54 protein-coding genes and 1 tRNA gene are annotated in these 55,668 nt (G+C 71.9%); 33 read left to right on the plus strand and 22 right to left on the minus strand.

What is annotated here, in order from left to right; all coding sequences use genetic code 11:
- Positions 1–179: 179 nt before the first annotated feature.
- The 3 genes from ACVWWH_RS14485 to ACVWWH_RS14495 all read left to right on the plus strand — a co-directional run bounded on the left by ACVWWH_RS14485 (position 180) and on the right by ACVWWH_RS14495 (position 2,811).
- Positions 180–923, plus strand: a complete 744-nt coding sequence (locus tag ACVWWH_RS14485; RefSeq protein ID WP_457317038.1) for a VOC family protein — start codon at positions 180–182, stop codon at positions 921–923.
- Positions 924–933: 10 nt separating this feature from the next.
- Positions 934–1,473, plus strand: coding sequence for an NUDIX hydrolase family protein (locus tag ACVWWH_RS14490; protein WP_066495046.1), 540 nt, complete (start codon positions 934–936; stop codon positions 1,471–1,473).
- 96 nt (positions 1,474–1,569) lie between these two features.
- Complete coding sequence (locus tag ACVWWH_RS14495; protein WP_457317039.1) at positions 1,570–2,811, plus strand: DUF6707 family protein; 1,242 nt, start codon at positions 1,570–1,572, stop codon at positions 2,809–2,811.
- 7 nt (positions 2,812–2,818) lie between these two features.
- Here ACVWWH_RS14495 and mctP read toward each other — a convergent pair whose 3' ends face one another.
- From mctP to ACVWWH_RS14510, 3 genes are all read right to left on the minus strand, one after another.
- Positions 2,819–4,480 (minus strand): monocarboxylate uptake permease MctP, encoded by a 1,662-nt coding sequence (gene mctP, locus ACVWWH_RS14500; protein WP_066495043.1) that lies wholly within the window; start codon positions 4,478–4,480, stop codon positions 2,819–2,821.
- Positions 4,477–4,896: a DUF3311 domain-containing protein gene (locus ACVWWH_RS14505; RefSeq protein WP_457317040.1), complete on the minus strand. Its 420-nt coding sequence runs from the start codon at positions 4,894–4,896 to the stop codon at positions 4,477–4,479. The genes mctP and ACVWWH_RS14505 overlap by 4 nt, the downstream gene beginning before the upstream one ends.
- A 147-nt stretch (positions 4,897–5,043) precedes the next feature.
- On the minus strand, positions 5,044–6,414 hold the full coding sequence (locus ACVWWH_RS14510; RefSeq protein WP_084249246.1) for a serine hydrolase domain-containing protein: 1,371 nt from the start codon (positions 6,412–6,414) through the stop codon (positions 5,044–5,046).
- Positions 6,415–6,547: 133 nt separating this feature from the next.
- Between ACVWWH_RS14510 and tgt the strand changes: the two genes are divergently transcribed.
- Entirely contained in the window at positions 6,548–7,858 is a 1,311-nt protein-coding gene (tgt, locus tag ACVWWH_RS14515; protein WP_457317041.1) for a tRNA guanosine(34) transglycosylase Tgt, read from the plus strand.
- Between the two features lie 180 nt (positions 7,859–8,038).
- Here the strand turns inward: tgt and ACVWWH_RS14520 are convergent, their stop codons facing one another.
- Both ACVWWH_RS14520 and ACVWWH_RS14525 read right to left on the minus strand, forming a co-directional pair.
- Positions 8,039–9,274, minus strand: coding sequence for an MFS transporter (locus ACVWWH_RS14520; RefSeq protein WP_457317042.1), 1,236 nt, complete (start codon positions 9,272–9,274; stop codon positions 8,039–8,041).
- 134 nt (positions 9,275–9,408) lie between these two features.
- The gene (locus ACVWWH_RS14525; RefSeq protein WP_066495034.1) at positions 9,409–10,878 is read right to left on the minus strand and encodes an MFS transporter; all 1,470 of its coding nucleotides are present in this window, start codon (positions 10,876–10,878) and stop codon (positions 9,409–9,411) included.
- Between the two features lie 117 nt (positions 10,879–10,995).
- On the opposite strand from ACVWWH_RS14525, the gene ACVWWH_RS14530 reads away from it, so the two are divergent.
- The 5 genes from ACVWWH_RS14530 (at position 10,996) to ACVWWH_RS14550 (ending at position 15,832) form a co-directional block, all read left to right on the plus strand.
- The gene (locus ACVWWH_RS14530) at positions 10,996–11,700 is read left to right on the plus strand and encodes a response regulator transcription factor (RefSeq protein ID WP_066495031.1); all 705 of its coding nucleotides are present in this window, start codon (positions 10,996–10,998) and stop codon (positions 11,698–11,700) included.
- The gene (locus ACVWWH_RS14535; protein ID WP_457317043.1) at positions 11,697–13,199 is read left to right on the plus strand and encodes a sensor histidine kinase; all 1,503 of its coding nucleotides are present in this window, start codon (positions 11,697–11,699) and stop codon (positions 13,197–13,199) included. The genes ACVWWH_RS14530 and ACVWWH_RS14535 overlap by 4 nt, the downstream gene beginning before the upstream one ends.
- Positions 13,192–14,163, plus strand: a complete 972-nt coding sequence (locus ACVWWH_RS14540) for a TAXI family TRAP transporter solute-binding subunit (protein ID WP_457317044.1) — start codon at positions 13,192–13,194, stop codon at positions 14,161–14,163. The genes ACVWWH_RS14535 and ACVWWH_RS14540 overlap by 8 nt, the downstream gene beginning before the upstream one ends.
- Positions 14,164–14,251: 88 nt before the next feature.
- Positions 14,252–15,454: a S53 family peptidase gene (locus ACVWWH_RS14545; protein ID WP_457317045.1), complete on the plus strand. Its 1,203-nt coding sequence runs from the start codon at positions 14,252–14,254 to the stop codon at positions 15,452–15,454.
- A 78-nt stretch (positions 15,455–15,532) separates the two neighbouring features.
- Positions 15,533–15,832, plus strand: coding sequence for a hypothetical protein (locus tag ACVWWH_RS14550; RefSeq protein WP_457317046.1), 300 nt, complete (start codon positions 15,533–15,535; stop codon positions 15,830–15,832).
- A gap of 10 nt (positions 15,833–15,842) precedes the next feature.
- On the opposite strand, the gene ACVWWH_RS14555 is transcribed toward ACVWWH_RS14550, so the two are convergent.
- Positions 15,843–17,378, minus strand: coding sequence for a helix-turn-helix domain-containing protein (locus ACVWWH_RS14555; RefSeq protein ID WP_457317047.1), 1,536 nt, complete (start codon positions 17,376–17,378; stop codon positions 15,843–15,845).
- Between the two features lie 96 nt (positions 17,379–17,474).
- Here ACVWWH_RS14555 and aceA point away from each other — a divergent pair, with 96 nt between their 5' ends.
- A complete protein-coding gene (gene aceA / locus ACVWWH_RS14560; RefSeq protein ID WP_066495011.1) occupies positions 17,475–18,809 on the plus strand; it encodes an isocitrate lyase in 1,335 nt (444 codons plus the stop codon).
- 75 nt (positions 18,810–18,884) lie between these two features.
- Positions 18,885–20,567, plus strand: a complete 1,683-nt coding sequence (gene aceB / locus ACVWWH_RS14565) for a malate synthase A (protein WP_084249245.1) — start codon at positions 18,885–18,887, stop codon at positions 20,565–20,567.
- 165 nt (positions 20,568–20,732) lie between these two features.
- On the opposite strand, the gene ACVWWH_RS14570 is transcribed toward aceB, so the two are convergent.
- Entirely contained in the window at positions 20,733–21,227 is a 495-nt protein-coding gene (locus tag ACVWWH_RS14570; RefSeq protein WP_447420952.1) for a hypothetical protein, read from the minus strand.
- 143 nt (positions 21,228–21,370) lie between these two features.
- Here ACVWWH_RS14570 and ACVWWH_RS14575 point away from each other — a divergent pair, with 143 nt between their 5' ends.
- The gene (locus tag ACVWWH_RS14575) at positions 21,371–22,111 is read left to right on the plus strand and encodes a DsbA family oxidoreductase (protein WP_457317048.1); all 741 of its coding nucleotides are present in this window, start codon (positions 21,371–21,373) and stop codon (positions 22,109–22,111) included.
- A gap of 66 nt (positions 22,112–22,177) precedes the next feature.
- Here the strand turns inward: ACVWWH_RS14575 and ACVWWH_RS14580 are convergent, their stop codons facing one another.
- Both ACVWWH_RS14580 and ACVWWH_RS14585 read right to left on the minus strand, forming a co-directional pair.
- On the minus strand, positions 22,178–23,272 hold the full coding sequence (locus ACVWWH_RS14580; RefSeq protein ID WP_141305700.1) for a baeRF2 domain-containing protein: 1,095 nt from the start codon (positions 23,270–23,272) through the stop codon (positions 22,178–22,180).
- 2 nt (positions 23,273–23,274) lie between these two features.
- On the minus strand, positions 23,275–23,463 hold the full coding sequence (locus tag ACVWWH_RS14585) for a DUF1918 domain-containing protein (RefSeq protein ID WP_066494999.1): 189 nt from the start codon (positions 23,461–23,463) through the stop codon (positions 23,275–23,277).
- Positions 23,464–23,584: 121 nt separating this feature from the next.
- Here ACVWWH_RS14585 and ACVWWH_RS14590 point away from each other — a divergent pair, with 121 nt between their 5' ends.
- From ACVWWH_RS14590 to ACVWWH_RS14610, 5 genes are all read left to right on the plus strand, one after another.
- Positions 23,585–24,223: a class I SAM-dependent methyltransferase gene (locus tag ACVWWH_RS14590; protein WP_066494998.1), complete on the plus strand. Its 639-nt coding sequence runs from the start codon at positions 23,585–23,587 to the stop codon at positions 24,221–24,223.
- 68 nt (positions 24,224–24,291) lie between these two features.
- Positions 24,292–24,738, plus strand: a complete 447-nt coding sequence (locus tag ACVWWH_RS14595) for a hypothetical protein (protein ID WP_066494996.1) — start codon at positions 24,292–24,294, stop codon at positions 24,736–24,738.
- 160 nt (positions 24,739–24,898) lie between these two features.
- Positions 24,899–25,597, plus strand: a complete 699-nt coding sequence (locus ACVWWH_RS14600) for a protein tyrosine phosphatase (protein ID WP_457317049.1) — start codon at positions 24,899–24,901, stop codon at positions 25,595–25,597.
- 168 nt (positions 25,598–25,765) lie between these two features.
- A complete protein-coding gene (locus tag ACVWWH_RS14605; protein ID WP_174835458.1) occupies positions 25,766–26,311 on the plus strand; it encodes an RNA polymerase sigma factor in 546 nt (181 codons plus the stop codon).
- 32 nt (positions 26,312–26,343) lie between these two features.
- Complete coding sequence (locus ACVWWH_RS14610) at positions 26,344–27,051, plus strand: hypothetical protein (protein WP_457317050.1); 708 nt, start codon at positions 26,344–26,346, stop codon at positions 27,049–27,051.
- A gap of 60 nt (positions 27,052–27,111) precedes the next feature.
- Here ACVWWH_RS14610 and ACVWWH_RS14615 read toward each other — a convergent pair whose 3' ends face one another.
- Both ACVWWH_RS14615 and ACVWWH_RS14620 read right to left on the minus strand, forming a co-directional pair.
- On the minus strand, positions 27,112–28,248 hold the full coding sequence (locus ACVWWH_RS14615) for an acyl-CoA dehydrogenase family protein (RefSeq protein WP_066494986.1): 1,137 nt from the start codon (positions 28,246–28,248) through the stop codon (positions 27,112–27,114).
- Between the two features lie 84 nt (positions 28,249–28,332).
- Positions 28,333–29,550, minus strand: a complete 1,218-nt coding sequence (locus ACVWWH_RS14620) for an ROK family protein (RefSeq protein ID WP_457317051.1) — start codon at positions 29,548–29,550, stop codon at positions 28,333–28,335.
- A 149-nt stretch (positions 29,551–29,699) separates the two neighbouring features.
- Between ACVWWH_RS14620 and ACVWWH_RS14625 the strand changes: the two genes are divergently transcribed.
- The 10 genes from ACVWWH_RS14625 (at position 29,700) to ACVWWH_RS14670 (ending at position 39,660) form a co-directional block, all read left to right on the plus strand.
- Entirely contained in the window at positions 29,700–30,776 is a 1,077-nt protein-coding gene (locus ACVWWH_RS14625) for a Gfo/Idh/MocA family protein (protein ID WP_457317052.1), read from the plus strand.
- Complete coding sequence (locus ACVWWH_RS14630) at positions 30,773–31,573, plus strand: hypothetical protein (RefSeq protein ID WP_457317053.1); 801 nt, start codon at positions 30,773–30,775, stop codon at positions 31,571–31,573. Before ACVWWH_RS14625 ends, ACVWWH_RS14630 begins: the two co-directional genes overlap by 4 nt.
- A 52-nt stretch (positions 31,574–31,625) precedes the next feature.
- Positions 31,626–32,933, plus strand: a complete 1,308-nt coding sequence (locus tag ACVWWH_RS14635; protein ID WP_457317054.1) for an ABC transporter substrate-binding protein — start codon at positions 31,626–31,628, stop codon at positions 32,931–32,933.
- 15 nt (positions 32,934–32,948) lie between these two features.
- Positions 32,949–33,905 carry a carbohydrate ABC transporter permease gene (locus ACVWWH_RS14640; RefSeq protein WP_457317055.1) on the plus strand — a complete coding sequence of 319 codons (957 nt, stop codon included), beginning with the start codon at positions 32,949–32,951 and terminating at the stop codon, positions 33,903–33,905.
- Positions 33,902–34,810, plus strand: a complete 909-nt coding sequence (locus ACVWWH_RS14645) for a carbohydrate ABC transporter permease (protein ID WP_457317056.1) — start codon at positions 33,902–33,904, stop codon at positions 34,808–34,810. Before ACVWWH_RS14640 ends, ACVWWH_RS14645 begins: the two co-directional genes overlap by 4 nt.
- 53 nt (positions 34,811–34,863) lie before the next feature.
- Positions 34,864–35,631, plus strand: a complete 768-nt coding sequence (locus ACVWWH_RS14650; RefSeq protein WP_457317057.1) for a sugar phosphate isomerase/epimerase family protein — start codon at positions 34,864–34,866, stop codon at positions 35,629–35,631.
- Positions 35,628–36,746, plus strand: a complete 1,119-nt coding sequence (locus ACVWWH_RS14655; protein WP_457317058.1) for a Gfo/Idh/MocA family protein — start codon at positions 35,628–35,630, stop codon at positions 36,744–36,746. The genes ACVWWH_RS14650 and ACVWWH_RS14655 overlap by 4 nt, the downstream gene beginning before the upstream one ends.
- Entirely contained in the window at positions 36,743–37,903 is a 1,161-nt protein-coding gene (locus ACVWWH_RS14660; protein ID WP_457317059.1) for a Gfo/Idh/MocA family protein, read from the plus strand. Before ACVWWH_RS14655 ends, ACVWWH_RS14660 begins: the two co-directional genes overlap by 4 nt.
- Before the next feature lie 34 nt (positions 37,904–37,937).
- On the plus strand, positions 37,938–38,942 hold the full coding sequence (locus tag ACVWWH_RS14665; RefSeq protein ID WP_066494962.1) for a sugar phosphate isomerase/epimerase family protein: 1,005 nt from the start codon (positions 37,938–37,940) through the stop codon (positions 38,940–38,942).
- 79 nt (positions 38,943–39,021) lie between these two features.
- Positions 39,022–39,660, plus strand: coding sequence for a TetR/AcrR family transcriptional regulator (locus ACVWWH_RS14670; RefSeq protein WP_457317060.1), 639 nt, complete (start codon positions 39,022–39,024; stop codon positions 39,658–39,660).
- Positions 39,661–39,719: 59 nt separating this feature from the next.
- On the opposite strand, the gene ACVWWH_RS14675 is transcribed toward ACVWWH_RS14670, so the two are convergent.
- Together ACVWWH_RS14675 and ACVWWH_RS14680 are read right to left on the minus strand one after the other, a co-directional pair.
- A complete protein-coding gene (locus tag ACVWWH_RS14675) occupies positions 39,720–40,355 on the minus strand; it encodes a LytR C-terminal domain-containing protein (protein ID WP_066494955.1) in 636 nt (211 codons plus the stop codon).
- Positions 40,356–40,362: 7 nt separating this feature from the next.
- Positions 40,363–40,662 (minus strand): type II toxin-antitoxin system VapB family antitoxin, encoded by a 300-nt coding sequence (locus tag ACVWWH_RS14680; RefSeq protein ID WP_066494952.1) that lies wholly within the window; start codon positions 40,660–40,662, stop codon positions 40,363–40,365.
- A 107-nt stretch (positions 40,663–40,769) separates the two neighbouring features.
- Between ACVWWH_RS14680 and ACVWWH_RS14685 the strand changes: the two genes are divergently transcribed.
- Complete coding sequence (locus ACVWWH_RS14685) at positions 40,770–41,669, plus strand: hypothetical protein (protein ID WP_457317061.1); 900 nt, start codon at positions 40,770–40,772, stop codon at positions 41,667–41,669.
- A gap of 42 nt (positions 41,670–41,711) precedes the next feature.
- Here ACVWWH_RS14685 and ACVWWH_RS14690 read toward each other — a convergent pair whose 3' ends face one another.
- The 8 genes from ACVWWH_RS14690 to ACVWWH_RS14725 all read right to left on the minus strand — a co-directional run bounded on the left by ACVWWH_RS14690 (position 41,712) and on the right by ACVWWH_RS14725 (position 50,307).
- Positions 41,712–42,215 (minus strand): glutathione peroxidase, encoded by a 504-nt coding sequence (locus ACVWWH_RS14690; protein ID WP_457317062.1) that lies wholly within the window; start codon positions 42,213–42,215, stop codon positions 41,712–41,714.
- 22 nt (positions 42,216–42,237) lie between these two features.
- Positions 42,238–43,398, minus strand: a complete 1,161-nt coding sequence (locus ACVWWH_RS14695; RefSeq protein ID WP_457317063.1) for a M23 family metallopeptidase — start codon at positions 43,396–43,398, stop codon at positions 42,238–42,240.
- A gap of 139 nt (positions 43,399–43,537) precedes the next feature.
- Entirely contained in the window at positions 43,538–45,256 is a 1,719-nt protein-coding gene (locus tag ACVWWH_RS14700; RefSeq protein ID WP_457317064.1) for a CocE/NonD family hydrolase, read from the minus strand.
- The gene (locus tag ACVWWH_RS14705) at positions 45,249–46,190 is read right to left on the minus strand and encodes an MBL fold metallo-hydrolase (protein ID WP_457317065.1); all 942 of its coding nucleotides are present in this window, start codon (positions 46,188–46,190) and stop codon (positions 45,249–45,251) included. The genes ACVWWH_RS14700 and ACVWWH_RS14705 overlap by 8 nt, the downstream gene beginning before the upstream one ends.
- Positions 46,183–47,142 carry an alpha/beta hydrolase gene (locus ACVWWH_RS14710; RefSeq protein WP_457317066.1) on the minus strand — a complete coding sequence of 320 codons (960 nt, stop codon included), beginning with the start codon at positions 47,140–47,142 and terminating at the stop codon, positions 46,183–46,185. The genes ACVWWH_RS14705 and ACVWWH_RS14710 overlap by 8 nt, the downstream gene beginning before the upstream one ends.
- A gap of 6 nt (positions 47,143–47,148) precedes the next feature.
- A complete protein-coding gene (locus ACVWWH_RS14715; protein ID WP_457317067.1) occupies positions 47,149–48,294 on the minus strand; it encodes an FAD-dependent monooxygenase in 1,146 nt (381 codons plus the stop codon).
- A gap of 23 nt (positions 48,295–48,317) precedes the next feature.
- The gene (locus ACVWWH_RS14720; RefSeq protein WP_457317068.1) at positions 48,318–49,271 is read right to left on the minus strand and encodes a phosphotriesterase family protein; all 954 of its coding nucleotides are present in this window, start codon (positions 49,269–49,271) and stop codon (positions 48,318–48,320) included.
- Position 49,272: 1 nt separating this feature from the next.
- Positions 49,273–50,307, minus strand: coding sequence for a phosphotriesterase family protein (locus ACVWWH_RS14725; RefSeq protein WP_457317069.1), 1,035 nt, complete (start codon positions 50,305–50,307; stop codon positions 49,273–49,275).
- A 174-nt stretch (positions 50,308–50,481) separates the two neighbouring features.
- Between ACVWWH_RS14725 and ACVWWH_RS14730 the strand changes: the two genes are divergently transcribed.
- Genes ACVWWH_RS14730 through ACVWWH_RS14750 form a run of 5 tightly spaced genes read left to right on the plus strand, consistent with a single transcriptional unit; the run spans position 50,482 to position 55,445 of the window.
- Positions 50,482–52,215 (plus strand): MFS transporter, encoded by a 1,734-nt coding sequence (locus tag ACVWWH_RS14730; RefSeq protein WP_457317070.1) that lies wholly within the window; start codon positions 50,482–50,484, stop codon positions 52,213–52,215.
- A 38-nt stretch (positions 52,216–52,253) separates the two neighbouring features.
- The gene (locus ACVWWH_RS14735; protein WP_457317071.1) at positions 52,254–53,426 is read left to right on the plus strand and encodes a cytochrome P450; all 1,173 of its coding nucleotides are present in this window, start codon (positions 52,254–52,256) and stop codon (positions 53,424–53,426) included.
- Positions 53,423–53,620 (plus strand): ferredoxin, encoded by a 198-nt coding sequence (locus tag ACVWWH_RS14740; RefSeq protein ID WP_457317072.1) that lies wholly within the window; start codon positions 53,423–53,425, stop codon positions 53,618–53,620. The genes ACVWWH_RS14735 and ACVWWH_RS14740 overlap by 4 nt, the downstream gene beginning before the upstream one ends.
- The gene (locus tag ACVWWH_RS14745; RefSeq protein ID WP_457317073.1) at positions 53,617–54,783 is read left to right on the plus strand and encodes an NAD(P)/FAD-dependent oxidoreductase; all 1,167 of its coding nucleotides are present in this window, start codon (positions 53,617–53,619) and stop codon (positions 54,781–54,783) included. Before ACVWWH_RS14740 ends, ACVWWH_RS14745 begins: the two co-directional genes overlap by 4 nt.
- A 47-nt stretch (positions 54,784–54,830) precedes the next feature.
- A complete protein-coding gene (locus ACVWWH_RS14750; protein ID WP_457317074.1) occupies positions 54,831–55,445 on the plus strand; it encodes a TetR/AcrR family transcriptional regulator in 615 nt (204 codons plus the stop codon).
- 79 nt (positions 55,446–55,524) lie between these two features.
- Here the strand turns inward: ACVWWH_RS14750 and ACVWWH_RS14755 are convergent.
- Positions 55,525–55,609: transfer RNA gene (locus ACVWWH_RS14755), tRNA-Ser, on the minus strand.
- Between the last annotated feature and the right edge of the window lie 59 nt (positions 55,610–55,668).

Genomic DNA, 55,668 nt, shown 5'->3' on the forward strand with positions numbered 1-55,668 from the left:
CCCGCCACAGCCGAACTGTCTACACTCACGTGAGACACGATCCGTCCACACTCACCTGAGACAGGAAGTGTCCACGGACTCCTGAGACATCACACCGGGAAAGGGCGGCGAGATGCGTACCCGAAACGGGAGGGGGCCGGTGGTGGGAGGATGGGGGCACCTGCAGGGAAGGAGCCCCCATGCTGCGTGTCCTCGCCACCCGCTACACGTCCGCGCTGCCCGAGCTGCGCCGCCTCCTGCTCGACCTCGGCCTCGTGCCCGGGGAGGAGGGCGAGGGCTGGGCCGTGCTCGACTCGCACAGCGGCCGGGTGCGCCTCCGCTCCGCGGAGCGGGGCTCGCCACAGGACGGCACCACCGTGTTCGGGGTCGAGGTCCGGGACGCGCAGGAGTTCGCGCGCCGCACCGTGGACGACGGCGGTCGGGCGGCCCTCGAGGATTCCGCCGGCGGGCCGCGGGTCCGGATCACGGGCCCGGACGGCTTCGGGTTCACGGCCGAGCCCACCTCCCACGCCGGGCGCCCCGTGGACGCCGATCCCGACATGACCGTGCGGCTCGAGTGGAACACCCCAGACCTCGACGGCGCGGCGGCGGCCCTCGCCGCGATCGGCGCCCGCCCCCGCCCGGAGCCGCTGTTCGCCCCGGCGAGCGCCCGCGAGTTCACCGCCAAGAACGGAGGTGTCCTCGCCGCCGTCAGGGCAGACGCCGCATCGGCCGGCGGCCTCGTCCTCGAATACGCGGGGCGGCGCAGCGAGCTCCTGCCCCGCCTCGCACTGGCCGGCTGGCCGGCCGAGGAGGTCACAGAAGAGGAGGCCGAGGGCGGGGGGCGGCCCGGCGGCGTCGTCCGCCTGCGGATCCCGACCCCGGACGGACGCGACGTCATGATCCTGGCGGCGGGCCCCGCTACCGCAGCCCGGATGCGGTAGAACAGTAGGCATGGCAGTTCGCACCCCCGACCCGTATCCCGGCTGGCTCTCCCCGGACGACCTCTACGAGGCTCGGAACCGGCTGCCGATGCTGTACGTCGAGGCGGTGCCGGTGCGTCTGGACCCCCTCGGGTACGTCAACGAGGTGGGCCTGCTGCTGCAGGCCGACGACGAGGGCAACATGATGCGCAGCCTCGTCTCGGGCCGCGTGCTCTACAAGGAGACCATCCGGGCGGCGCTCCTGCGCCACCTCGAGAAGGACCTCGGCGCGCTCGCGTTCCCGCAGCTGCCGGTCAGCCCGGTGCCGTTCACGGTGGTGGAGTACTTCCCGTCGCCGTCGCAGACGGGCTTCACCGACGAGCGCCAGCACGCCGTCGCGCTGGCCTACGTGATCCCCGTGACGGGCGAGTGCCAGCCGCGGCAGGACGCGCTCGAGCTGACGTGGATGTCCCCCGCCGAGGTGCTCAGCGGACCGGTCCAGATGGAGTTCGTGGGCGGCCGCGGCGAGCTCGTGCGGCAGGCGCTCGCGTTCGCCGGGATCGCCCCGTAGAGGTCCTGTTCGCGCCGGCCCCCGCGCGCCTGTGGGCGGTCGTTACCAATCCTTTATAGGGTGGGAGCGGACCGAAAGCCACCACGGAGGACCCAGATGCACGACAGCTCGGGACCGCACGAGCGGCCCGGAACCCCCGAGTTCCACGAGATCGAAGCCCACGAGCTCAAGCAGGGGCAGCGGCTGCTCCTGCCCGACGGCAAGGACAGCGCCGAGATCCTCGAAGTGGACACCGTGCTGGACGACTACGGCCACGCCGCCCTGTACTTCGCGGTGCTGGACAACCATCTGAACCTGCGGGTCGCCCACGGCACGCGCGTCCGCGTGGCCCGGGGCAAGGGCGGCCGCCCCGCTGACCTGCTGTTCTCCGGCGCGGCCGGATCCGCCTCCGGATCCACGGCCGCGCGCGGTCCCGCCGGCCCGGCGGCACCGGAGCCGGCCAGCCGGGAACCCCGCGGCGCAGGGCTGAGCGGCACGGAGCCCGGCGCCCCGGGACCCGCCACCGCGGAGCCCTACCGCACGGACGCCGCCCCCGCGCGCACCGAGACCGAGGTCCTCGTCTCAACGGAGCCGCACGCCACCGAGCCGCCGGCCGCCGGCGCCTCCCCGGCTGCGGTGCCCCAGGCGCCCCTGCGCGGGCCGTCCGAGATCACGCTCGAGACGGGCGAGGTGGTGATGGTGCCGGGCGCCGCCCCGGCGTCCTCCCCGGGCCCCCGCCCGGAGCTCCTGGCCCGCATCCCTGCCTTGGAGGAGAAGCCCGAGGAGCTCATGCGCGCCATCGATGCCGCCCATCCCGGCCGGCATGCCGTCAACGAGCTCGCCGGGCGCCTCGCGAAGGGCATCAACGTCAAGTCCGGCGCGTGCCTGTCCGACCTGCGCGAGCTCGCCTTCGAGCTCTACGTGGGCCAAGACGACGCCGAGAACGCGCTCAAGGTCGCCGACCTGCTCGCCGTGCTCCCGTACGACGGCAATCCGGCGCGCTGGGCCTCGATCGAGTCCGCCCTGGGCCTCGCGTCCCATCTCGCCCGCAAGGAGGGCGACGAGGAGCGGGCCGAGGCCTACGGCGAGCTGCTCCGCACCCCGGACACGGCGGAGACGGATCCGTTCCGCGCCCGGATGGCCGAGCGGGTGCGCCAGCGCGCCCTCAACGCGCCGAACCTCTACGACAAGGAGGTCTCCCGCGCGGCTGCCGCCAAGGACCACGCCGAGGAGCGCGCCTGGCGGATGCTGCGCCTCGGCAGCCTCCTCCACCTGCGCGCCCACGGCGGCTCGACCGTGTTCGCGCAGGAGGAGCTGGACCGGCGGATCGACGTGGAGCTCGGCGCCGTCCGCCCGTGAGCCGCGCCTAGGCGAACGGGCCGGTGGGGCCCGCGGTGGCCTCGATCTGCTTGACCTTGGGATCGGTCTCGTCGGCCCCGAAGTCGGACGGCCGGGTCTCGTCGGCCCCCTGGGGCACCTTGAAGAGCCGCAGGAGCACCGTGAGCACCGCAGCGACGATCAGGTTCAGCACGAACGCCGAGATCGCGATGTACACGGTCACGTTGGTCCCGGGGATGGCGGCCGTGGAACCGCCGAAGTGCGCGTGCGTGACGGGGTTGACCACGCTGTACGCCGAGACCGTGCCGAACACGATGCCCACGGCCCAGCCCACCAGCAGCGCCCACCGGTCGAACCAGCGGGTGTAGAGGCCGGCCACCACGGCGGGGAACGTCTGGAGGATCCAGATGCCGCCGAGGAGCTGCATGTTGATGGCTGCCGACTGGTCCATGCCGATGACGAAGATGAGCGCCCCGACCTTGACCACGAGGGAGACGATCTTGGAGACGTTGGCCTCCGTCTTCGGCGGGGCGTCCGGGCGGAAGAAGTCCCGGTAGATGTTGCGCGTGAACAGGTTCGCGGCGGCGATCGACATGATCGCGGCGGGCACGAGGGCGCCGATCGCGATGGCAGCCAGGGCGATCCCGGCGAACCACGCCGGGAAGTGGTCCAGGAACAGCTGCGGCACCACGAGCTGGGGATTGACGGACCCGTCGAGGTCGATCGGCTTGGTGCCGGCGGTGATGGCCACGAAGCCCAGCAGCGCGAGGAAGCCGAGCATGAGCGAGTAGAGCGGCAGGATCGCCGCGTTGCGCCGGATCGTGTTGCGCGCCTTGGACGCGAGCACGCCGGTGACCGAGTGCGGGTACATGAACAGCGCCATGGCCGAGCCGAGCGCGAGCGTCCAGTACGCCGAGTAGCTCGTCGCGCCGGGGATGAAGACGCCCGCGGGCTTGCCCGTCGCCTGGCTCACGGTGCCGAGCTTGGTCTGCGCGGCGCCGAAGATCGTGTCCCAGCCGCCGAACTTGATCGGCAGGTAGATCACGGCCACGATCACCGCCAGGTAGATCAGCAGGTCCTTGACCACCGCGATCATCGCCGGCGCGCGCAGCCCTGAGGTGTACGTGTACGCGGCGAGCACCACGAAGGCGAGGATGAGCGGCAGGTCCGTCAGGAACGCGTTCTGGGCACTGCCGAGGCCCAGGACGGTCAGGACGGCCTTGATGCCCACGAGCTGGAGCGCGATGTACGGCATGGTGGCCACGATGCCGGTGACCGCCACGGCGAGGGACAGCCAGCGGCTCCCATAGCGGCCACCCACGAAGTCGGCGCTCGTGACGTAGCCGTGCCGGTGCGAGACGGACCAGAGCCGGCTCATGATGATGAAGATGATCGGGTACAGCACGATCGTGTAAGGAACTGCGAAGAAGCCGCTGACCGCGCCCGTGGCCCACATGGCGGCGGGGACGGCCACGAAGGTGTAGGCGGTGTAGAGGTCGCCGCCGAGCAGGAACCAGGTGATCCAGGTGCCGAACCCGCGGCCGCCGAGGCCCCACTCGTCGAGGCTGTGCAGGCCCGTCTCCTCCTTCGAGCGGCGCCAGCGCGCCGCCATGAACCCCATGACGGCCACGATGACGAACAGCAGGATCACGATGATGAGGGCGGTCCAGTTGACGGGACGGGTGCTCATCGCGGCTCATCTCCTTCGTGGCCTGCCTCGTCGGACGACGCCGCGTGGCGGCCGCCGCTGCCGGGGCTGCCTAGGCCGGGGCCGGCCGCCGTGCTTCCGGGGCCGGCCGCCGTGCTGCCGGGGCCGGCCGCGGCAGGGGACGTCCCCGCCCGGGCCGCCGTACGGCGTCTGCGGTCCTCGGTGGTCACGAGCCAGTAGGCGATCCCGCTGAGCGCAGCCGAGATGGGCACCCAGAGCAGCTGGTACCAGTAGAAGAACGGCATGCCGCCCAGCCGCGGCCGGTCGAAGGAGTACATCTGCGGGATGAGCGGCAGCACGATCGCGACGGCCAGGAGGACCCCGGCCACGGCGTACGGCACCGGTCTGGCCGGCGCCCGGGTGGGCGTGTCGCGGGTTGGGGCATTGGACTCAGACAACGTGGCCTCCTTTGGTCCCTCCGGCGGGCCCCCCTCGGTGCGCGGGGTTCGCCGGACGTTTGCGCAGGTCCCGGCGTATTTGTACCGCAGAAGGGGCCCCAGAAGGAAGGTTTCGCTGCAGAACTGTCCGCGTGGGAGAGCGCGGCCCTATCCGAGCGCGGCGAGGCCCGGTTCGAGCTGCTCGAACAGCTCGGCCGGCCCATTGGGGTTGTCCAGCTGGGTATTGATGAGGATGGCCACGGTGGTGCCCGTGCCGGGCTGGTACATCGTGAGCGACTCGTAGCCGAGTCCCGTCCCGGTGTGCCCCCACCAGCCGTCCAGCAGGCCGGCGCCGAGGCCGTAGCCGTCGTACTCGGGGCTGCCGGGATCGTCGGCGGGATGGGAGACGGAGGTGAGGCGCTCCTTCTGCAGGGAGGCCGGCAGGAGGGTGCCGGACCCGAGCACGCGGCCCCAGGTGAGCAGGTCCGAGATCGAGCCGAAGTAGCCCCCCGAGGCGCCGTACATGGACGGGCTCACCTGGGCGAGGCTCTCGAGGCCCGCGTTCGTGGCCTGGTACGGGGTCGCGACGGGCGCCGTGGGCTCCTGGTCCCCGGGGTACGCCACCGAGGTGAGCCCGAGCGGGTCCAGGATCTGGGACTGGACCTCGCGGTCCCACGGGCTGCCCGTGACGGTCTGGATCACCTTGCCCAGGAGCACGTAGTTGGTGTTGCTGTACTCGTACTGGGTGCCGGGGGCGAAGTTGAGGGGCTGGCCGAAGGCGTAGCCGAGGAGCTGGTCATCCGTGAACGCGCCCGTGTAGTCCGAGTTGAGCTGGTCGGAGAATCCCTGGGTGCTGGAGAACTCGGGCAGCCCGGTGCGCATCTCGAGGGCCTGCCGTACGGTGATCTGGCCGCCGGCCGGGGCGCCGCCGTACTGGACGCCGGCGACGGTCGGCACGTACTTCGCGACCATGTCGTCGAGGCCCAGCTTGCCCTGCGCCACGAGCTGGAGGACGGCCGTGCCCACGAAGCTCTTGGTGATACTGCGGAACGCCGAGCGCATGTCCGGGGACCAGGGGGTGGCCGCGGCGGCCTGCCCGACCGTGGTCAGGTACCGGGCCCGGGGCGTCGCCCCGGTGCCCGTGGAGACGGCCACGGCCGCGCCGGCGGCGCCCTGGCTGCCGATGAACTGCGAGACGGTGGCCGCGATGGACGGCGGCAGGTCCTGCCACGCGGGCTGCGCGGGGACGGCCTGCGGCGCGGCGGCGGCGGCCGCAGGAAGCGGCGCGGCGGAGGCCGGCGCGGCGGGGGCCGCGGCCCGCGCGGGCGCGGGGGCCGCGACGGCCGGGCGCGCCGACGGGTGCGTCTGCTCGGCGGAAGCCTGGGTGGCGCGCAGCACCCCCGGACCGATCAGGGCCGCTGCGGTCAGCCCCGCGCCGAGCAGCACGGCGAGCAGGCCCACGGGGGCGAGCCGCCGGCGTCGTACGCGCCCGGTGCGCCCGAGAAGGGGCGGCCGCCGACGGCCCCCGCGTCGTGCCATGCCCGCCCCCTTCGCTGCCCCCAGAGGCGCCTCGCTCCTTCGGTGCACTACCGTACGCGGGCGGGCTGTGCGGACGCTATGCCCGCGGCCACCCGTGACGCGGCGGTGCACCGGGCGGTGGGAGACTGTACAGGTGCCAGATTCCGTCCCCGTCCCCGAGGCCCCGCCCGTCCCCTCCGCGCAGGCGGGCCACCCCCGCCAGAGCGAGTTCGGCTTCGAGGTCGGCACGCGGCTCGCCGGCCCCGACGGCTCCCCGGGACTCGGCCGGACCGGCACCATTACCACGCCGCACGGGACGATCCGGACGCCGGCGTTCATCGCCGTCGGCACCAAGGCCACGGTCAAGGCGGTGCTGCCCGAGTCCATGGCCGAGCTCGGCGCGCAGGCCCTCCTCGCGAACGCCTACCACCTGTACCTCCAGCCCGGCGCGGACATCCTCGACGAGGCCGGCGGGCTCGGCAGGTTCATGAACTGGCCGGGGCCCACCTTCACGGACTCGGGCGGATTCCAGGTCATGAGCCTGGGCTCGGGCTTCAAGAAGGTCATCGACATGAAGGGCCCCGACGCCCCGCACCAGGCCGGCGCCGACGATGCGGTGGCGCCCGGCAAGGAGCGGCTCGCGCACATCGACGACGACGGCGTGTGGTTCAAGAGCCATCTCAACGGCGACCGCCACCGGTTCACGCCCGAGATCTCGATGCAGGTCCAGCACCAGATCGGCGCGGACATCATGTTCGCCTTCGACGAGCTCACCACCCTGCACAACTCCCGCGGGTACCAGGAGGAGGCGCTCGAGCGGACCCGGCTGTGGGCGCAGCGGTGCGTGGACGAGCACTTCCGGCTCACGGACGAGCGCGCCGGCAAGCCCTACCAGGCCCTGTTCGGAGTGATCCAGGGGGCCCAGTACGAGGACCTGCGCCGCAAGGCCTGCACCGACCTCGGGGCCATGCCGTTCGACGGGTACGGGATCGGCGGGGCGCTGGAGAAGGAGAACCTGGGCACGATCGTGGGCTGGTGCTCCGAGGTGCTGCCCGAGGACCGGCCCCGGCACCTGCTCGGCATCTCCGAGCCGGACGACATCTTCGTGGCCATCGAGGCCGGCGCCGACACCTTCGACTGCGTCTCCCCCACCCGCGTGGCCCGCAACTCGGCGTTCTACACGGCCGAGGGGCGGCTCAACCTCTCCGGGGCGAAGTACAGGCGGGACTGGGGCCCGCTCCAGGACGGCTGCGACTGCTACACGTGCGCCAACTACTCGCGCGCCTACATCCGGCACCTCTACAAGGCCTCCGAGATGCTCTCGCACACCCTCATCTCGATCCACAACGAGCGCTTCGTGGTGCGGATGGTGGATGACGCCCGCCGGGCGATCGAGGACGGCACCTTCGCCGAGTTCAGGGCCGAGACACTGGGCCGCTACTACGGCAGCACCCCCACCGTCTGAGAGTCACCTTCTGGAGGTCACCTTCTGAGAGTCACCTCCTGAAAGGCACCTCCTGAGGGTCAACCCGCAGGACGTGGCCTTCAGGAGGTGACCTTCAGACGGGAGGGGCGGACGACGGCGGGTGGCCGCCCGCCGTCGTCCGCCCGCCTTGTGGTCCGCTCGCCTCAGCGCCGGGGCAGATCAGTGCCGGCGGGCGGCGAGGACCACGGCCGCGCCGGTGCCGGCGAAGAACGCGACCACCGCGACGAGGACGAGCACCAGCGGGGGCGTCCAGGACCCCGCGGCCGTGTGGATGCCGCCGAGCAGGGTCGGGGCGATGGCCGCGACGCCGTACCCCGTGCCCTGCACGATCGCGGACATCCGCCCGGCTGCGGCCTGATCGCGGGCCACCGTGAGGATTGCCGTGAAGATGAACGTGATGCCCCCGCCCTGCGCGGCGCCTCCCAGCGAGCTCCACAGCGCCCACAGGCCGGGCGCGAGCAGCAGCCCGATCGGGACCGTGAGCCAGAGGACGCCGAGGGCGCCCACGGCGGCGCGTGAGCCGGCGTACCGGGCCAGCAGCGGGGTGCCGAGGGCACCGAGGATGGCCATGATCTGGAACAGCGAGGCCCCGGCGCCGGCGCCCGCTGCGCTCAGCCCCACCTCGTCGCTGAGCAGGCTCGGCAGCCAGGCGGTGACCCCGTAGTAGGAGAAGGCCTGGCCGCCGAAGCCGAACGCGAGCGCCACGGTGACCGCGCCCGTGCGGCGCCCCCGGGGCGCGGCATGGTCCGTGGGCGCGGCGACAGCCTCCTCGGGCCGCATGGCCCGGCGCAGGCCCACGGCGGCAACCCAGAACGCGATCGCGACGAGCGCGAAGAGGGCGCTCGCGGCGAGCGCCACACGCCACCCGGTCGCCGCGGCAAGCGGCGCGGTGGCCACGGACGTCACGAAGGAGCCGACGTTGAGCGCCGCGGTGTAGACCCCCAGCGCCATCCCCTGGCGGGCCTGGGTGAAGTCCCGGCGGATGATGAGCGGGACGGCGATGTTCCCCACCGTGATCGCCACGCCCAGCACCACGGTGCCCAGCATCACCACGGCCGTCCCGTCGAGGGAGCGGACCAGGACGCCGGCCAGCACGCCGAGGAGGGTCAGCGTGACGGCCATCTCGGCCCCGAACCGCCGCGCGCACAGGGACGCGAGCGGCGAGGCGAGGGCGAAGCACAGCACCGGGATACCGGTGAGCAGGCCGAGCTCCCCCGCGGAGAGCCCGAGGTCCCCCTCGAGGGCCCGGGCCACCGGGGCGACCGCGACGAACGGGCCGCGCATGGTGAGCGCGATGAGGCCGATCGAGACGAGCAGGAGCCACGCGGCGGCGACCCTGGGACGGCCGGTCTGGTGGGGGGAGGATTCCGCGGGCGGCTGGGAGTGAGGGCTCATCACTTCTGTTCGTATCACGGCGGCGGCGCCGGGGCCCCTTCCATCTCAGCCTCCGGATCGGCCCGGGGAGAGGAAAGTCCTGTGCCTGCGGCCCCCAGCGGCCGCAGGCACAGGACAGATGGGAGTGGCGGAGGCTAGCCGAGCCGCGAGGGCGAGTGCCCGGCGTCGTCCGCGGAGGCCGAGGCGGACGCCGCCGCCGGCGCGCTGCCCACGCCCGCGTCCACGGGGTCCACGGGGGTGAGGTCGCGGTCCAGGTGCGTCTCCTTCTGCTTCGAGGGCAGGAAGAAGATGTAGACCACGAGGGAGATCACGATCGTGATCGTCACGTAGGTGAACAGCCATTCCTTGTGCCCGGCGCTCGAGAGCCACTCGCCGATGAACGGCACGGTCCCGCCGAAGAGCGAGTTCGCGACCGCGTAGCCCAGGCCGACGCCGAGGGCGCGCACCGAGGCGGGGAACAGCTCGGCCTTCACGATCGCGCTGATCGAGGTGTAGTTGATGACGATCAGGAGCCCGGCGAGCATGAGCCAGAACGCGATGACCGGGTCCTTGACGCCGGCGAGCGTGGACATGATCGGCCAGGTGAAGATCGCGCCGAGGACGCCGAAGACGATCAGCTGGAGCTTGCGGCCGATCCTGTCCGAGAGCAGGCCGAAGAGCGGGTGCAGGATCATGTACACGAACAGGGCCCAGAAGTTGATGACCGAGGTCTGCGTCTTGGGGATGTGCGAGACGTTGTTCATGAAACTGAGGATGTACGTGGTGTACAGGTAGAACGCGCACGTGCCGCCCATGGTGAGGAATACGACCACGACGAACGGCTTCCAGTGCTTCGTGAAGAGCAGCTTGAGGGTTCCGGGCTCGACGGCCTCGAACTCGCCGCCCTCACCGCGCGCGGCCGCCGCCGAGGCGGAGCCCTTGGCCGCGGCGACCTGCTCCTTGGAGATCGTCTCGTCCATGGTGCGGCGCAGCCACAGGACGATCAGGGCCGCGACCGCGCCGATCGCGAACGGCACGCGCCAGCCCCAGGCCTTGAGGTCCGCCTCGCCGAGCGTGGACTGGAGCACCACGAGGGTGAGCAGGGCCAGCACCTGGCCGCCCACGAGGGTCACGTACTGGAAGCTGGAGAAGAAGCCGCGGCGTTTGGACGTGGCCACCTCGGACATGTATGTGGCGGCCGTGCCGTACTCGCCGCCCACGGAGAAGCCCTGGAGCAGGCGGGAGAGGTACATGAGGACCGTGGACCACACGCCGATCTGGGCGAGGCCCGGCAGCACCGCGACGAGCAGCGAGCCGACGCCCATGAGGGACACGCTCAGCGTGAGCGCCGCGCGGCGGCCGTTCCTGTCGGCGTAGCGGCCGAAGAACCACGAGCCCACCGGGCGCATGAGGAACGTCAGGGCGAAGGTCAGGTAGGCGTCGATCTGCGCCTGGGCCGGGTCCTTGCTGTTGAAGAAGTAGGTCGCGAAGTACGCCGAGAACGCCGCGTAGACGTAGAGGTCGTACCACTCGATGAGGTTTCCTGCTGACCCCTTCAGGGTGTTGGCGATGGCTCGCCGGGTCCGGGCAGCGCTGCCCGCAGACCCCTGGTGTGCAATGCTCATGGACTAGGACGCTAGGCGTGACCGCGTTCACAGCCCAAGCTGGGGCGCCCATTCCTAACACTTCCTTAAGTCTTCGTCCGAGCGGGTAGTCTCGGGGGCGGACAGTGGAGGGACCCGATGCGAGTGCTCATCGTCGAGGACGACGACGCGATGGCCTCCGCGCTGCTGGCCTCCGTCCGCTCGGCGGGCCACGACGCCGCCCGGGTCGGCCGCGGCGAGGACGCGCTCCTCGTGCACCGGGAGCACGATGCGATCCTGCTGGACCTCGGCCTGCCCGACATGGACGGCCTCGACGTGCTGCGCAAGCTGCGCCAGGTCACGGACGTGCCCCTGCTGATCCTCACCGCCCGGGACGACGAGCGCAGCGTGGTCCTCGGGCTCCGTTCCGGGGCGGACGACTACCTGGTCAAGCCGGTCAAGCTGGTCGAACTCCTCGCCCGCATCGAGGCGGTGGCCCGGCGCGCGGCGCGGGCAGGGGACGCCGGACCGCACCGGATCGACCTCGGCGAGCTGCGCATCGACCTCGACCGGCGGGTCGCCGCGGTCGGCTCCCGTGCCCTGAACCTGACGGCCACCGAATACGAACTGCTCGCGCTCCTGGCCCGGCATGCGGGCTCGGTCGTCACGCGGGAGCAGATCCTCGACGCCCTCTGGGGGGACGCGTTCGTCACCTCCTCCCGCTCGCTGGACGTGCACCTCACGGGGCTGAGGTCCAAGCTCATGCTTCCCGGCTTCATCATCAACGTCCGCGGCGTCGGGTACCGGGTGGAGGACCCGGCGGGCGGCGACGCGGGCCGCGCCAGGGCCGGCGGCCGCCGGTGAGGCTGCGGGTCCTGGGCATCCTGAGCCTGTTCTCGGTGCTCATCGTCGCGGCGGTCTCCGCCTCGATCCTCGCCTCGGTGGGCCGCGAGCTCACCCAGGAGCTCCAGATCAATCGGGTCGCCGCGCTCAACCGCTTCGCGCAGGTGGCCGACGACGCCACCTCCAGCGGGGACACTGCCCAGCTCCAGCGCGAGATGGACCGCTACTCGGCGCTGTATGGCGAGGGGATCGTGGTGCGTACCCCGCAGGCCACGCTGAGCTCGGGCGGCCTCAGCCTGGACCGCGCCGATGTGCGGGACGCGGCCGCCCGGGCGCAGCTGAACCTCAGCGACACCACGCTCCAGCCCGTCCAGCCGTTCGGCCCCCGGTCCGAGGTGATCGCCCGCTCCTACGGCACCGCGAGCCAGGTGCTCGGCGAGGCCGTGCTCGACGTGGACCTGACCGCCGCCGAGCAGAAGCTGCGGGAGCGCTGGCTCCTCGTCGTGCTGGGGTCGGTCGCCGTGTGGGCGCTGCTGATCGCGGGCGCCGAGCGGCTCACGGGCTGGGTCCTGCGCCCGGTCCACCGGCTCACCGCTGCGGTGATCGCCTTCGAGGAGTCCGAGCGGGCCACGCGTCTGCGCGAGGAGGGGCCGCCGGAGCTGCAGCGCCTGAGCCGGGCATTCTCGGCCATGGCCGAGCACGTGGGCGCCTCCATGCAGGCGCAGCGCCAGCTCATCGCCGATGCCTCCCACCAGCTCCGCAACCCGATCGGGGCGCTGCGGCTGAGGACGGACCTCCTGGCCCTCGAACTGGACACCCCGGCCCAGCGCGAGGCCGCGGCCGGGGTGACGCGGGAGCTCGAGCACGTCGAGGACGTCCTGGACGGCATGCTGCGGCTGGCCAGCGCGGAGCACCGGGTCCGCGAGGGCGCGGTCGCGGGCGGCCCTGGAGCGCCGCTGGGCGAGCGGGCCGAGGTCCTGGACCCCTGGACGGTGCTGCAGGACGCCGTGGAGCGCGCCGCCCCCGCGGCCCACCGCAGCGGTGCCCGCCTCGAGCTCGTCGGGCCGCCGGCGGCGCCCCTGAGGATCGCCTGCAACCGGTCCGACCTCGCCGACGTCGTCGGCGAACTCCTCGAGAACGCGGTCAAGTACGCGGGCGCCCCCGGCTCCACGATCACCGTCGGCGCAGCCGTGCGGGACGGCGTGGTGACGGTGGAGGTCACCGATGACGGCCCCGGCCTCACCGCCGAGGAGCGCGCCGCGTCGACGACCCGCTTCTGGCGCTCGCCCGAGCACAGCGGCTCCCGCGGCACCGGGCTGGGCCTCGCGATCGTCGAGCAGCTGGCCGAGGCCAACGGCGGCCGGCTGGTGCTCGGCCCGGGGACTCCGCGGGGCCTCGTGGCCCGGGTGGAGTTCCCCGCGGTGGCGGCCGCCGCGCACGACGCCGGCCTCCCGCCCGGCGGCGCGGACGGCACCGGCGGTGCCGCGGGCTCCAGCGACGGGGCGGGCGGCCATGGCTGAGCGCCGTTCCCCCGCGGACCCGTCCCCGACCCGGCGCACTGTCCTGCGGGCGGCCATGGCCGCCGGGCTCACAGGGCTCGTACTCCCCAGCGCAGCCGCGTGCGCGCCGGGCCCGGCGGCCGACTCCATGACGGTGGCCGGCGGGGAATCGGGCGGCTTCTATCTGGAGTTCGCGACCCTCCTGGCTGCCTCGCTTCAGCGTCACGGCGTGGCCCGCTCGGCCTCGGCCCTCGAGACCGGCGGCAGCCTCGACAACATGGACCGCCTGGCCAGCGGCGAGGCGACGCTCGCGATCGCCCTCTCGGACGCCGCGGCCGACCGCCTCCGCACCCAGCGGATGCTCGCACTCGGCAAGGTGTACGAGAACTACCTCCACTGCCTGGTGCGCGCGGACAGCGGCATCGTGGGCCCGGCGGACCTGGCAGGCCGGACCGTGGCGGTGGGCGATCCCCACTCCGGCACGTCGCTCACAGCCCGCAGGCTGCTCGAGGCCGCACGTCTGGCGGCCGCGCCCTCCACCGTCCAGCTCGGGCTCAACCAGGGCCTCGCCGCGCTGCACGCTGGGACGGTCGAGGCGCTCTTCTGGTCCGGCGGCGTGCCCACCGCGGCCATCACGGCCTTCGCCGCGGGCACGAGGCTGCGGCTGCTCGACCTGTCCGCGCTCATCCCGGCGCTGCGGTCCGGGTTCGGGGCGTTCTACGACCGGGTGCTCATCCGGGAGGACAGCTACGCGGGGGTGCCGGCCACCTGGACCGTGGGGGTCGCGAACCTGCTCCTGTGCCGCGAGGACCTCGCCGCGGACGTCGCCCGCTCCGCGGTCGACCTCCTGCTCGAGCACTCGGGCGAGCTCGTCCCGGCGGCGAGCCGCGGAGTCCAGTACCTGAGCCCCGAGACCCTCATCAGCACCGCGGGGGTGCCCCTGCACCCGGGAGCCGAGGACGCCTACCGGGCCTTCCACGGCTGAGGCGCGCAGGGGAATTGCGGCCGCGGACCCTAGCGCCCCCTTCTGGGCGTCTGATAGACCCGTCTCGTCGCCTGGAAGGGGTCCCCCCATGAGGAAGATCGTCGCGTCGCTGCTCACAGGCCTGCTCCTCGCCGGCGCGGCCGCGTCACCGGCCTGGGGCGCACCCGGGGCGCCTCCTGCGCCGGACCATTCGCGCCCAGTCTGTCCGGCGCCCCGGAACGGATCCTACGAGGCTGCCTGCACGGCCCGCCAGGCGCTGGACCGGACCGGGACGCCCATCACGAGTGCCTCCGAGCCGCCGTCAACGGCGTTGGTCCCCTCACAGCTGAAGGACGCCTACGGCCTCGACGGCACCGCGAGCGGCGGCCGGACCGTGGCCATTGTGGACGCGTATGGCTATCCGAACCTGGAGCGGGATCTCGCGGTGTACCGGAAGCAGTTCGGGCTCCCCGAATGCTCGACGGCGAACGGCTGCCTGACGATCCGGAACCAATCCGGCGGGACAAAGCTGCCCCGCTTCGACCTCGGGTGGGCGCAGGAGCAGGCCCTCGACGTGGACGCTGTCTCCGCGGCCTGCCCGGACTGCAGGATCGCGGTGTTCCAGGCCAGCGCACAGAGCCTCACCGCCCTCGGCACCGCCGTCCAGACCGCCGCGCAGATGCCCGGAGTCGTTGCCATCTCCAATTCCTACGCGTTCTACGACGCGCCCGACTCGACCTACGGGAAGTACTACAGCCATCCCGGCCTGGCCGTCACGGCGAGCGCCGGCGACTGGGGCTACAACGGCGCCTACTACCCGGCGTCCTCGAGCTACGTCGTCGGGGTCGGCGGGACCTCGCTCGTGCAGGCCGCCAACCCCAGGGGCTGGAGCGAGACGGCCTGGAAGGGCACGGGTTCCGGCTGCTCGAGCCTCAACGCGGCCCCGCCGCCGGCGTCTGCCGTCAACACCGGCTGCGCGGGACGCGCCATGAACGACGTCTCTGCCGTGTCTGATCCGACCAATGGCGGCCTCGCCGTCTACTACCCGACCTCGGCTGCCAAGTCGACGTGGAGTCAGCTGGGCGGCACGAGCGAGGCCTCGCCGATCATCGCCTCCGTCTTCGCGCTCAGCGGCAACACCGGCTCTCCCTCCACGCCCGCCAACTGGATCCCGTACTCCAACACCTCAAGCCTCTTCGACGTGACGACGGGGTCGAACGGCGCGTGTTCGCCGTCCCACTGGTGCACTGCGGGAACAGGCTGGGACGGCCCCACCGGCCTCGGGACGCCCAACGGCGTCGGCGGCTTCTGAACGGCCGCAGCCAGACCGCTGAATGCGCAGGCGGCTCCCTGGGTTCCCCAAGCTTTGGGCGTATCGTGAAGGAGCGAGTTGATCCACACCACCGTCGCCGGGGAGGACATCATGGGCCTTTTCAAGAAGCACGGACCTGCTGCGCAGGAACCGACGGCCAGCGCGGAGGGCGCAGCCGTCGAGAGCACGGTCACCGAGAACGCCGTCCCCCAGAGTGCGGCCGCGAAGCGCCGCCCCAGGCGCGAGGTCCACGCGTTCCGCCAGGTGCCGCCCTACGAGATGAATGAGGAGCTCGCCGAGCGCATCGCGATGCGGGCCTACGGGGACCAGGACCACGACGGCAGGCCGGACATCCCGGCCGCGCCCTTCCCGGGCTAGCCGGGTACAGCTAGCTGCCCGAGTGCGCCTCGAGGAATGAGTACACCTCGGTCTCGTCGACACCGGGGAACGCGCCGGGCGGCATGGCCGCCAGCAGGTGCGAGTGGGCCCGGGCCGAGGGCCACGCGTTGCCGGCCCAGTGCTCGCTGAGTTCGGCGGGCGGGCGGCGGCAGCAGTCCGGATCGGGGCAGCGTGAGACCGCGCGCGCCGTCGTCTCCCTGCCGCGGAACCACTTCACGTGGTGGTACGGGACGCCGATGCTGAGCGAGAACTCTCCGCTCGCGCTCCGCTCCGTCCGGGCGGTGCACCAGAAGGTGCCGGTGACCGTGTCGGTGTACTGGCTGTAGGAGCTGAACTTGTCCGGCACCTCGAACACGGCGCGGCTCGTCCAGGCCCTGCACGAGGGCTGGCCCTCGATCGCCCCGGTGTGGTCCATGGGGAAGTTCACGCCGTCGTTCTCGTAGGCCTTGTAGATGATCCCGGACTGGTGCGTCTTCTGGAAGTGCGTCGTGAGGCCGAGATGCTGGGTGGCGAGGTTCGTGAACCGGTGGGCGGCGGTCTCGTAGCTCACGGAGAACGCGTCGCGGAGGTCGTCGACGGAGATCTCCTTGGCCGCCTTGGCCCGCTGGAGGAAGTCGACCGTGGCCTGCTCGGGCAGCAGGAGGGCCGCCGCGAAGTAGTTCGTCGCCACGCGCTGGGCGAGGAAGTCCCCGTAGGACTGCGGCGTCCCGTGGCCGAGGACGTAGTGGCCGAGCGCCTGCAGGAGCACGGAGCGGGGATCGTGGTCCGAGCGCTGGTTGTGGGTGAGGTAAATCCTGCGGTTCTTCAGATCGGTCACGCTGCGGGTCGAATGGGGCAGGTCGCCCACGTGGTAGAGCGTGAACCCGAGGTGGGTCGCGATGTCCGAGATCGTGTGCTGGCTCAGGGGGCCTGACGTGTAGCCCACCTGGGCGAGGACCTTCTGCGCCTCGGCCTCGTACTCGGGGAAGTAGTTGCCCCGCTCCCGCATCATCCGGCGCAGTTCGCCGTTCGCTCGCCGCGCCTCCTCCGGAGTGGCGACCTGCTCGTTCATCTTGCGCTCGAGCTCGCGCAGCAGACCCAGCTGGGACTCCAGCACATCGAGTGGAAGCCGCGACGTGATGCGGATCTTCGGCAGGTTCAGGTTCTCGTAGAGCGGGCTGCGCTGGTAGCGCTCGAGTTCGATCTCCAGGGCCGCGCGACGGGTGGGCGGCTCGGTCCCGAGCAGGGCATCGACCCCCACCCCGAGCGCCCCCGCGAGCTGCGTCAGCAGGCTGAGCTTGGGCTCGCGCTTGCCGTTCTCGATGAGGCTCAGCTGGCTCGCCGCAGCCCCCGCCGCCGCGCCGAGCTCCTCGAGCGTGAGCCCGGCCGCCTTCCGCAGGTGCCTGATCCTGCGGCCGAGGCTGATGACGTCGATCCCGCTGCTCTGGGCATCGGGAGGAGGCCCGGCGGGGCGGCTCCACGAGGAGCGGGCGGGGGCGGACGGCGTCGTACGCGGCATTTCTTGAGAATACGTGAAGATCTGCACTTCTTTCCAGCACTTTTCTCTGTTGGAGGGCTTGCAGAGACGGAAAAGTTGTTCTCACGAAGAAGCCATCAGGCACCGAGTCGAAGGAGACCCGCCATGACCGCAGAGTTCGAGCCCCAGAACCAGTCCCTCGGGCAGCAGGCCGAGGCCCTCAAGCTCGAGTGGTCCGCCGACCCCCGCTGGGAGGGCATCCAGCGCGACTACACCGCTGAGGACGTCATCCGCCTCCGCGGCCGCGTCCCCGAGGAGCACACCCTCGCCCGCCGCGGCGCCGAGAAGCTGTGGAAGGCCGTGACCGACGGCCGCGAGGACGGCACGAGCTACATCAACGCGCTCGGCGCCCTCACCGGCAACCAGGCCGTCCAGCAGGTCAAGGCCGGCCTGAAGGCCATCTACCTCTCGGGCTGGCAGGTCGCCGCGGACGCGAACCTCTCGGGCAACACCTACCCCGACCAGTCGCTCTACCCCGCCAACTCCGTCCCCGCCGTGGTGCGCCGCATCAACAACGCCCTGCAGCGCGCGGACCAGATCGAGTTCTCCGAGGGCAAGCAGAGCGTCGAGGACTGGATGGTGCCGATCGTGGCCGACGCCGAGGCCGGCTTCGGCGGCCCGCTGAACGCCTACGAGCTCATGAAGTCCATGATCCAGGCCGGCGCGGCCGGCGTTCACTGGGAGGACCAGCTCGCGTCCGAGAAGAAGTGCGGCCACCTCGGCGGCAAGGTCCTCATCCCGACCCAGCAGCACATCCGCACCCTCAATGCTGCTCGGCTCGCCGCCGACGTTGCCGGCGTGCCGAGCGTCATCATCGCCCGCACCGACGCCGAGGCCGCGACCCTGATCACCACCGACGTCGACGAGCGCGACCAGGAGTTCATCCTCCGCGAAGGCGGACAACCGGTGCGCACGGCCGAGGGCTTCTACCGGGTCCAGAACGGCGTCGAGCCGTGCATCGCCCGGGCCAAGGCCTACGCCCCGTACTCCGACCTCATCTGGATGGAGACCGGCACCCCGGACCTGGCGCTCGCCCGCAAGTTCGCCGAGGCGGTCAAGGCCGAGTTCCCGGACCAGATGCTCGCGTACAACTGCTCGCCGTCCTTCAACTGGAAGAAGCACCTGGACGACGACACGATCGCCAAGTTCCAGCGCGAGCTGGGCGCTATGGGCTTCAAGTTCCAGTTCATCACCCTCGCCGGCTTCCACGCCCTCAACTACTCGATGTTCGACCTCGCCCACGGCTACGCACGCAACGGCATGAGCGCGTACGTCGACCTCCAGGAGCGCGAGTTCGCCTCCGAAGACCGCGGCTACACCGCAACCAAGCACCAGCGCGAAGTGGGCACCGGCTACTTCGATCTGGTCTCCACGGCGCTGAACCCGAACGCCAGCACCCTCGCCCTCGTGGGATCCACCGAAGAGGGCCAGTTCCACTAGCAGGCATGCACGACGGCGGGTGGGCCGGCACGCGCTGCCCGGCCCACCGCCGTCGTACACCACCAGGAGACCGCCATGAACAGCTTCAGCACTGAGACCACGATCAACGGCGTGACGATCACCGCCCAGCCCATCGCGCGGCAGCGGGAGATCCTCACCCCGGACGCCCTCGAGTTCGTCGCCCGCCTGCACCGCGCCACGGCCGAGCGCCGCCAGGAGCTCCTCGAGGCGCGCCACGCGCGCCGCGCCGAGATCGCCCGCGGCGGCGACCCCCGGTTCCTCCGGGAGACGGAGGAGATCCGCAACGACCCGAACTGGCGCGTCGCGCCGCCGGCCCCCGGCCTGAGGGACCGCCGGGTCGAGATCACGGGGCCGGTGGACCGGAAGTCGACCGTGCATGCGCTCAACTCGGGCGCCAACGTGTGGCTGGCCGACATGGAGGACTCCCTCACGCCGTCCTGGCGCAACCTGATCCAGGGCCAGATCAACCTCCTGGACGCGCTGCGCGGCGGGATCGACTTCACCACCGGCCAGGGCCCGACCCGCAAGGAGTACCGGCTCAGGCCGTTCGAGGAGCGGCCCACCACGGTGCTGCGTCCCCGCGGCCTGCACCTGCCCGAGAAGAACATGCTCGTGGACGGCAAGCCGGTGGCCGGCGGCATCATGGACTTCGGCCTGTACTTCTTCCACAACGCGGCCCGGCTCATCGCCCTCGGCCACGGTCCGTACTTCTACCTGCCGAAGATCGAGAACCGGCTCGAGGCACGCCTGTGGAACGACGTCTTCGTCCTCGCCCAGGACCTGCTCGGCATCCCGCAGGGCACCATCCGGGCCACCGTGCTCATCGAGACGATCACGGCGGCGTTCGAGATGGAGGAGATCCTCTGGGAGCTCCGCGACCACGCCGCCGGACTCAACGCCGGCCGGTGGGACTACATCTTCTCGATCATCAAGAACTTCCGGACCCGCGGGCCGCGCTTCGTGCTCCCGGACCGGGACCAGGTGACCATGGCCCAGCCGTTCATGCGCGCCTACACCGAGCAGCTCGTGCGGGCCTGCCACCGCCGCGGCGCCATGGCGATCGGCGGCCCGGCGGCGTTCGTCCCGAGCCGGCGCGACCCCGCGGCCAACGCCGAGGCCCTCCTGGCGACCCGCGCGGACAAGCTGCGCGACGCCGAGGACGGGTTCGACGGCGCGTGGGTGGCGCACCCGGAGTTCGTCTCGGTGGTGCGCGACGCGTTCGACAGCGTGCTGGGCGAGAAGCCCAACCAGCTCGACCGGCTCCGCGAGGACGTCGTCCCGGACGACCGCGCCCTCATCGACCTGAGCACGTGCCGCGGCACGATCACGGAGGAGGGCATCCGCAACAACATCGAGGTGGGCATCCGCTACATCGAGACGTGGCTGCGGGGCAACGGCGCCGTGGCGATCCAGGGCCTCATGGAGGACGCGGCGACGGCCGAGATCTCCCGCTCGCAGATCTGGCAGTGGATCTACGCCCGCGCCATCACGGACCAGGGCGAGATCGTGAGCCGCGAGTGGGTCGAGGAGCTGCTCGACGAGGAGTTCCACAAGCTCGAGCGCTTCGACGGCGACCGCTTCCGCGACGCCCGCGAGCTGTTCGGCGAGGTGGCCCTCGGCGCCGAGTTCCCCACCTTCCTGACCATGCCCGCCTACGCGCGCTACCTGTGCGAGACGGCGGGCAAGGAGGACGAGTACGAGGCCGGCCTGCCCGAGCGCCAGTTCGCGGCGGTCTAGCCGCCGCCGTCCGAAGACTTCCCGGGCCCCGCACGCTTCAATCGCAACAGGCACCCCGAAGGACGGGGGCGGGGGCACCGGGAAACCCGTTGAGGGGCCGCCCTGCGTAGTGGTGCTGCGCAGGGGCCGGCCCCTCAACCCTTCCCTGACGTCGGCGGACGGGGGCTAGTGCGGGAAGACGAATTCGCCGATGAGGAAGTAGAGCGCGAACAGCGCCGGGAGCATCGTCAGCAGCACGAGCACGGACCGCTCGGCCCGGCGGAACCACGCGACCGCGCCCACCACGCCCGCCGCGATCGCGGCCAGGAAGCCGAGGACCACGACATTGGAGGCGGCGACCATCGGACCTTCGATCGTGGCCGCGAGCTGCATCAGCGTGGCCGGCAGCGCGACCGCGAGGACGAGGCCGGCTGCGGCGAGCCCCACCGCCCACCACCCGAGCCGCGTGCGGGGCCTGACGCCCAGCCTGCTGTGGGTCGCGGAGAGCCGGGAGGCGGCCGCGAGGAGCACGGCGAGCACGGCGACCATGAACCCGATCGTGTAGACCCAGGCCTTCTCCACGTCCGGCGGGACGAAGAAGACCGCTGCGAAGAGCCCGAAGGCGACGAGCCCCGCGCCCCCGGCGATCCGGAATGCCCAGTTCCTGGTGAGCGTCGTCATCGCTCCCACCTCGTCCCTCTGGACCGGGGATCCCGGCGGATCCGGGGTTCCCGGCACCTTCTTTCTACGCCTCGTAGAAGAAGTCCGCAAGGGTCCGGCGGCCCGGCAGGAATAGCGGCACCGGCGGCGGACTTGCACAGGATATGAACGTTGACATCTGGTCCGACATCGCCTGCCCGTGGTGCTTCATCGGCAAGCGCCGCTTCGAGACTGCCCTCTCCGGCTTCCCCCACCGGGACCAGGTCACCGTGACGTGGCACAGCTATCAGCTCGACCCGACCCTCCCCGACCACTACGACGGCACCGAGCTCGAGTACCTCTCCGAGCGCAAGGGCATACCGGCCGACCGCGTGGCCGAGATGTTCGACCAGGTCACGCAGGTCGCGGCGCAGGAAGGGCTGCAGTACGACTTCGGCCGCATCGTCGTGGCGAATTCGCACTCGGGGCACGAGCTGCTCCACCTCGCCAAGGCCAAGGACGCCGAGGGCGCCCACGGGAGGGCCGACGCCGTAAAGGAGTCGCTGCTCTCGGCCCACTTCGAGCACGGGGAGGACATCGGATCCCGCGAGGTCCTCCTCCGGATCGGGACGGCAGCAGGGCTCGACGCCGACGAGATCGCCGCCGCGCTCGACGCCGGAACGTACCGCGACTCGGTGGCCGCGGACATCCGCCAGGCCCAGATGCTCGGCATCCAGGGCGTGCCCTTCTTCGTCCTCGACAACAAGTACGGCGTCTCCGGCGCCCAGCCGCCGGAGCTGTTCGCGCAGGCCCTCGAGACGGCATGGCGCGAGGCGAATCCCCTCGTGATGGTCAGCTCCGCGGCCGCCGGCACGGACAGCGACGGGCTCGACGGCGCCACGTGCGGCCCCGACGGCTGCGCGTAGGCACAGCCCGCGGAGGCGCCGCCCGCGCCGCCGGGCTACCGGCGCGGGCGGCGTGCCGGCGGCGCCCTACCAGCGCAGGAGCGCAGCGGCGGCGGATCCGCCGTCGAGCGCGCCGGAAGGCACGAGGACGGTGTCCGCGTTGGTCAGGACGGCGGCGCGGAGCAGGGCCGCGGCCGCGTCGGCCTCGCCGAGCGGCGGTGCGCCGACGGCGCCGTCCTCCGACTCGGCGATCCACGGTTCCGCGCCCAGAGCGAGCAGGCTCTTGCCCTGGATTGCCTCCGGGCAGAGGACCAGGGTTCCGACCCGCGCCTCGCGCAGCGCGTTGACGGTCTCCGCCCAGCCCCCGGCCGAGCTCCGCCCGATCCCGTCCGCGACCCGTGTGAGCGCATCCTGTGCACGGCGGCCGGCCGTTTCCGCGACCACCGCGTCGACCTCCTCGGCGAACCGCTCCTGGTCTGCTCCGGGGGCAGAGGAATTCATGTCCACGGCCTGGGCGAGACCGGCCGCGCGCTCACTCAGCGCCTCCTGCACCATGAGCCGCGCGCGCTCGTCGCCTGCCAGGACCACCAGCTGCACCCCGCCCTCCTCGACAAGGCGGTTGACCTCGGCGGCGACGTCGGCGCCGTTGCGCCGCCAGACCTCCTCGGTGCGGTGCTGGTACTTGCCCTGGGAGTAGCCGCCGAGGGGGACCTTCGTGAGGTTCTCGGTCTCCCCGTGGAGTTCCTCGCTGCCGAGGGCCGACCGCGCGGACGCCCGGTAACGGCCGATCTCCGCATCGGCGCGCTCCGCCTGCACGAGCAGGTACTCGACATCGGTGTTCTGGACCTCGGCGAGCGGCAGCAGATCGGGGATCGGGCCGACCTCGACGACCGGGCGCCCGGGGGCGCCCGGAAGCAGCTCGTTGACCACGACCTGGCCGTTGCGGATGAGCACGAACCGCGAGACCGGCCCGGGCTCACCGATGGCTGCCCACTGAAGCTGCTCGGCCGCCCGCGCGTCGGCGTCCGAGCCGCCGGCCTCGGTGACCGCACGTGAGACGTTGTTCGCGAGCACCTCGGTGGCCTCGTGCGTGGCCACCGTCCCGGTGCTGACCTCCGCGTGGACGGTGCACCAGGGGCCGGGCTCGCGGAGCGTCTCGGCGAGGCTCTTCAAGGACAGCATGGTCACCCACCCACCTTCTCGACCGAGAAGTCGCCGCCCGGGAAGACCACGGTCTCGTGGCCATCGTCGAAACGGACGAGGTACGGCGGCTGGCCGTTGGCGCCTCTGACTTCGATGATTTCCCCGTGCCGGTCCTTCGATTCCACGGTCCGGCCACGGATGACGATCCGATCCCCTTGCACTGCGTTCACGGCGGATCACCTCCTTCCCGGAAGGGTACGGAGCGCACTGGAGGGCGAGGAAGGGCCGAGAGACCCTTCTGCCGCGGAAGGCCCCTTGCGCATCGGGGCGGCGGCCGGATAGGAGTGGTGGATGGACAGCGAGCACAAGCCCGGGCCATCCGAGTTCTGGGACGAGTTCTATGCAGAGCGGCAGCGGGTGTGGAGCGGGAAGCCCAACGGTGCCCTCGTGCGCGAGGTGGGTGCTGTGGCGCCGGGCAGGGCGATCGACCTCGGCTGCGGCGAGGGTGCCGACGCCATCTGGCTTGCCGAGCGGGGGTGGACTGTCACCGGAGTGGACGTCTCGGCCGTCGCCCTCGGCCGCGCCGCCGAGCACGCGGAGGAGGCCGGCGTCGCCGATCGGATCACCTGGCTCGCCCGCGACCTCGCCGAGTGGGAGCCGGAGGAGGCCTACGACCTCGTGACGGCCTCCTTCCTCCACTCCCCCGTCGAGTTCCCCCGCGAGCGCGTGCTGCTCGCGGCGACGCGCGCGGTCGCGCCGGGCGGGCTGCTCTTCGTGGTGGGGCACACGGCCTTCCCGCCGTGGTCGCGCCACCCCCACGACGAGCACATGCCGTCCGCGGAGGAGCTCGCCGCCTCGCTGGGCCTCCGCTCCGACCTTTGGGCGATCGAGACGAGCACCTCCGAGGGCCGCGAGGCGACCGGCCCCGAGGGACAGAAGGCCGTCCTCACCGACGCGATCCTCAAGGCGAGGCGCAGCCCCGGCGACTAACACGCATGCGTGATGCTGATTTAGGCTCGAGGGGGATGATCCTTCTCGACCTCCGAGGTGAATGGCGCATGGCTGTCGCGACAGCCGTCCTGGTGGCGGCGGCGTTTGTGTGGCTGGGCATGGTCCTGGCGATCTCCTTCATCGAGGCGCCGCTCAAGTTCCGCGCACCGGGCATCACGATCGAGCTCGGCGTGGGGATCGGCAGGCTCGTGTTCAGGGCGCTCAACCTCGTCGAGTGCGTGCTCGCCGCGGCCGTGCTCCTCGCGCTCGCGCTCGGCGGGACGGCATCCTCGGCCGCGGGGTGGACGCTCGGCATCGTGCTCGCGGTGATCATCGCGCTCGACGTCGCGTGGCTCCGGCCGCGGATGGACCGCCGGGTGACCGGCGGAAACCTGAGCGGCAGCATGCCCCGGCACCTGCTGCACCTCACCTACGTGGGCCTCGAGCTCCTCAAGGTCGCGGGCCTGATCTGGCTCGGGGTCCTGGGGCTCGGAGTCCTGAGGCTCGCAGGCTAGAGCGCCCGCAAAAAGCCCTGAAGAAATTCTCAGCCGGGGCGTAACCTTTTGGACCCCTCTGACGATAGAGGGGCCGCAGGCAGGCGCTGGCAAGGCTCCCGCCGCGGCCGCGCAGGGAGGTCCTGCCCGGCCTTCCACGCCGTCTCCTCCGGAGGGTTCCATGTCGCTCTTCACCGCGCTGGTCACCAGCAAGATCACCGCCGGGGCCGTCGCTGCCGGTGCCCTGGCCGCCGGGGGCACCGCGGCCGCCGCCTACGCCGGCTCCCTGCCGGCACCGGTGCAGCAGGCCGCCCATGCCCTGATCGGCGCGCCGGCCCCCTCCGATGCTGCGGCGAGCGGCACCGCAGCAGCCACGGACGGCGCCACGGAGACTGCCGACCCGACCGAGACGGCGGCCCCGTCCGAGACCGCCACCGCTGAGGCCACCGCGACGGCCGAGCCGTCCGACGCCGCCTCCTCGAGCCCGAGCGCGACTGCGGCCGGCCCCGACGCCTCCGGGCCGGCGGCGTTCGGGCTGTGCACCGCCTACGCCCATGGAGGACTGGACGCCTCCTCCCAGGCCTACGCCTCCTTGGCAGCCGCCGCCGGCGGAGCCTCGGGCATCGTGGACTACTGCGCAGCGGTCGGCGCCCCGGGCCAGGCGTCGGTCCACGTTCCGACGTCGCTGCCGGGCCAGGCCGCAGCACACGTTCCGGCCTCCGGGCCCGTCGCTCCGGCCCAGGCCGCCGCGGGCCAGGCGCACGCACCGACCCTCTCGGGCGGTACCCCCGCAGGGCAGGGCATGGCACCGGCTCCGGCGGTGCCGTCCCAGGCCAGCGCGGGCACCGCGCACAAGCCGTCCGCCGGCGGCCGCCCGTAGGCACATCGACGGTCGCTGCCCGGCTGTCCGACGCGCCGGGGTGCGGCGGATCGGCGGGGCGGCCGCCGATCCGCCGGCACCCTCGGTACGGTGGTCCCGGCGCGGCGCCGGGACCGGGCCACGGCCGGTATCCCGACCGGGCACGCGCAGTGAAGACAGGGGTGGTTGGTGCGCTCAGTCAGGGACGCCCCCGAGGACCGGGACGCTCAGGACGGGGAATCGCTGTTCTCGGAGGCGTACCGCGAGCTCGCCCCCGCGGTACGGGGGTACCTGCGCTCGCGCGGGGTGCCTGATCCAGAAGCAGTCGCGAACGACGTGTTCATGGCCCTGTACCCCCGGATCGGCACCGTGAGGGGCGGGCGCGCCGGACTGAAGACGCTCGTGTTCACGATCGCCCACGCCCGGACGGTGGACCACTACCGCGAGCGGGCCCGCACCCCGGCCATGGCTGCCTACCACCCCGACAGCGAGCCGCGGTCGGCTCCCTCGGCCGAGGATGTCGTCCTCGGCCGAGGAACGAGAATCCTCGGCCTGATCGAGGAGCTCAGCCCAGACCAGCGCGAGGTCATTGCCCTGCGGGTCATCGCCGATCTGTCCCTGGAGCAGACGGCCGCCATCACCCACCGCAGTACCGGAGCCGTCAAACAGCTCCAGCGCCGTGCCCTGCTGGCACTGCGCAACCGCCTCGACCGCGAAGAGGAGGCCACGCCATGAGCGCCGAGGACCACCATCCCAAGGAACCGAGCATGTCCGCACAGTCGGAGAGGTTCGATGCCCTGCTTGCCGAATCCGGCATTGAGGCGCGCCCCGGAGACCCTCTGGTCCCTGCCCTGGCCGAGCTGGCAGCCCTCGGGGGCGAAGAGCCCTTTGCCCCTTCGCCCGAGCTCGCTGCGCTCCTCCGCGACGCCGATCGGGACCATCGGCGCCGGGCCCGTCGGCGTCCCGCGTCCCGGCGCCGCAGAGCTGCCGTCGCCGCTTTCACCGCCGTCTGCGTCGGAGGGGCCGGGGCCGCCGCCGCGGCGGCCGATGAAGGGTTCCGCCAGGCGGCCGGCAAGGCGATGTTCGCCATCATCGGCACGCTCACCGGAACGCGGCCCGAGGCCCCCGGCACGCCCGGCCCGGGCCACGCCCCCTCCCGGGAAGCCTCGCTTCCGTCGCCGTCCGCCGTGCCGCCGTCTCCGGTCCCCGCGACGGCCGGCTCCCCCACCGCCAGCGGGCCCGCCGCCCAGCCCACGGACGGGACGCCCGCACCGCCCGCCGTCCCTGCCCACGGAAGCGGCCCCGGCCCGCAGTACACCCTCCCGCCTCGGCCCGTCACAGCGCCCCCGGAGCAGCCCTCGGCGCCGCCCGCCCGGCACCCCGCGCCCACGGTCGCGCCCAGGCCGACCGAGCGCGTGAGCGCGCCCACGGGACTGGGGGGAGAGGCGAGCGCGCCTTCCCGGCAACGGCCCTGATGTCTCCACGGGGCCACGCCGACGAGCCTCCCACCCGCGATCCTTCGGCGGACGCTCGGCTCAGCCCTCGAGCAGCTGCCGGCCGACGATCAGGCGCATGATCTCGTTCGAGCCCTCGAGGATCTGGTGCACGCGCAGGTCCCGGGCGATCTTCTCGACGCCGTACTCGTGGAGGTAGCCGTAGCCACCGTGGAGCTGGATGGCCTGGTCTGCCACCCGGTAGCCGGCGTCGGTGCACACCCGCTTGGCCGTGGCGCACAGGCGCAGCGCATCCGGGGCGCCGCGGTCCAGCGCGTCGGCGGCGACCCGGAGGAGGGCGCGGGCGGCGTCGAGCTCCATCGCCATATCCGCCACCGCGAAGCGGAGCGCCTCCATGTCCGCCAGCCGCTCGCCGAACGCCCGGCGCTCCTTGAGGTACGCGACGGTCTTCTCGAGCGCCGCCTGGCCACCGCCGAGCGAGCAGGCGGCGATGTTGAGGCGGCCGCCGTTGAGGCCCTTCATCGCGATGCCGAACCCCTGCCCCTCGGCCCCGAGGCGCGCGGAGTCCGGCACGCGGACGTTGCGGAGCACCACTTGCGCCGTGGGCTGGGCGTTCCAGCCCATCTTCTTCTCGTTCGCACCGAAGGAGAGGCCGGGGGCCTCGGCGGGGACGAGGAACGCCGTGATGCCCGCGTGCCCGCTGTCCGCGGTGCGCGCCATGACGAGATACAGCGCTGAGTAGCCCGCCCCGGAGATGAACTGCTTGACCCCGTTGAGCACGTAGTCCCCGCCGTCGCGGACGGCCTTGGTGGTGAGCGCGCCCGCGTCGGAGCCGGCGCCGGGCTCGGTGAGGCAGTAGCTGCTGAGCGCCTCCATCGTGACGAGGCGCGGGAGCCAGTGGTCCTTCTGCTCCTCGGAACCGAAGGTGTCGACCATCCAAACCACCATGTTGTGGATGGAGATGTAGGCGGCCACCGTGGGATCGGCCTTGGCGAGCTCCTCGAAGATCAGGACCGCATCGGAGCGCTGGAGCGCCGAGCCCCCGTGCTCCTCGCCGATGTAGATCCCGCCCAGGCCCAGCTCCCCGGCCTCGCGCAGCACGTCGACGGGGAAGTGCTTCTCGGCGTCCCACGCGAGCGCGTGCGGGGCGAGCCTGTCCCCCGCGAAGTCCCGGACGGTGTCGACGAGGGCCCGCTGGTCCTCCGTGAGTTCGAACATGTGCCCATCATGGCCGCGCGGGCCCGGGAAAGCACGGGTTGGCGCGCGACCGGGGCCCTCGGCCGGCCCCGGAGACCCGCGATGCTACCCGGCGCTGGCCGCGGCGAGGGCGGCCTCCACCCCCGCCGGGGAGAGGACGTGCTGGGAGACGAGCTGGCTCGCGCCCATGACCGCGGCGCGCTCGCCCGCCCGGGAGAGCACGATCCGCAGGTTGGTGGTCGCGAGCGGCGGCGAGCGGTGGTAGACCACCTCGCGCACCCCGGCCATGACGTGCTCTCCCGCGGCCGCCACGGAGCCGCCGATCACGATCACGCTCGGGTTGAGCAGGTTCACGCACGTGGCGAGCACCTCGCCGATGTCGCGGCCCGCCTGCCGCAGCGCCTGGATCGCGGCGAGGTTGCCGTGCGAGGCGAGGCCGACCACGTCCGCGCCGGTGGACGCCTCGAGTCCCTGGGCGGCAAGGGAGCGGGCGACGGCGGCCCCGGACGCGAGCGCCTCGAGGCACCCGACGTTGCCGCACCGGCAGAGCACCTCCGCGCCGCGCGCCACGCGCACGTGGCCGAGGTCGCCCGCGGTGCCGTCGGCGCCGCGCTGGAGCTGGCCGCTCGAGATGATCCCGGACCCGATGCCGGTGGCGACCTTGATGAAGAGCAGGTCGTCCACGCCGGGCCAGAACGCGGCCCGCTCGCCGAGGGCCATGATGTTCACGTCGTTGTCGACGAGGACCGGCACGGGCAGCGAGCGCTGGACGAACCCGACCACGTCGAATCCGTCCCAGCCGGGCATGATGGGCGGCTTCACGGGGCGCCCGGTCGCGTGCTCGACGGGGCCTGGCAGGCCGATCCCCACGCCGGCGAGCAGCGACTGCGGCCGTTTGCTGTCGGCCAGGAGCTTCCGGGCGGAGTCGACCACGTAGCCGAGCACGGCCTCGGGCCCCTCCGCGACGGGCCTCTGGGCGCAGCGCTCGGCGAGCACCTCGCCGTTGAGGTCGGTGAGGGCCACGCGCACGTGGCTCGCGCCGACGTCGACCGCGAGCACGGTCCGCGCCTGCGGGTGGAACGCGAAGCGCGACGGCGGCCGGCCGCCGCTCGAGAGCGCCTCGCCGACGGACACGACGAGGCCGGAGTTCAGCAGGAGGTCCACCTTGCCCGCCACGGTCGACCGGGCGAGGCCCGTGGTCATGGCGAGCTCGGCCCGGGTCCACGGACGGCCGTCGCGCAGGAGCTGGAACAGGTCGCCGGCGCGGCCGAGGCCTCCGCCGGCCTCGGGGGCCGCGGGCGGTGCGCTGGATGGCGACGTCATGCCTCAGTGATAGCACGCCCCCTTCTGGATGTCATCCAGACCAAAGAGTGCCGACAAGAGTGAGACTTTTGCTTGACGTCCGTCATAAGTGCTCCTAGGCTCCGAGTGAGGCAGGTCACAGAGGCCGCCCCGACCCTCAGGAGCCCCGGATGCCACAGCCCGCAGCGGACGCCGAAGCCGGCACGATCGGCGTCGGCTTCCTCGGAGCGGGCCCGGTCACCCAGGCCATCCACCTCCCGAGCCTCGCCCGGCTGGGCGGGACCTTCCACGTAGCCCATGTCATGGACGTGGACGCCGCCGTGGCCTCGGCCGTGGCCGCCCGCGTGGGGGCCATCCCCTCGGCGTCGATGGAGGCGCTCCTCGACGACCCGGCGGTGGACGTGGTCGCGATCTGCAGCCCGCACCAGTTCCACGCCGCCCAGGTCATCGCGGCCTGCCGTGCAGGCAAGAAGGCCGTCCTGTGCGAGAAGCCGTTCGCCGTCTCGGCCGAGGAGGCCGCCGAGATCGCCGCCGTCTCCGCCCAGACCGGTGTCCCGATCCTCGTCGGCGCGATGCACACGTTCGATCCGGGGTGGCTGGCGGCCGAGGAGGCCGCGGGCAGCCTGCTCCTGGACGCGCACACCCTGCGGTCCTCGATCGTGCTGCCGCCGAACGCGCGGTTCGAGGACTTCGCGACCGAGGTGATCGCCCGCCCGGCGCCTGCCGAGCAGGACCTCGAGGACCCCGCGGTGGTGGCCGCCATGCTCGAGGGCGGCATCCTGGGCCTCGCGATCCACGACCTGCCCCTCGTGCGCCGCTTCGTGCCGGACTTCTCCGACCTCGAGGTCCTGCGCGCCGAGGCGGTGCGGCCCTTCGGCTACGTGGTCCTCGTGCGCGCCGGGGGCCGCACGGTCGAGCTCACCGCCCGGATGTCGTCCGCCGCGCCCGCGGCCTGGAAGCCGGACTGGACCTTCGAGGCCATCGGCCCCGACTCCGCGCTGAAGGTCACGTTCACACCCTCCTATGTCCAGGCCGGCTCCGCGGTCGCCGCGCTCACGGCCGGAGGGCGCACAGCGGTCGCCGGCCCGTTCGACCACAACGGCTACGAGGGCGAATGGCGGCGGATCGCCGGGATCGTGGCGGGAACGGAGCGCGCCCCGGCGGCCTCCGACCTCATCGACGACCTCCGCTTCGCCCTCGCGATCGTCGACGGCGCGCGCGCCCACGTCCTGGAGGCCGCCGCATGAGCACGCACCCCCGCTTCACGGTCGCCACCGCCTCCGGGCACGGCCTCGCGGAGATCGCCGCGTCCCTGCCGCTCTCCCTCGCCCCCACGGGCGGGGCGCCGCAGATCGCCGCGGTGGACGGATCCGCGGGGTGGGAGCGGCGCGCCGGCGAGGCCCTCGCCGCCGGTGCCCTCGCCGCCGTCGTCGGTCCGCCCATGGCGCACGACGACGGCGGGCACCTCCCCGACGACGCTGCCGGCCGCATCGTGGTGGCCTGGGGCTTCGCCTCGAATCCGGGGGTGCTCGCCGCCGCCGGGGCTGCCGCGGCGCTGCGCGGGCGGGCCGTGCTGGCCGAGTGCCGGGTGACCGTGCCGGACGCGGGCCTCGTGGACGCGGCGCTCCTCGACGCGCTCACGGCCTGCGGACGGGTCTTCGGCGCGTTCGGCCCCGTCGAGACGCTCGTCTCCGGCCCCGCGGGCCAGCACTGCGCAGGGCACCTCGCGAGCGGTGCGCCGCTCGCGCTCGCCCTCGTGGTCAGCGCCGCCGGCCCCGCCGCCCTGACACTGCGCCTCCTGACCGAGGACGGCGGTCTCACGGCCCACGTGCCGTCCGCCGCCACGGCCGCGCCCGCGGAGGTCAGGATCGTCGGCCCGGACGGCGAGCGGCTCCTGCCGACCCGCTGGGAGACGTCCCGCCGCGCGAGCTGGCGGCGCGCCATCGCGATTGCCGCCGGGGGCCCAGCCTCCGGGGACGTCGCCGAGTTCCATCGCACGGCCCCGCTCGTCCCGCCCCGCGCGGACGGCGGAACCCACACCTGAAATCCGCTTCGACAACAACCCGTTCCAGTACCTCAACGACGAAGGGCTCATCATGACCGCATCCAGCACCACGTTCTCCCGCAGGGGCTTCCTCGGCCTCGCCGCCGCGGCCGCGGCCGTACCCGCGCTCGCGGCGTGCGGCGGCGGGTCCGCCTCCGGCGGCGGCAACGGGGAGATCAAGTTCTGGGACATGCCGTGGGGCACCCCCGCCTACAACGAGGCGGCCAAGAAGCTCGTCGAGGGCTACAAGCCGGCGTCCGGCAACCTCAAGGCGAGCTACCAGATCATCCAGTGGAACAACTTCTACCAGACCTTCTCCTCGGCGATCGCGTCCAAGACCGGCCCCGCCGTCTCGACCGGCGGCGGCTTCCAGGCCTTCCAGTTCGACCAGCAGGGCCAGATCGCCCACGCCGACGGCGTGGTCGACGCGATGAAGAAGAACGGGATGTACGACGACCTCCTGCCCGGCGTCCTCGACCCCTTCAAGTCCGCCAACGGGTATGTCGCCGTCCCGTGGCAGCTGGACATGCGCGTCTTCTGGTACCGCAAGTCGCTCTTCGACCAGGCGGGCGTGGGGCTGCCGAAGGACTGGGCCACGCTGCTCGAGGCGGGCAAGGCCCTCAAGAAGATCGGGGCCTTCGGGTTCATGACCGGCGCCGGAGCCGGCAACAACTACGGCAACCACTCGATGATCATGATGATGGTCAACAACGGCGGCGGCGTCTGGTCCAAGGACGGCCAGCTCGACCTCATGAACGACCGCAACGTCGAGGCCGTCGAGTTCCTCCTCGAACTGCGCTCCAATGGCATCATCGACCCCGCCTGCCTGGGCTACACGACGGACAACATGTCCGCGCAGTGGAAGGACAAGAAGGCCGGGTTCGGGCTCTTCCAGGTCGGCGTTCCGCAGCGCGTGGGCGACACCTCGGGCGACATCATGGTGGCCGATCCCATCGCCGGGCCGCATGGCGACAAGGCGACGATCGTGTTCCCGAACAACATCATGATGTACAAGAACACCCCGTCCCAGGCATCCTCGGAGGCCTTCCTCGTCAACTACCTCGGCCAGCTCAAGGACCTCTGGCAGCAGAAGCTCATGAACTCGCTGCCGGTCTTCAAGTCGATCACCCAGATCCCGGAGTTTGCCAACGATCCCAACAACGTCAAGATCGTCAAGGACTGGCAGCCCATCGCCAAGACGTTCGCGGCCCAGGGCTCCGCCCTCAACGCCAACCTCGCCGCGCTGGACGGCGGCCAGGCGCTGAACCAGTTCACGCAGACGGTGCTCAGCGGCCAGACGGACGCCAAGACGGCGCTGCAGACGTTCCAGAGCAGCCTGCAGTCGGTCATCAAGTCCTGACCCGGGGTACCCACCATGACAACGACAGCCGGCATCGCCCGGGCCCGCAGGGGCCTGGGCCCGGGCGGCCCCGGTCGCGCGGCCGAACCCCAGCGCAGGAGCAGGCTCAGCAGCCAGGCGAAGAGGACCTTCTTCTGGCTCCTGCTGCCCTCGGTCATCCTGCTCGTCCTCATCCACGGCTACCCCCTCGTGTACGCCGCGATCCAGGCCACGCACAACGGCTCCCTCATCGAGACCGGGCAGTTCGTGGGGCTCGACAACTTCGCGGCCGTGCTGAACTCGCCGAAGTTCTGGAAGGCCACCGAGTTCACCCTCGTCTTCACCCTGGTCGGCGTGTTCGGCTCGTGGCTCGTGGGCATGGGGCTAGCCCTGCTCCTGCGCACCCGCATCCCCGCGGGCGGGACGTTCAAGGTCCTGCTCCTGCTGCCCTGGGTCGTGCCGATCGTCGTCTCCTCGACAGCCTGGAACTGGCTCGTGGCGACCCCCACGAGCCCGGTCCCCACGATCTTCCGGACGCTCGGGCTCGGCGCGCCCTACTTCCTGGCCGACCCGACGCTCGCCGCCATCATGGTGTGCCTGTTCAAGGTCTGGGTCAGCTTCCCGTTCATGATGATGATGACGAGCTCCGCGCTGGCCTCCGTGGACAACACCGTCTACGAGGCGGCCAGCATGGACGGGGCCACGCGCTGGCAGCAGTTCACCGGCATCACGCTGCCCCTCATCGCGCGGTCCACCTACATCTCGTGGATCCTCATGACGATCTTCTGCGTCAACGACTTCCCCACGATCTACCTCCTCACAGGCGGCGGACCGGTCGATGCGACGACCTCCCTCGTGGTGCTCGCCTACCGCACGGTGTTCCAGGACTTCCAGACCGGGACCGGCGTGGCCATCGCCTTCCTCATGACCATGACCCTCGTGGTGGTCTCAGCCCTCCTCTACCGCCAGATCCGAAAGTCGAGCGTCGAATGAGCACGGTCCTGCACACGCACACGGGCCCCGCAGCAGGCGGAGTGGACTCCGACGGGACCGGCGCCCGCCCCTCCCGGAAGCGCCGCACCGTCTCGGAGGCCGAGCTGCGGGGACGCTGGTGGCGCTTCGCGCTCATCCTCGCGATCACCGCCGTGGTCCTCATCCCGATCCTCGTCGTGCTGGTCCTCGCGTTCAGTCCTTCGTCGACGAGCAGCTCCACCGGGATCACGTTCGAGAACTTCACGAACGTGTTCGAGGAGACCCTGGCCTCCACCTGGCTCAAGAACAGCCTGGTCGTGACCCTCTCCACCGTCCTCGTCTCCGTCGCGGTCGCCGCGCCGGCCGGGTACGTGCTCTCCCGGGGACGCAGCCGGGCCGTGGCCGGGTACTCCCTGCTGCTGTTCGTCATGCAGTCGCTGCCGATCATCACCTCGGTGGTCCCGCTCTTCATCCTCTTCGCGACGATGGGCCTCGTGGACAACCTCCTGGGCCTCACGATCGTCTACGTCGCCTCGACCATGACGGTGGCGACGTGGATGATGGCCGCCTACTTCGACTCGATCCCGGCCAGCCTCGAGGAGGCCTCGTGGATCGACGGGTGCTCGGTCTTCGGCTCCTTCAGGAAGATCGTGCTGCGCAACAGCCTCCCGGGCGTGCTCTCGACCGCGATCTTCGCCTTCCTCCTGGCCTGGAACGACTACCTCGTGGCGATCGTGTTCCTGCGCTCGAACGAGATCTTCACGCTCCCCATGGGCGTGCAGTCGTTCTTCCAGCAGAACCAGACCGACTGGGGCGGCGTCATGGCCCTCGCCGTGGTCATGATGCTGCCGCCGATCATCGTCTTCGCCGCGCTCAACAAGTACTTCAGCGTGGGCGGCATCGGCGGCTCGCTCGCCGGCCGCTGACGCGCCCCCTCCCTGCCCTCCCCACCCACGACTTCCGAGAGGACACTGTCCCCATGACGTATTCCGTGCAGCTGTATTCCGTCCGCGACGCGATCGAGGCGGACCTTCCGGGCACGATCGCCCGGCTGGCCGAGATCGGCTACACCCAGGTGGAGCCCTACAACTTCGCCGCCCGGGCCGAGGAGCTCGCCGCCGCGTTCGCCGAGCACGGCATCACCGCTCCGACGGCGCACGCGCCGCTGCTGTCCGCCGACCAGGACGAGATCTTCGCCGCGGCCAAGCGGCTGGGCGTCGGCACGGTGATCGACCCCTACCTCCCCGCCGAGCACTGGCAGGACGAGGCGACCATCCGCGACACGGCGGCCAGGCTCAATGCCGCCGCCAAGAAGGGCGCCGAGCACGGCATCCGCGTGGGCTACCACAACCACGACTGGGAGATCTCCTCCACGGTCGGGGGCACCACGGCGCTGGAGTTCTTCGCCGGCCTCCTCGACCCCGGGCTCGTCCTCGAGGTCGACACCTACTGGGCCGCCGTCGGCGGGGCGGACCCCGCCGCGCTCCTGGCGCGCCTGGGCGACCGCGTGGTCGCGATCCACCTCAAGGACGGCCCCGTGGACCACGACAAGAAGGCCCAGCTCCCGGCGGGCCAGGGCAAGGTCGACATCTGGGGCGTGATCGCCGCCGCGAAGGACCTCGAGGTCGGCGTCGTCGAGTTCGACGACTACGCCGGGGACATCTTCGAGGGCGTCGCGGCGTCCCTGCGCTACCTCGAGGCCGGCGCGCCGTCGTCCGCCGGGGCCACGTCGGGGGCCGCGAAGTGAGCCGCGGACCGGTCGGCGTCGCCGTCATCGGCGCGGGCGTCATCTCCAAGCAGTACCTGGACAACCTCACTGCGTTCCCGGACGTGGAGGTGCGCGTCATCGCCGACCTCTTCCCGGAGGCGGCCAGGGCCCGGGCCGAGGAGTACGGGATCGCCGAGCACGGCGCCCCCGAGCTCGCGCTGGACCACCCGGACGTGGAGATCGTCGTCAACCTCACGATCCCGGCCGCGCACGTCGAGGTCGCCACCGCCGCCGTCCGGGCGGGCAAGCATGTCTGGACGGAGAAGCCGTTCTCGCTCGACCGGGAGAGCGGGCTGGGGCTGCTGAAGGAGGCGGACGACGCCGGGCTGCGGCTCGGGTGCGCCCCGGACACCTTCCTCGGCGCCGGCCTGCAGACCGCCCGGCGCGTGATCGAGCGCGGCGACATCGGCGTCCCGCTCACCGCCCAGACTGTCTTCCAGACCCCGGGCCCGGAGTCCTGGCACCCGAACCCCGCGTTCCTGTTCCAGCCCGGCGCCGGCCCGCTGTTCGACATGGGCCCGTACTACCTCACCGCCCTCGTCCAGACGTTCGGCAGCGTGCGCCGGGTCGCCGCCGTGGGCTCGAAGGCCCACGCGACCCGTGTGATCGGCTCGGGCCCGAAGGCGGGCGAGGAGTTCACCGTGGAGGTCCCCACGCACGTGAGCGCCCTGGCCCAGTTCGAATCGGGCGCGTCCTCCCACAGCATCTTCAGCTTCGAGTCCCCCCGGACCCGGATGGGCTTCGTGGAGATCACCGGGACCGAGGCGACGCTGTCGCTGCCGGACCCGAACTACTTCGACGGCGAGCTGCAGATCTGCCGCGTCGGCGAGACGGACTGGACCGCGATCCCCACCACGGGCCCGGCCAACGGCCGCGGCATGGGCGTGCTGGACATGGCCCGCTCGATCCGTGGCGGCCAGCCCCACCGCGCCACCGGGCAGCTGGCCTACCACGTGCTCGACACCATGGTCTCGGTCTCGGAATCGATCGACTCCGGCGCGTTCGTCCCGGTGGCGAGCAGCGCGCCGTCGTCCGCCCCGCTGCCCGAGGACTGGGCCCCCACCGATGCCACCCTCGACGGGGTGCGAGCATGAGCCCCGGCGCCGCCCCCGCAGGGCAGGAAGCGGTGCAGCCGCTCGGCGTCGCGGCGATCGGGTACGCGTTCATGGGCCGGGCCCACTCGCACGCGTGGCGCAACGTCTCGGCGTTCTTCGACGTCCCCGGCATCGAGCAGAAGGTCCTCGTGGGCCGGCACGCCGAGGAGGTCGCCGAGGCGGCCGCGAAGTACGGGTGGGCCGAGTCCGCGACGGACTGGCGGGAGGTGATCGCCCGGGACGATGTGCACATCGTGGACATCTGCGCCCCCGGCTGGCTGCACGCCGAGATCGCCGTCGCCGCGCTCGAGGCCGGCAAGCACGTCCTCGTGGAGAAGCCGCTGGCCAACACGCTGGCCGAGGCCGAGCGGATGGCCGAGGCCGCGGCCGCGGCCCGCCGGCGCGGCATCGCCTCGATGGTCGGCTTCACCTACCGGCGCGTCCCCGCCCTGGCGTATGCGAGGCAGCTCATCGCGGCCGGGCGCCTCGGCACCGTCCGCCAGGTGCGCGCCTCCTACCTGCAGGACTGGCTCGCCGACGCGGTCGCGCCCATGACGTGGCGGCTGCGGAAGGAGACCGCCGGGTCCGGCGCGCTCGGCGACATCGCCTCCCACGCGATCGACCAGGTCCAGTACCTCCTGGACGACACCGTCACCGAGGCCTCCGGCCGGCTGCACACGTTCGTGGGGCGCCGCCCCGGCCCGGACGGCCCCGAGGACGTCACGGTCGACGACGCCGCCTGGGCCACGCTGTCCCTCGCCTCCGGGGCCATCGCCTCGATCGAGGTCTCCCGGATCGCGACCGGCAAGAAGAACTCCCTGCGGATCGAGGTGTACGGCTCGGACGGGGCGCTCGCGTTCGACCTCGAACGCCCCGGCGAGCTCGAGTTCCTCGACGCCACGGCCCCGCCCGAGGAGGCCGGCTTCCGGCGGATCGTGGTCACCGAGCCCGGCCACCCCTACATGGCCGCCTGGTGGCCCCAGGGCCACATGATCGGCTGGGAGCACGCCTTCACCCACCAGGCGCGCGACTTCCTGGCCGCCATCCGGGACGGGGCCGCCCCCACGCCCTCGTTCGAGGACGGCCTGCAGGTCCAGCGCGTCCTCGCCGCCATCGAGGAATCCGCCGCCGCCAAGTCCGCCACCGTGCACCTCTGACCCGTCCACCTCTGACCCGCCCAGGAGAGTGACCATGCCCCGCCCCTTCACCCTGTTCACCGGCCAGTGGGCCGACCTCAAGCTCGAGGAGGTCGCCGAGCTCGCGGCCGGCTGGGGCTACGACGGCCTCGAGATCGCCGTCTCCGGCGAACACCTCGACGCCGCCCGCTGGGACGATCAGGCCTACATCGACGAACGCCTCGGCATCCTCGAACGCCACGGCCTGCAGCTCTACGCGATCTCCAACCACCTCAAGGGCCAGGCCGTGTGCGACGACCCGATCGACTTCCGCCACCAGGGAATCGTCGGGTCCCGGGTGTGGGGCGACGGCGACCCCGAGGGCGTGCGGCGACGGGCCGCCGAGGACCTCAAGGACACCGCCCGCCTCGCCCGCGCCCTCGGCGTGAAGACCGTGGTCGGATTCACCGGCTCGGGCATCTGGCAGTACGTGGCCATGTTCCCGCCCGTGCCCGCCACCGTCATCGACGCCGGCTACCAGGACTTCGCCGACCGGTGGAACCCCATCCTGGACGTCTTCGACGAGTGCGGGGTCCGGTTCGCCCACGAGGTCCACCCCTCCGAGATCGCCTACGACTACGTCTCCACCCAGCGCGCCCTCGAGGCCATCGGCCACCGGCCCGCGTTCGGCCTGAACTGGGACCCCTCCCACATGATGTGGCAGGGCCTGGACCCCGTTGCGTTCATCACCGACTTCGCCGAGCGGATCTACCACGTGGACTGCAAGGACACCCGGATGCGCATGGGCAACGGCCGCGCCGGCATCCTCTCCTCCCACCTGCCCTGGGGCGACCCCCGCCGCGGCTGGGACTTCGTCTCCGCCGGCCGCGGCGACGTCCCTTGGGAGGACTGCTTCCGGGCCCTGACCGCCATCGGCTACGACGGGCCCATCAGCATCGAATGGGAGGACGCCGGCATGGACCGCCTCGTCGGGGCCCCCGAGGCCCTCGCCGCCCTGAAGAAGTTCGACTTCGCCCCCGCCACCGCCTCCTTCGACGCCGCCTTCAGCAACCAGACCTGACCACGCGGCGGCGGCCGCCACGGAACGGCGGGCCGTAAGCCTCTGAGGTTTTACTGACACATCGACCTAAAATGATGGCATGCCCCGCATCCAGGCCGAGTCGAACGCAGCCCAGCGAGCGCTCACGCAGCGCCGGATCCTCGACGCGTTCGGCCAGCTCCTGTTCATCCGCGGGCTGCCCGGCCTGACGATGACCGACGTCGCCCGGCAGGCCGGCGTCGGGCGCACCGCCGTGTACAACTACTACGCGGACATGGAGGAGCTGCTGATCGGGTACGCCCTCGACGAGACCGGCAGGTTCCTCGGCGACCTCAAGGCGAAGCTGTCGGGGCTCGAGAATCCCATCGACCGCCTCGCGGTGTACATCCGTGCGCAGGTCGAGGACCTGTCCCGCCGGCACCTCCCTCCCGGACCGGCCATGCGCGCGGTGCTCTCGCCGTTGTCCTTCGCCAAGCTCGGGGACCACGTCGGCGAGCTCAACGCGCTCCTCACCCAGATCCTCCGCGACGCGATGGCGCAGGGGTACCTGCCCGAGGCCGACGTCGACGAGCTCGTGGGGCTGGTGCACGGCTCGCTGACGGCGAGCGCCGACAGGGGTCGGGGCGAGGACGAGGCGCACGACGACGACGCGGACCGCCGCACGGAGGCCACCGTCCGCTTCATCCAGCTCGGAGTGGGCGCCCGGTTCGACTCCCAGGGCAGGCCCGTGCGCCGCTGAGCCGCGGCCCCCGGCAGCGTTCGACGGCAGCGCTCCACAGCGGTGCTCGCCGGCCGCGCTCAGCCGCCGGCGCCCGCAGTCCCAGTCGGCAGGGTGCACACGATCGGCCCAGGCGTCTGGTCGACGAGTCCAGGGGCCGTGAGGGCCTTGAACGACGGGCCGAGGACGAGGTCCACGCTGGCGTCGGCCCGGCCGTCGCGGACGTAGATGCTGCCGGGCACGTTGCGCTGGAGCGTGAACGCGGCGGCCTCCCCCGCGAAGCCGCCGCGCACCACCGCGGGGGCGGCGACGGCGAGGCGATCGTTGCCCACGGTCTTCACCGCGAAGGCCCGCGCCTTGAGCTCCCCGGCGATCTGGGCGGCGAGGCCGTCCTTGCCGGCCGCGTTGAGCACGTTGACCGCGACCTTGGCGGGCGGCAGGTAGTCGTACTTCCCGGCGGGGCAGGTGGCCACCGTGGGCTGGGACGCCGGCTGCGGGAGGGCGAGGCGCCCGGAGAGGACCGCCCAGGCCATGCCGGCTCCGGCGACTACGATCCCCACAAGAAGGGTGATGGCGATGCCGTGGCGGATCCTGCGCCACTTGCGGCTGGCCCGCTCGCTCGGGTCGGGCTCCTCCTCGAACTGGGTGCGCAGCTCAGTGCCGTTCACCACGTGGTGTCCGTGGTACTGGCTCAGGTCCTGGGGGCGGCGGGACACGGTGGCCTCACGCGTCGAGGTCCAGGATGCGGGCGTGGATCGCGGTGCGCTGGTGGAGCGCCGTGCGGACCGCCCGGTGGAGGCCGTCCTCGAGGTAGAGCACGCCTCTGTACTGCACCACGTGCGGGAACAGGTCCCCGAAGAACGTCGAATCCTCGGCGAGCAGCGCCTCCAGGTCGAGCGTGCGCTTGGTGGTCACGAGCTCGTCCAGACGCACCGGGCGGGGCGGCAGGGCGGCCCAGTCCTTGGGCGTGTTGTAGCCATGGTCCGGGTACGGGCGCCCCTCGCCCACCGCTTTGAAAATCACGGCTCCAGCCTAGGGGCGCGGGCATCGGCACGGCAGCGCCCCGGAGTGTCCCGGGGGCATTGTGGCCAAACGGTTATCGCGCTCCGGCGGCCGCCCCCAATGGAAGAATGGGGCGCATGGAGACCGCACCGCCCTTTGCCCTGCTGCTCGACGTGGACGGCCCGATCGCGAGCCCGGTGACCCGCACCGTGAAGCCCGAGATCATCGCCCTGCTGAACGAACTCGGCGCGGCCGGGATCCCGATCGTCTTCAACACGGGCCGTTCGGACGCCTTCATCCGGGAGCAGGTCATGGACCCCATGGTGGCCGCAGGCATGCCCGAGGACCTCATGGTGCACGCCGTGTGCGAGAAGGGCGCCACCTGGTTCTCGTTCACCGCCCGCGGCGCGGGCACGGTGCACGTGGACCACGGCCTGGCCGTCCCCTCCGCCTTCGCCGACGACGTCCGCGGGCTGGTGGCCGCGAGCTACAGCGGCCACATGTTCTTCGACGAGACGAAGCGCGCCATGGTCTCGGTGGAGCAGCGCGTGGACGTCTCCAACGCCGACTACCGGGCGGAGCAGGAGCGCTTCGACGCCGATGCCATGGGCCTCATGGCGCGCCACGGGCTGGGCGCCACCCGCCTGGACCACCACGTCCCCGGCAGCGACGACTCGGTGGACTACCGGGTGGACCCCACGATCATCTCCACCGACATCGAGTCCGTGCGCCTCGGCAAGGACCTCGGTGCGGCGCGCGCCTGCGAGCGGCTGCGGCGCGACGGGATCGTGCCCGAGGCGTGGTACACGATGGGCGATTCGCGCACCGACTACGCGATGGCGGACTGGCTGCACCACAACGACCACGTCGTGGCCCACGTCGACGTCCGCCCCGCGGACGGCGTGCCGGAGAAGCCGTACCGGATCCTCACGTCCGCCTCCCTCGGCCTCGACCCGGAGGTGATCCACGACGACGCCGGCCTCGCCTTCCTGCTGCGGTGGCGGGACGCGCTGGCCCTCGCCGACTGACGCCCCCGCGACGTCACCGCGTGGGACGCCGACGTCACCGCGTCAGCGGGCCGGGACCTCGGCGGGGAGGGCCGCCTCGATCGCGTCGCGGAGCTCGGCGGAGTCCGGCTCGACCGAGGACCGGAACCGGCCCACGACCTCGCCCTCGGGATTCGCGAGGAACTTCTCGAAGTTCCACTTGACCTTCTCCCCGAGGTCGTCGCCGGCCGGGTACTGGGTGAGCGCCGCGTAGAGCGGGTGCTGGTTCTTGCCCAGGACATCGGCCTTGGCGGCGAGCGGGAAGCTGACGCCGAAGTTGACCCGGCAGAACTCCTCGATCTCCTCGTCCGTTCCGGGCTCCTGGCCGGCGAACTGGTTGCACGGGACCCCGAGGACCACGAGGCCGCGGTCCTTGAACTCGCGGTAGAGGGCCTCGAGGCCGTCGTACTGGCGGGTGTACCCGCACTTGGAGGCGACGTTCACCACGAGGACGGCGCGCTGCGCGAACGCGCCGAACGTGGTCTCGGTGCCGTCGTTGAGGGTCAGGGCAATCTCATGCAGGCTCACCGGCCCAGTCTAGGCTCCCCCGTCAGCAGGCCACCGACACGGTGGCGGTGGGCGTCGGCGTCAGGGTGGCCGTCGGGGTCGCGGTCGGCGTGGGCGTGGCGGTGCAGGTGGGGACCGCCGTCGCCGTCATCGCCGGCGCCGACGTCGCGGTGCTGGCTGTGGGCGTCGGGGTCGGCGTCGAGCTCGAGGTGGGGCTCGACGTCGGCGGCGGGGTGGTCGGGGCCGGCGTGGTCGGGGCCGTGGTGGGCGTCGGGGTCGGACCCGTCGTGGGAGCGGGCGTCCTGCTCGGAGCGGGCGACGGCGCCGGGCTGGCCGTGCTGGGCTGCGAACCGCCAGCGGGCGGCACCGTGGCCGTGCTCGGCGGGGCAGCCGGCGGACCGGCCGGCGTCGGGTCCTTGAGCGGCGGCGGGGTCGGCGCTGTCGGTGCGGGGGCGATGCTCTCGCCCGGTGCCGGCTCCCCGGTGAGGACCGGGATGGCCCAGTTCTGCCGCTCGTTGGTCGACTTGCCGTCCTTCGGCGTGTAGTCGGTGACCTGGACAGGTCCGAGGGTGCCATGCTGCGCGAGCGGGATCAGGGTGAAGCTCATCGGGTCGACGTACTTGCCGTCCTTGATGGTCTCGAAGTGCAGGTGGCATCCAATCGCCGACCCGGTCTCGCCGACGAGCCCGATCACCTGGCCCACCTCGACCGATTCGCCGGTCTTCACGGCGGCGCCGAGCATGTGGTTGTAGGTGGTGACGAGCCCGTCGCCGTGGTCGATCTCGACCCGGTTCCCGCCGCCCCAGGGGTGCCAGCCGGCGGCGCGGACCACGCCCGAATCGGCCGCGTAGACGGGGGTGCCGCAGGGGGCCGCGAAGTCCTGGCCCCAGTGGAACTCCCCCGGCTGCCCGTTGAGGGGGCTGACCCGGTACCCGAACCCGGAGGTGGGCGTGAGCGTGGTCAGCGGGGCGTAGAGCTTCCCCTCCGCGGGCCGCTGCAGGTTCGCCTGGGCGACGAGCACCGGCGAGACGTGGCCCGCCGCGAGCGACCCGACCGCCGTCCTGTAGAACGGCACGACGGCGCTCGGGTCGGCGGTGATCGGTCCTGGAAAGACGTCGTCCGCCAGCGCCGGAGCGGCGCTGAAGACGAGGACGGCTGCTGCAGCCGCGATGCCGACGCCCATCCGGGCGCGCAGGCGGGTCAATGATGCACAGAGGCCACGGGCCATCAGACTCCCCAATCAGTCGGTGCGTCGCCGCAGCCCGACGCACCCTCACATTTTCCGCACCGCCGCCCGCGGCTGACTAGGGCCGAGAGCCTGTGGATCGGCTGGGAATTGTGAGCTAGCCCCGTGTCGTGTAGGGCAGGACCAGCCGCGAGGGGTGGGTGGCGTCACGGTAGACCTTGTGGGTGACCGGGCGGCCCACGGGCAGGTGGAAGGCGTCGGGGGGCAGGAGCGAGTTGTGCTCGTCCACGAGCGGCTCGTCGTTGGAAAGCTCCACCGCGAGCCGGTGACCGGGCAGGAACGTGCTCGCGAACGGGTACAGGCGGACCACGTACTCCTCGATCTTCCCGGGTTCCACGGGGACGGCCCGGGTGTGCGGGTGGTACGGATTGCCCTCGGTGGTGCGCCCGTCCAGCTCGCGGTGGGAGGCCTTGAGGTAGCCGGTCGTGATGAGCTGGCGCTTGCCGTTGGGCGCCGTGTCCCACAGGCGCAGGATGAGGTTGGTGTCGTCCTGGTCGATCTCGGCGAACAGGTGCGCGGCGCCGGTGCCCATCATCTCGGTGGGCTCCTCGAAGGGCTCCGTGGTCCAGGAGAGGATCTCGACCTTGTCGGTGACGGTGAGCGGGGCCTGGTAGAACCCGTCCGGGGCGGCGTGTGCCGGCCCCAGGGGCTCGGGCTCGGGCGAGAGCCTGCGGCGCGGGCGCAGGTAGAGCGGGCGGTACTCGGTCTCCTTCGGGGGCCACTGGGCCCCGGTGGCGCGCTCGCGGGAGCCCTCGACGAACACCGAGACCTCGGGCTCTTCCATGATGCCGTTGTCGATGCCCTTGATCCAGTACTCGTACCAGCGGAACATCTTCTCGTGCTCCTCGATGAAGGGGCGCGACTGCATCGGCGGGTACGGGCCGATGTCCAGCTTCTTCGGGCCCTTGAGCGTGTTGAACAGCTCGATCGTCCCGTCCAGCGTCCAGCCGCGGCCCTGGTCGAGCTGCAGGTAGACCGGGATGTCGATGTCCGCGGCGAGGTTGACCGGGTTGCGCTCCTCGTACCACTCGCCGTCGAGCTCGTTCATGACGATGTCGAACCAGGCCTCGTGGTTCTTCGGGTAGTGCAGCGTGTGGACCAGGTTCGGCCACGCGGCCACGTCCGGGTCCGCGAGCCGCTCGGCGACGAGCTTCTCGAGCTCCTCGGGGGTGTGCGTCTGAAGCATGCGGGACTTCACCCGGTCGGTGAACGCCCAGCCCGAGTCGCCGCCGCGGCCTTCGCGGGCGGCCCGGGGCATGAACCACATGATGCCGCCGTGGTAGGTCGTCTCGTAGAAGTCGTAGTGGCCGCCGGAGACGAAGATGGCCTTCAGGTGCGGGGGCCGCTCGGCCGCGGCGAGGATCTGCATCGAGCCGAAGTACGAGATGCCGATCATGCCCACGTTGCCGTCGCACCACGGCTGGGCCGCGACCCACTCGATGACGTCGTAGGCGTCCTGGCCCAGCGGGACGCCGCCGGCGTTGTAGTTGCCGATGTGCTCGCCGCCCGAATCGCCGGAGCCGCGCAGGTCCCCGATCACGTGGGCGTAGCCCTCGCCGACGACGCGGGCGATGTCCCCGGCCTCGATGCAGCCGTCCCACATGGGGCTGGGCCGGCGCTGCGGCGGCATGGTCAGGGCGAGGGCCTGGAGCTCCTTGCCGTACGGGCTCAGGGCCACGAGCGCCGGGCGGGGCGCGCCGTCCGTGCCATGGTAGACGTCGAGGGCGAGCTCGACGCCGTCCCGCATCGGGGCGCGCAGGTGCTTGCGGACGGCGATCGTCGCCCCGCCCGCATCGATGGTCTCGTACTCAGCCATGGGTGGCATGCTCCTGTGTCAGATAGCCGTGCAGCGTCGTGAAGAATGGGGACGGTTCGAGGGTGGGGTCGCCGTCGTACCCCAGCTCTGCGGCGACCCGCTCGAAGGGCGAGTAGACGGAGTCAGTCGCGACCACGCCGTCGTCCGCGTAGCGTTCGACGGCGGCACGGATGCGCGCCTCGAGCGCGAGGCTCTCCTCGAGCGCCCGGCGGCCCTGCGCGGCGTCGAGCTCGACGCCGTACGGCTCGCCGTCCGCCCCGCGGTACGGGTGCCCGAGGTAGAGGCGCTCGGGGCGCACCTCGTCCCGGAGGTACAGCAGGCTCGCGCGGTAGGCGTCCGGATCCGCATAGCCCGGGAAGCGGTTGGCCGCGCCGTGGATCTGGACCGCGTCGCCCACGAACACCGCGTTCTGCCCGTCGAGCCGGTAGGCCACCGAGCCGGGCGTGTGGCCGGGCACGGCGTGGACCGAGACGGTGACGTCCCCGCCCAGCGGGAGGGCCTCTCCGCCGCGCACGAGGACGGTCGGCTCCATCTCTCCGGAGATCGCGGCCTCCGCGGTGCTGCGCTGCTGCTCCACGCCGTCCGGGTTCCTGAGATACCGCTGCCGGCCGCTCGCGTACTCCTCGACATGGCCGCCGCGGGAGCGGAGCATGTGCGCGTCCGCCTCGTGGATCACCACCCGGGCCCGCCCGCCGGTGAGGTCGAAGAGGGCCTTCGCGCCGCCGAGATGGTCGATGTGCCCGTGGGTGAGGAAGATCCAGCGGACCTCGTCGATGCTGCGGCCCAGCCGCTCCAGGGCGGGCACCATCCCCTCGGCGGGCGAGGAGGCGATGCCGGTGTCCACGATGGCCGGTTCGGGCGCGTCGATGAAGTAGCTGTAGAGCCCGAACCGGCCCCACGGGGAGACGAGCGGGTGGACGGTGGCGCTACTCATCGGTGCTCCCGTCATCGTTGCCCCCGGTCTCCGCACCGGCCAGGAACTCGGCCGTCTCGCGGAACGCCGCGGCGTACTCGGGGAGCCAGCCGAAGTTGGCGACGAAGCCGTGGTTGGCACCCGCGTACCGGGTCACCGTTGCGTCCACGCCGGCGTCGCGGAGTCGCTGGCCGTAGAGCTCGCCCTCGTCCCGCAGGGGGTCGAACTCGGCGGTGAGGATGAGGGCCGGCGGAAGGTCCGTGAGGTCCTCGCGCTTGATCGGGGAGACGAGCGGGTCCGCGGGATCGGCGCCGCTGTCGAGGTAGAACGCGTTGAAAGGTGCCAGACCTGCGGTCTCGAGGCCGTAGCCGGTCGCGTTCTCGCGCAGCGAGGCGTACCGGCCCTCGTCGAAGTCGAGGTCCAGGGACGGGTAGTAGAGGACCTGGTGGGTGATCCTGTCGAACCCGTCGTCGTGCGCCATCGCGGCCACCGCGGCCGCGAACGTCCCGCCGGAGCTGTCGCCCGCGACGGCGAGCCGCTCGCCGTCCCACGCGAGCTCGCCGCCGTGGCCGGCAGCCCAGCGGACCGCGGCGTAGCAGTCCTCGAGCCCGGCGGGGAAGCGGTGCTCGGGGGCGCGCCGGTAGCCCACGGAGAGGACCTTGAACCCGGTCTCGGCCGCCAGCGCCCGCGCCACGTGGTCGTGGGTGTCGAGGCTGCCGAGGAAGAACGCGCCCCCGTGGAAGTAGACGAGCAGCCCGTAGGAGTCCGCCTCGGCAGGGGTGTAGACGCGGACGGGGACGTCGCCGGACTCGGTCACGGCCACCGCGTCGTCGACCGCGAAGAGCGGAAGGCGGTCAGCGGGGGCGGGGACACGGGACTCCTCGTCGGCGCGGAGCACCGCAGGGTCGATCGGGCCGGGCGGCGGGGCGGGGAGGGACGCGACGACGCGCTCGATCTCGGGATGCAGCGGCATGGACGCTCAGGCCTCAGCGTGCTCGGGCACGGAGCGCCCAGCCACAGCCTGCTGCGAGGCGGGCTTCTGGCCGGGGAACACGTCGTTGACCTCGCCCTCGGACCACCCCTGCCGCGAGATGCGCTGGAGTTCGTCCGTGACCGGCTTGCGGACGGACTGGTACAGGGCCAGGGCCTCCTTGACCGTATCGGCCTGCTCGAGGGCGTCGGCGAGCGCGCCCGCGTCCAGGATGGCCGAGTTCGCGCCCTGGCCCTGGTGGTGGAGCATAGAGTGGGCGGCGTCTCCGACGAGGACCGCCGAGTCCGAGTGCCAGACGTCGACGGGGTCGATGTCGTAGACGGCGCGGATGTTCACGGTGTCCATGTCCAGGTCCCGGGTGATCTGCACGATGCGCGGGTCGAAGCCCTCCACGGTCGCCAGCAGGTCCTCCTTCGTGACCTGCGGCGCCCACGTCCCGTCCGGGTTCAGGACCGTGATGTCGAACGAGACCTGGCCGCGATGGCGCAGCGGCAGGAAGTAGACCTTGGTGCCGTGGCCGATGTACATCCGCAGGTTGTCGTCGACCGCGAGCCCCTGGGCGGCATCGGCGGGGATCACGGCGCGGTAGGCATGCTCGCCCGAGAAGACCGGAGGCCTGTCGCTGAAGAGCTGCTGGCGCACCACCGAGCGGATGCCGTCGGCGCCGATGACGAGGTCCGCCTCGACGACCGTGCCGTTCGCGAAGCTGAGCACCGAGGTGGCGCCCCTGTCCCCGATCGACTCGAGCCTGTGGCCGAGGTGGACCATGCCGTCGGGCAGGACGCCCAGGAGCGCCTCGATGAAGTCGCCGCGGTGGATGAGATGGGTGGGGCCGTAGACCTCGATCTCGGGCCACGAGTCCTTCATGATCGGATCCCCGGTGGCGGTGAGGATCTCGAAGTAGTCGCTTGGAGAGCTCACGGCGGCGATCGCATCGCGGATGCCCCACTGGCGGAAGCGGTCCATCGTGTTCGGGCGGAGCCCGATCCCGGCGCCGACCTCGCGGGTCTGGCCGGCCTGCTCGTAGACGTTGACCGTGGCGCCGAGGAGGCTCAGGGCCTTGGCGGCGGCGGCCCCGGCATACCCGGCGCCGACGATGGCGATGTTCAGGTTTCTCAGGTCGGTGGTTTTCATGGTCATACCCGCTTTCGGGAGCGTCAGTTCTTGATGGTGAGGAAGTTGGCGGGGTTCTCGACGAAGATCTGCGTGATCGTGCTCTCGTCGACGCCGGCCGCGCGCAGGTCCGGGATGAGCTGCTCGAAGATGTAGTTCACGGTGTGGCCCTTGACTCCGGGCCAGCCCAGCGGGCTGCAGTTGGCGTCCGCGGACGCGAGGACCTGGCCGGCGTGGCCGCCCTGGACGAAGCGCAGGAAGTGCTCGAGCCGCTGACTCCGGGGGCGGGCCCAGAAGGGCGGGTCGGGCAGCTCGGTCTCATAGCCGAACGTGTCGAACCCGAGGCGGCCGCCCTGCTCGACGATCCAGGTGTCCTGGGTCTTCTCGGCGTTGACGCCGTCGTCGACGTGCCCGAACAGGACTCGGTCCAGCGGCAGGCCCTCCTCGCGGAAGATGGCGATGGCGGGCTCCGCGTCGATCGCGAGGTGCGTCAGGATCGGCACCCCGGTCTGGACGGCGGCCCGTGCCGCGGCGCGGTAGATCTTCTTGTCCAGGTCCGTCATCCGCCCGCCGCGGCTCACGCCGACCTTGACGACGCCGGCCTTGGCACCGGTGCTGCCGATGCCGACCGTGATCTCGTGGACGAACTGGCGCATGAGGTAGTCCACGGACGCGTTCGCGAAGTGCGGCAGCGCCGTGTCGCCGCCGACGAACCCGGTGCAGGCGACGATGTGCACGCCCGTCTTCGCCGAGAGGGACCTGTAGTAGTCGACGTCGCGGCCGTTGCAGATGCCGGTGGCGTCGACGAAGGTGCCGCCGCCGTACTCGTGGAAGGCCCGCAGCTTCGGCACGGTCTCCTCGTACCGCTGCTCCGGCGTCTTCCACCAGGTGCTGTCCAGCTCGGACCCCGGCATGCCGTAGCCGATGTGCTCGTGGACCGCTACGAGACCGAGCTCTTCCGCGGGGATCGTCCCCAGAACCGTGTTGACCTTGGACATGTCACGCCGCCTTGGGAATCGAGAGGGCCAGGAGCTCGCGGGGGTTGCCGACGAGGATGCGCTCGGCGTCCTCCTCGCCCAGGCCCCGCGCCCTGAGCAGGGGCATGAAGGTGGTCAGGATGTGGCTGAACGGCACGTCGGAGCCGGGGTGGCCCTTGGCGACGCCGATCGCATCGGAGGAGAGCAGGATCCGGTCCGCGTGGCCCTCGGCCGCGAGGTCGAGCACGAGCGAGGCACGCTCCTCGTCGGTGAGGCTGTCGCCGTCGTGGTTCAGCCCCACGCGGTCGAGGCCCACGAAGGCACCCCGGCGGGCCACCTCGAACGGCGCACCGGTCTCGGCCGCGGCCTTGCGGTCGAGGCCGCCGACGACGACGCGTCCGGCCGGCAGGCCCTCGTCGAGGACTACGCCGAGCTCCTTGAGCGGGTCACGTCCGTAGCGGACCGAGACCGGGACGCCCGTGGCGAGGGCCGCGCGGGCCGCGCCCCGGAAGAGGCTCTCGTCGGTGGCCGTCATTCCGCTCCGGGTGGCGGCGGTCGCGACGAGGCCGGCAGGGCCCCTGCGCTCGACGCGCGGCACGGCCATGCCCTCGGTGACCTCTTGGGCGAACAGGGCCGCGAACTTCTCGGCGGGCCACGGGGTGGGCGGATTGGTCTGCGGGGTGAGGAAGTAGCCTCCCAGCATCTCCTCCGGGCCCATGCCCGTGGAGGCGACGATGTGCACGCCCGTGCTGCGCGAGAGCGCCTCGAGGAGCCGGACGTCCCGGCCGTGGAACATGCCGGTGCTGTCCACGATCGAGGTCCCCCCGGCCTGCCGGAACCCCGCGAGCTTGCCGGCGAGGACCTCGAAGATCTCCGCACGGTCGAGCGTGACGTCGAACGCGTGCTCGGCCCCGGGGACCACGGACAGCAGGGCCTCGTGGACGGCGACGATCCCGAGCCGGTCAGCCGGAACCGGGCCGAGGACGGTGTTGACGGACCCGCAGGACGCCGGGTCCGTCGCAGCTCTGGGGTGAGCGAGGGATGTGGGCTGAGTCATAGGCCCAGCATCGCGATTTCTTTACAGGATGTCAAGAAATCTTTCTTTACGTACTCGATGCTTTGGATGTGAGGTGGTCATGACGTTGTAAGTCTTGACACGTTGTAAAGATAACCGGAGACTGTGATCCAGCGCACCCCTGCCAGCCGCTGGCCTGGAGACGAAGGAGTTCCAATGAGTCAGATCCGCACGGCGCCGAACAGAGGCTCGGCGCGTGCCACGTTCGTGGCCGCCTACAGCGCGGTCACCCTCGCCCAGATCACCAACGCGTTGCCCGGCGCCCTCAACGGCACGTTCGCGAACGACTTCCACACCTCGGGCGCAGGCCTGACCTGGATCGCGGGCATGTTCATGATGGGCATCGTCGTGTTCGAGCTCAGCTGGGGCCTCCTCGGCGACCTGTTCGGGCGCAAGAAGCTGCTCTACGCGGGCGCTGCCGCCACCGCCGCCGGCTCCGTCCTCGCCGCGCTCGCGCCGAGTACCGGCATGATGATCGTCGCCCAGGCCGTCGGCGGCATCGGTGCCGGCATCCTCTTCCCGATCTCGCTGTCGATGATCGCCGCCATCACCCCGGACCACCGCGCCCGGGCCCGCGCGATCGCCACCTGGGCGGGGTTCCTCTCGCTCGGCGCGGTGATCTCCCCCGTGCTGGCGGGCCTCACCTCGCAGCTCTTCACCGTTCCCGGCGGGACCGGCGCCGCGCCGGTGCTCAGTGGGTGGCGCGTCGCGTACTGCGTCGCGGCGGCGCTGGCCGTCGTCGTCCTCCTCATGGCGCTGCGCGCCACCGACTCGGCCGCGCCCGAGGGCCGCAGGCTCGACCTGCCCGGCCAGGCCACCCTCGCGCTCGGCCTCATCGCGGTCCTCTTCGCGACCGTCCAGGCCGTCGACGCGGGCTTCGGCGCGGCCGAGGTCGTGGCGGGCTACGTCGCGGGCGTGATCCTGCTGGTCCTGTTCGTGGTGATCGAAGCGCGCACCCGCCAGCCGCTCATCCACCTGGCGCTGTTCAGGAACAGCGCGTACTCGATCACCGGCATCGTCGCCGTCACCGGCATGTTCGCCTTCCTCGCCATCGCCTTCAGCACGAGCGTCGCCGTGGGCGGCCTCGCCCTCGCCGAGACCTGGAAGGTCGGCGTGCTCTTCGTCTTCATCCAGGGACCGACCTTCGCCCTGATCCCCGTGGTCGGGTGGCTCATCCACCACGTCGCACCGCGCTGGGCCCTGACCGCCGGCTTCGCGTTCATGGCTGTCTCCGGCTACTGGCTCTCGACGTTCTCCCTCGGCATCCCGGAGCGCTTCGGCGGCACCCAGTGGACAGCCTTCATCCTCCCGCTCCTCTTCCTCGGCATCGGCTTCGCCCTCACCGTCGGCGCCATCACCGCCGTCGCCATCAACACGGTCCAGCCGAAGGACATCGGCATGGCCTCGGCCACGACGAACCTCCTCCGCGACCTCGGGTTCGCCTTCGGCCCCGTGGTCGGCTCGGCCATCGCCTTCAGCATCGGCGCCTCGGCCTTCGCGGGGCCGCTCGCCGGCATCCTGCGGGGAGCCGGGCTTCCCGCGAACGCCGTCGAGGGCCTGTCCCACGTTCCGCCGCTCGGCTTCCTCTCGGGCTGGGACGGCGTGGTCGCGCAGTTCTCCGGGCAGGCCCTCGCCTCAGGAGCGCCGCAGCAGGCCGTCACGGGCATGGTCGGTGCCCTCGGTGCCGCCCAGCAGCAGATCCAGGGCGCCGCCGGCGTGTCCCTCGGCCACGGCTTCCAGATGGTCTACCTCGTGGCCGCAGCCGCCGCCACGGCCTCGGCCCTCCTCACCCTCTTCATCTCCGGGCGCGGCTCCGCGCCGTCGGCCGATGAGGTCGCCGAGACCACTCAGGCCACAGCCGAGGCGGCGGCCCAGGCCGCCGCCGACTGACCCTTCCCCACCACCAACCATCCAGAGAGCCGATCACCGTGACCACTCCCCTCGAATCCCCCATCGACATCTGGGACGACGCCGTCACCGTCGACCCCTTTCCCGCCTACACCGAGCTGCGCGAGACGGCCGGCGTCGTGTACCTGCCCGAGAACGGAATCTACGTCCTGACGCGCTACGACGTGATCCGCGAGGCCCTCGGCGATCCGGAGACGTACTCGTCGACCTCGCTCGGCTTCAACCCGATGGTCAACGAGGCGCTCCAGGGCACCTCCCTCGCGTCCGACCCGCCCATGCACACGCAGCTCCGCGCCACCCTCTCCGAGAACCTCACACCACGCGCCCTGCGCGGACTCAAGGTCACGATCGACGATAAGGCGGACAAGCTCGTCTCCGAGCTCGCCCACAGCGGCAGCTTCGAGGCCATCGACGCCCTCGCGCGGGAGTTCCCCCTCGAGGTCGTCTCCGACCTCATCGGCTTCACCGGTCCTGTGAAGGACAACATGCTCCGCTGGGGCCAGGCGGCCATGCAGGTCATCGGTCCCCTGAACCTGCGCACGCAGGAGAACTTCCCGATCGCCGGGGAGCTGTACGGCTGGTGCTCCTCGGTCAGGGCCGAGGACCTCACGCCCGGCTCAATCGGCCGCGGGATCTTCGATGCGGAGGCGCGGGGCGACATCCCCGAGGGCTCCGCCGGCCACATCATCCACCAGTACCTCGGGGCCGGCGTCGACAGCACGATCGCGGCGATCGGCAACATCGTGGCCCTGTTCGGCCGTCACCCCGAGCAGCTCGAGCTCGTCCGGCAGAACCCGGACCTTGTCCCCGCCGCGTTCGCGGAGGTGCTGCGCTTCTGGCCGCCGCTGCACATCTGGGGCCGCACCACGACCCGCGCGGTCGACATCGACGGCGTCACCGTGCCCCAGGGCGCCCAGATCGGCATCCTCTTCGGCGCCGGAAACCACGACCCGCGCCACTATGAGGACCCGGACGACTTCGACGTCACGCGCAATCCGACCGACCACCTCTCGTTCGGCTACGGCCCGCACGGCTGCGCCGGCCAGGGCTTGGCCCGGCTCGAGGGCCACGCGATCATCGCCGCGCTCGCCCGCCAGGTGAAGTCCATGGAGATCGCTGAGCCCGTCCGGGTGCCGACCAACATCACGCGCGCCATCGAGGAACTCCCGGTCATGAAGGTGGTGGCCGCATGAGGATCGACCTCGACCGCCCCCGCTGCGAGGGCCACGGCCTCTGCGAAGAAGCGGCCCCGGCGCTCATGCACCTCGACGACGACGGGGAACTCGTGATCGACGTCCCGGACGTCGACGGCGCGGACCTCGAGGCCGCGCGCTCAGCCGTGCGGGTGTGCCCGGTCGCGGCCCTCCGCCTGGTGTCGGCGGCATGACGGTGACCGCCGCCCCGCGGCTGCGCCGCATCGTCGTCGTCGGCAACGGCATCGCCGGCCTCACAGCCTGCGACTCCCTCCGCTCGGCGGGGTTTGACGGGGAGCTGACGGTGGTCGGTGCCGAGGCGCATCACCCGTACAGCCGGCCGGCGCTCTCGAAGGCCCTCCTGCACGAGGACCGGGCACTGGACGCGCACCGCCTTCCCGAGCCCACCCACGAGGCCGTGGCACTGCTCGGGGTTGCCGCGACAGGGCTCGACGTCGAGGCCCGTACCGTGGCGCTCGACGGCGGGGACCGCCTCCCGTACGACGGCCTCGTCATCGCCTCGGGGTCCCGGGCGCGGCGCCTGGCCCATGGGGGCGGCGCTTCACCGCACGAGCTCACGCTGCGGACCATCGAGGACGCGGTCGCCCTCAGGGACCGGGTCGCGTCGCGGCCGTCCGTGATCGTCGTGGGCGGAGGGGCGCTCGGCATGGAGGTCGCCTCGGGCTGCCTGCACGCCGGCTGCGAGGTCACGCTCGTGGCCGAGGCGCCGCCGCTCTCGCGCCAGCTCGGCACGTTCCTCTCCGAGGTGTTCACCGCCGCCGCCAGCCGGCGCGGACTCCGGATCGTCACCGGCAGGAGGGCCAGCCTCGTGGAGGCGGACGGCGGCGCGCGGGTCGTCCTCGCTGACGGCACGGCGCTGGAGGCGGAGCTCGTCGTCACGGCAGTCGGGGACGAGCCGAACACCGCATGGCTCAAGGGCTCGGGGCTCCTCGTCGAGGGAGCGCTGCGGGTCGACTCCCGCGGGCGCGTGCGGCCGGGGATCGTCGCGGCCGGGGACGTCGCGCACCTTCCCACCCGGCGCGGCCTCGGGCGGATCCCGCTGTGGACGAGCGCCATCGACCAGGCGAAGGCCGCCGCGCACGGGCTGCTCGAAGGCGACGCCGCGCCCGAGCTCGAGGTCCAGCCGTACTTCTGGACCGAGGGCTTCGGCCTGGCGCTGAAGTCGGTGGGGTTCATGCCCGTGGCCGGCGACCCGGCCCACCGCGAGCAGGGCGCGGCACCGGAGTCGATGCTGCTGCGCTGGCAGAACAGCGACGGCTCCGGCACGGCCGCCGCACTCAACTACCGGATCCCCGTCCCGAAGCTGCGCCGCCTCGCCGCCCAGGCGACCGCCTGACGCCGCCGGGAATCCGTCCAGCAGGGCACCACACCTAGGATTGGTCCATGCCGTCACTGCGGGAAGCCCAGAAGCAGCTCACACGCGACCGGATTGTGGAGCGTGCCCTCGAGCTGTTCATCGAGAAGGGGTATGCCGCGACGACGATCGACGAGATCGCGGCCGCTGCCGGCACCACGCGGGTGACCTTCTACGCGTACTACCCGTCCCGCACGGACCTCATGAAGGACTTCATGGCCCGGGTCAACACCATGCTGGACCGCGCCTACGGGCCGAACAGCACCTCGACAGCAGCCGAGCTCGTCGACGTGGTCAGGGAGGGGAAACTCGCGGGGATCCTCGCGTGGCTCGAGTCGCGGGCGGCGCTGTGGCCCGTCTTCCGTCCCTACCTCGACGTGCTCGACGAGGCCGCGGCCGTCGATCCCGAGGTGCGCGCCATGGTCGACTCCTGGCACGAGGAGGTCATCTCGGACCTGGTGCGGGGCATGGAGCTGGCCGGCCGCTTCCAGGAGGCGACCCGCCATATCCGCGGCACGCTCGCGTTCACGCAGCTCGACTACGTGGCGACCCTGTGGACCCGCCGCAAGTACGAGCCGAACCGGGAGCACGCCCTCGAGGTCCTCGCCGACAGCTGGTACCACCTGCTCTGCGACGAGGGCTGACCCGGGCCCGCTCCCCCGACGCAGAACGCCCCCGGTCCGAGGACCGGGGGCGTTCTCGATGTTCCAGGACATCGCAGCGCGGAGGATGGGGGATTTGAACCCCCGAGGGCGTTAACCCAACACGCGTTCCAGGCGTGCGCCATAGGCCGCTAGGCGAATCCTCCAGGTGTGCTCCCAAGAGCAGGCTCCAGAATACCCGACGGCGGCCCCTCCGCCGAATCGG

This window comes from Sinomonas sp. RB5 (genome assembly GCF_054063535.1).

Coding starts and splice junctions, on each gene's coding strand:
- ACVWWH_RS14485 (WP_457317038.1), top strand. CDS start 180: ATGCTGCGTGTCCTCGCCACCCGCTACACGTCCGCGCTGCCCGAGCTG.
- ACVWWH_RS14490 (WP_066495046.1), top strand. CDS start 934: ATGGCAGTTCGCACCCCCGACCCGTATCCCGGCTGGCTCTCCCCGGAC.
- ACVWWH_RS14495 (WP_457317039.1), top strand. CDS start 1,570: ATGCACGACAGCTCGGGACCGCACGAGCGGCCCGGAACCCCCGAGTTC.
- mctP (WP_066495043.1), bottom strand. CDS start 4,480: ATGAGCACCCGTCCCGTCAACTGGACCGCCCTCATCATCGTGATCCTG.
- ACVWWH_RS14510 (WP_084249246.1), bottom strand. CDS start 6,414: ATGGCACGACGCGGGGGCCGTCGGCGGCCGCCCCTTCTCGGGCGCACC.
- ACVWWH_RS14520 (WP_457317042.1), bottom strand. CDS start 9,274: ATGAGCCCTCACTCCCAGCCGCCCGCGGAATCCTCCCCCCACCAGACC.
- ACVWWH_RS14525 (WP_066495034.1), bottom strand. CDS start 10,878: ATGAGCATTGCACACCAGGGGTCTGCGGGCAGCGCTGCCCGGACCCGG.
- ACVWWH_RS14530 (WP_066495031.1), top strand. CDS start 10,996: ATGCGAGTGCTCATCGTCGAGGACGACGACGCGATGGCCTCCGCGCTG.
- ACVWWH_RS14540 (WP_457317044.1), top strand. CDS start 13,192: ATGGCTGAGCGCCGTTCCCCCGCGGACCCGTCCCCGACCCGGCGCACT.
- ACVWWH_RS14545 (WP_457317045.1), top strand. CDS start 14,252: ATGAGGAAGATCGTCGCGTCGCTGCTCACAGGCCTGCTCCTCGCCGGC.
- aceA (WP_066495011.1), top strand. CDS start 17,475: ATGACCGCAGAGTTCGAGCCCCAGAACCAGTCCCTCGGGCAGCAGGCC.
- aceB (WP_084249245.1), top strand. CDS start 18,885: ATGAACAGCTTCAGCACTGAGACCACGATCAACGGCGTGACGATCACC.
- ACVWWH_RS14570 (WP_447420952.1), bottom strand. CDS start 21,227: ATGACGACGCTCACCAGGAACTGGGCATTCCGGATCGCCGGGGGCGCG.
- ACVWWH_RS14575 (WP_457317048.1), top strand. CDS start 21,371: ATGAACGTTGACATCTGGTCCGACATCGCCTGCCCGTGGTGCTTCATC.
- ACVWWH_RS14580 (WP_141305700.1), bottom strand. CDS start 23,272: ATGCTGTCCTTGAAGAGCCTCGCCGAGACGCTCCGCGAGCCCGGCCCC.
- ACVWWH_RS14590 (WP_066494998.1), top strand. CDS start 23,585: ATGGACAGCGAGCACAAGCCCGGGCCATCCGAGTTCTGGGACGAGTTC.
- ACVWWH_RS14595 (WP_066494996.1), top strand. CDS start 24,292: ATGGCTGTCGCGACAGCCGTCCTGGTGGCGGCGGCGTTTGTGTGGCTG.
- ACVWWH_RS14600 (WP_457317049.1), top strand. CDS start 24,899: ATGTCGCTCTTCACCGCGCTGGTCACCAGCAAGATCACCGCCGGGGCC.
- ACVWWH_RS14610 (WP_457317050.1), top strand. CDS start 26,344: ATGTCCGCACAGTCGGAGAGGTTCGATGCCCTGCTTGCCGAATCCGGC.
- ACVWWH_RS14615 (WP_066494986.1), bottom strand. CDS start 28,248: ATGTTCGAACTCACGGAGGACCAGCGGGCCCTCGTCGACACCGTCCGG.
- ACVWWH_RS14620 (WP_457317051.1), bottom strand. CDS start 29,550: ATGACGTCGCCATCCAGCGCACCGCCCGCGGCCCCCGAGGCCGGCGGA.
- ACVWWH_RS14625 (WP_457317052.1), top strand. CDS start 29,700: ATGCCACAGCCCGCAGCGGACGCCGAAGCCGGCACGATCGGCGTCGGC.
- ACVWWH_RS14630 (WP_457317053.1), top strand. CDS start 30,773: ATGAGCACGCACCCCCGCTTCACGGTCGCCACCGCCTCCGGGCACGGC.
- ACVWWH_RS14635 (WP_457317054.1), top strand. CDS start 31,626: ATGACCGCATCCAGCACCACGTTCTCCCGCAGGGGCTTCCTCGGCCTC.
- ACVWWH_RS14640 (WP_457317055.1), top strand. CDS start 32,949: ATGACAACGACAGCCGGCATCGCCCGGGCCCGCAGGGGCCTGGGCCCG.
- ACVWWH_RS14645 (WP_457317056.1), top strand. CDS start 33,902: ATGAGCACGGTCCTGCACACGCACACGGGCCCCGCAGCAGGCGGAGTG.
- ACVWWH_RS14650 (WP_457317057.1), top strand. CDS start 34,864: ATGACGTATTCCGTGCAGCTGTATTCCGTCCGCGACGCGATCGAGGCG.
- ACVWWH_RS14660 (WP_457317059.1), top strand. CDS start 36,743: ATGAGCCCCGGCGCCGCCCCCGCAGGGCAGGAAGCGGTGCAGCCGCTC.
- ACVWWH_RS14665 (WP_066494962.1), top strand. CDS start 37,938: ATGCCCCGCCCCTTCACCCTGTTCACCGGCCAGTGGGCCGACCTCAAG.
- ACVWWH_RS14670 (WP_457317060.1), top strand. CDS start 39,022: ATGCCCCGCATCCAGGCCGAGTCGAACGCAGCCCAGCGAGCGCTCACG.
- ACVWWH_RS14685 (WP_457317061.1), top strand. CDS start 40,770: ATGGGGCGCATGGAGACCGCACCGCCCTTTGCCCTGCTGCTCGACGTG.
- ACVWWH_RS14700 (WP_457317064.1), bottom strand. CDS start 45,256: ATGGCTGAGTACGAGACCATCGATGCGGGCGGGGCGACGATCGCCGTC.
- ACVWWH_RS14705 (WP_457317065.1), bottom strand. CDS start 46,190: ATGAGTAGCGCCACCGTCCACCCGCTCGTCTCCCCGTGGGGCCGGTTC.
- ACVWWH_RS14710 (WP_457317066.1), bottom strand. CDS start 47,142: ATGCCGCTGCATCCCGAGATCGAGCGCGTCGTCGCGTCCCTCCCCGCC.
- ACVWWH_RS14715 (WP_457317067.1), bottom strand. CDS start 48,294: ATGAAAACCACCGACCTGAGAAACCTGAACATCGCCATCGTCGGCGCC.
- ACVWWH_RS14720 (WP_457317068.1), bottom strand. CDS start 49,271: ATGTCCAAGGTCAACACGGTTCTGGGGACGATCCCCGCGGAAGAGCTC.
- ACVWWH_RS14725 (WP_457317069.1), bottom strand. CDS start 50,307: ATGACTCAGCCCACATCCCTCGCTCACCCCAGAGCTGCGACGGACCCG.
- ACVWWH_RS14730 (WP_457317070.1), top strand. CDS start 50,482: ATGAGTCAGATCCGCACGGCGCCGAACAGAGGCTCGGCGCGTGCCACG.
- ACVWWH_RS14740 (WP_457317072.1), top strand. CDS start 53,423: ATGAGGATCGACCTCGACCGCCCCCGCTGCGAGGGCCACGGCCTCTGC.
- ACVWWH_RS14745 (WP_457317073.1), top strand. CDS start 53,617: ATGACGGTGACCGCCGCCCCGCGGCTGCGCCGCATCGTCGTCGTCGGC.
- ACVWWH_RS14750 (WP_457317074.1), top strand. CDS start 54,831: ATGCCGTCACTGCGGGAAGCCCAGAAGCAGCTCACACGCGACCGGATT.